The sequence below is a fragment of the Micrococcus terreus genome (genome assembly GCF_900116905.1).
In the GTDB taxonomy this organism is placed as follows: Bacteria; Actinomycetota; Actinomycetes; order Actinomycetales; family Micrococcaceae; genus Citricoccus; species Citricoccus terreus.
The window spans coordinates 285253-339160 of the sequence record NZ_FPCG01000002.1 but is presented as its reverse complement, the minus strand read 5'-3'; the positions used below and the strand labels follow the sequence as shown (position 1 = coordinate 339160).

Below are 53908 nucleotides of genomic sequence, written 5' to 3'. Positions count from 1 at the left end.
AGGAGGGGCTGGCAAGGTCCAGGGGGACGGTCACGGTCGCGTGGCCCCAGTGCAGCACGGGGCCGGACTCCTCGTCGCCCGACGGCGCGGATCCCGATTCGGCTCCAGGATGGCGCAGACCACAGCGGTCGGGATCGATCGACCTGCAGGCCAGTGCGACGTCGGCGGGATCGGGCACGGAACGACCACGAGCCATGACGAGTCGATCCGTCAGTTCAGAGATGCTCCTGCCGAAGTCGCTCTGCGCTCGCCGATGCTGATGCCAGAGCACAGCGGCGACCAGGACGGAGACCGAGCTGAACAGCAGGAAGTACCAGTGGCCTGTCACCACTGCCATCACCACACCGATCAGCAGGGGGCTCAAGGCCATCACCGCCTGCAGTGCCCAGGACGGTCGTGCCGGTGGAGGGCCAGGGGCGACACGAAGAGGGGGCAGCGGCCCGGCCGGCCGCAGGGGCGCAGAGGAGCCGCGGACCAGGTGGAGTTCAGTCTCTCCGAGGCACAGTGGGGTGCCCGGAATCCATGGGCGCACTGTTCCGTCCTGGTGGATGAGGACGTCCTCGTTCCCCAGGGCCACCCGCAGGTGCAGGGCGGAGAGACAGGGATCGGCGATCCTCATCTGTGCCGATGATCGGCCCACCGTCAACCCAGCTCGGGCCAGGGGCACCAGACGGCCGCTGTCCGCTCCGGCCCGGGTGACCAGCACCAGTTCGGGGCCGTCGTCCGCAGATCGGGCCGAGTGATGGTCGCGTGCGTCCCGGTGCGGTCGCGCCACGATCTGCAGGGGTCGGCTGGTGCGACGGGCGCGGCAGATGTCCTCGCCGGGGAGCCGATGCAGGGGCACCGTCAGCCCTGTCCTTGTCCGGGCGCCGAACGCCATTCCGGGCAGATGCTCGGTCAGCACCTGCTCGAGTTCTGCGCCCGAGGCCGGCAGGCGGCCGGAGACCTCCCAGAGCGCGGGCTGGCCGTCGTTGAGCCCGAGGATCCTCACCAGCATGCTTCTCCCTCCAGTCGGTCTCCATGCTGACGTAGAACGGGGACGCGGTCAGAGACCACGGGATGAGGCTGTGGAAAACTTCCGGTTCGGGCTCCCGAGCAGCCCGGACTGTGGGGGATTGTCCACAGCAGTCGCTCTCTGCCGCAGCTCCGGTGTCACCTGTGGGTATCGTGGATCACTGAAACGGAGCTCACAGAGCTGACATGGAGGGGATGCCATGGATGCCATTCGGATCCTGGAAGACGAAGTCCGCGAACTGGTGCGGCGCAGAGGGCTGGACCCGGCGCAGGAGCCGGACGCTGTCCGACGCCTCGTCGCTGATGCAGCGGAGGACTATCAGTCGCGTGCGCTGTCGGGCTCGCTGCCCCAGCTGCACAATCAAGTGGAGTCCGTGCGCATCGTGGCTGACGCGGTCGCCGGCTTCGGTCCGCTCCAGCCTCTGCTAGATGATGACTCCATCGAGGAGATCTGGATCAATGCGCCCGACCAGGTGTACTGCGCACGCGGTGGAGTCTCCGAGCTGACCAGCGTCATTCTCACGGAGGAGAAGGTCCGCGATCTGGTGGAGAGCATGCTGCGGTCCTCTGGGCGGCGTCTGGACCTGAGCTCGCCTTTCGTGGATGCCTCGCTTCCCGACGGGTCGAGACTGCATGTGGTGATCCCCGACATCACCCGACGGCACTGGGCCGTGAACATCCGCAAGTTCGTCGTGCGGGCCCATCACCTCGAGGACCTGGTCCGAGGCGGGTCGTTGTCGACCGAGGCGGCGCGGTACCTGGATGCGTGTGTGGACGCCGGGCTCAACATCCTGATCTCCGGGGCGACCCAAGCGGGCAAGACGACGATGCTCAACTGCCTGTCGGCGTCGATCGGCAGCCGCGAGCGTGTGGTCACGGTCGAGGAGATCTTCGAGCTGAAGGTCCCCCTGCGTGATGTGATCCAGATGCAGTGCCGTCAGCCGAACCTGGAAGGGCATGGTGAGATCCCGCTGCGGCGTCTGGTGAAGGAGGCACTGCGCATGCGACCGGACCGACTGATCGTCGGCGAGGTGCGTGAGGCAGAGAGCCTGGACATGCTGGTGGCCCTGAACAGCGGGCTGCCGGGGATGTGCACCATCCATGCCAACAGCGCCCACGATGCCTTGACCAAGATCTGCACGCTGCCGCTGCTGGCTGGAGAGAACATCTCCCGCAACTTCGTGGTTCCGACGGTGGCCTCGTGCTTCGATCTGGTCGTGCACTGCACGAGAGACCGCAATGGCCGTCGCTATGTGGAGGAGATCCTCTCCGTGGGTACCCGGGTCGAAGAGGGGATCATCGAGTCCTCCACGGTGTTCCACCGCCGTGAGGGGCAATTGGTGATGAATCCGTCAGCGATGCTGGACAACGCCAAACTGGACGCTCGCGGCCTGGATATCCGTTCGGTCGTCGGGGCACGCTGATGGCAGTGGTCTGGGGACTGATGCTCGGCAGCGGCCTGCTGCTGATCTGGTGGTCGTTCTGGCCTCAGCAGGAGGCCGCCTCCGGGAGAGCCCGTCAGGATGGTCGACTGCGCGAGCTGATCGCCCAAGCCGGCATCCAACGTGTCAGCCCGGCCGGCGTCGTCGGGGCCATGGTCCTGTGCGGGCTGATGGTCCTGCTGATCGTGTTCGTCCTGACACGGACACTGCCGATCGCCGTCTGCTTCGCCCTGTTCGGCGCGGCCGTTCCGTGGTTCGCGCTGCGGTGGCAGGCCGCCAAGCGACGGACACTGCTGCGGGATGTCTGGCCTGATGCTGTCGATCACCTCAGATCGGCGATTCGGGCCGGCCTGACCCTGCCCGAGTCGTTGATCCAGCTGGGGGAGAAGGGCCCGGAGACGCTCCGGCCCGCCTTCCGTGAGTTCGCCCGGGACTACCGGTCTGGAGTGCGGTTCGCCGACGCGGTGGAGAACCTCAAGTACCGGATGGCAGACCCCGTGGCCGATCGCCTGGCAGCGGCTCTCCGTCTCACTCGAGAGGTCGGCGGTGCCGACATCGGACACCTCCTGTCGACGTTGGCTGAGTTCCTCCGCGAGGATGCACACACGCGCAGCGAGCTCGAGGCCAGGCAGTCCTGGACCGTGAATGCGGCTCGACTGGCCGTGGCGGCACCGTGGATCGTCCTGCTCCTGCTCGGGACGCAGCCACAGGCTGTGGCCGCTTATCAGTCCTTTGCCGGCGCCATGGTCCTGGCCGCAGGACTGGTCATCTCAGTCGTCTGCTACCGGCTCATGGTGCGCATCGGTTCGCTCCCTCAGGAACGGAGGGTCCTGTGAGCACGATGACTGCCCTGACGACCTGGTCGGTGGTCCTGGGACTGGCTCTGGGCCTGGGACTGGCCCTCGTTCTGAAGGCACTGCCGTGGGGGTGGCGGCCGTCTCTGGTCCGACGAGTGGAACCTCAGCTGCGGCATCACGTTCCGGCCTCGGGCCTGCTGCAGGGCGAGGACTCAGCCGTGGGGACATGGGGATCCATCAGTCGGATCCTGGGGCCGGTTCTGCACGAAGGCGTGCAGCTGCTGGGTCGTCTCAACCTCGGCAATCATGCTCTGGAACGGCGACTGGAATCAGCTGGTTCGCCCTTGACCGTGGCGGACTATCGGGCGCAGCAGCTGCTCTGCGCGGCAGGAGGGGCAGCTGTGGGCATGGTGGTGGCGATCGGCTTGGTGGTCAACTCGGGCCTCCACGCACTGCTGGGCGTCATCGTGGTGCTGGCCCTGGGCGTCACAGGATTCTTCCTGCGGGACAATCAGCTCAGCTCACGCATCACCCGGCGGCGATCAGACATCCTGGCGGAGTTCCCGTCCGTGGCCGAGCTGTTCGCCCTCTCCGTCAGCGCGGGAGACAGCGCCGCCGGTGCACTGGAGCGAGTGGCCACCACGGCCCACGGTGAACTGGCCGAGGAGTTCCGTCGTGTGCTGACCGAGATGCGAGCCGGATCCTCGCTCCAACGGGCGCTGAAGGCGGCGGCTCGACGCATCCAGCTGGCACCGGTCGAACGGTTCATCGAGGGCGTCCTCGTGGCACTGGAGCGCGGAACACCCCTGGCCGACGTGCTGCGCGCACAGGCCCACGATGTCCGCGAGCTCTCCAAGCGGGAGCTGATGGAGGCGGCCGGCAAGAAGGAGATCGGCATGATGGTGCCGGTCGTCTTCGGCATCCTCCCCTTGACTGTCCTGTTCGCTGTCTACCCGGGCATCTCCCTGATGACCTTGGGATTCTGAAAGGAGCATCGAGCCCACGAGCACACCCAGAACCTGCTGAGCTGAGAGCTCCGCACTGTCCACCACTGGATCGAGACATGACACCACGGCTGCCCCTGAAACCAGCCGAGACATCTTTGGAGGGAACCATGAACACCACTGAGAACACCGAGACCACGGCGATGACGAACCGCAGACTGGCAGGATTCCTGCTCACCGTGAGGACCTGGGCAGCCGGCCTGCGTGAGGATGACCGCGGCGATGTGCCGGGTTGGGTGATGATCACGCTCATGTCGGCCATGCTGGTGGCAGGACTGATGGTGATCGCCGGCGATGCGCTGAAGACATTGTTCGAGCAGGCCATCAGCCAGGTTGCGCCCTGATCCAGAGCTGATGCTCCCACCACTGAGAGACGACGAGGGATCCGCCGTCGCAGAATCCGTCATGGTGATGGCGCTGCTGGCGGTGGTCTTCGCCGCTGTCCTGCAGTTCGGACTGATCATCCATGTGCGCAACACGGTGATCGATGCGGCCAGCGCCGGAGCCAGGCACGGTGCGCTCGCGGACCGGACCCCTGCTGACGGGGCTGACCGGACCAGGGATCTGCTCGCCAGCTCCGTCCCTGGGGCGGACCAGGCAGAGATCACCGCATCGCTGTCCGAGGGCCCGGTGCCGACGGTGACCGTCACTGTGCGGACCCAGATGCCCATGGTCGGTTTCATCACCGGTCCCGTCGACGTGGAGGCCACAGGACGTGCCTACAGATTCGACTGATGGTCGCAGCGACGCCGGGGACGAGGGGTCGGCCACGGTCGAGTTCATCCTCCTCGCCGTGCTGCTGCTGATCCCGGTGATCTACTTCCTGGTCCTCACCAGCCAGATCCAGGCAGCCGCCTACGCGTCGGTGGCAGCCGCAGACCAGGCTGCGAAGTCAGCAGTCGCCGTCCATGACCCGACTGAGTCAGCCGGCCGGATCCAGCAGGTGGTCGACCTGACGTTGGCTGACTATGGACATGGAGGAGGAACCCATGAGGTGCAGGTGGCCTGCAGCAGCAGCCCGTGTCTAGAGCCGGGCTCGTCGGTGACCGTCTCGGTCGATGTTCGGGTGCCGCTACCGTTCATCCCATCGTTCCTGGGGTGGGACACCTCGGCTGCCACGGTGACGAGCAGCTCATTGCATGTGGTCCCGAGGTTCGGCTGATGGGGGAGACGAGGATGAACCGGTGCATCCGCCCCTGGCGTGAGGACGACTCGGGTCAGACCACGATCCTGGTGGTCGGCCTCTCGGCGATCTGCATCCTGCTGGCGACCGTCATCCTGGCTGCCACCGCAGTGAACATCGAGGCCCGTCGGCTGCTCTCGCTGGCCGATGGTGCCTCCGCGGCGGCCGCCGACAGCTTCACGCTGGACGTGGGGGAGGATCCGGAGGGGTCTGCCCCGGTCCTGACCCAAGAGCGCGCGGCGGCCACGGTCCAGCAGTACCTCGAATCGGCCGCAGCCAGCAGCCGATTCGAGGGGCTGCGGGTGCAGGAGGTGAGGGTCGGTGACCAGGGCCAGACAGTGGACGTGGTCCTGACCGCCACAGCGCGGCCGCCGATCGCCAACATCGTGGTGCCCGACGGCGTGACGGTCCTGGCCACCAGCTCCTCCCGCACCGCATTGACGCGGTGAGGAGGTAGGTGGCGTCTGGCGCGGATCAGCGTCCGAAGAGGCGGGCGAAGAAACCGGACGGTTTCGGGGCGGAGGCCTTCTCAGAGGCCGAATGGCCATTGCACCAGTTCGACGCAGGGACGGTGCGCTTGACCTGGTCGACGTGCTGGCCACAGCCAGCCCAGGTGGTCTTGCCGCAGACCTTGCAGGAGACAGCACGGCACATGAGGGGTCCTTTCAGGAGGGGATTGAGGGGAAGAAGGAAGGGCGTGAGAACGGCGGACAGGTGCGTCAGGAGAGGGAGAGGAAGAGCTTCTCCAGCTCATCCACGGTCAGTCCGTCCTCCTCGGCGGCGGCCGTCTCCGGATCGGTGATGCAGTACTGCATGGCTGAGGAGACGATCACGAAGCCGGCCCGGTCCAGGGCCGTGGACACCGCGGAGAGCTGAGTGACCACGTCCCGGCAGGAGCCGCCGGACTCTACGGCCTCGATCACCGCGTCCAGTTGGCCCCGGGCCCGCTTGAGGCGGTTCGCGATCTTGCGCTGGGTCTGCGGATCAGCGGTCTTCATCAGGTGCTCTCCTTCGTCAGAGGTACATCCAGGATGCCCCGGCGCCACGAGGCTGGGCAGGGCAGGGTCCCCGCGGGGACCAGGCGGCAGACGACGACGGCGGCCAGAGCCAGCCCGGCGACGCCCACCACGGCGATCGCGGCAGGAGCGGGCAGTTCCAGAGCCAGCACCAGGACGCCCATGCCGACCACGAACCAGCCGAAGGCCCGCCGCAGGGCGTCCTCCGGGATCCGGGACTGCAGGCGTGCGCCCACCAGGGAACCGGCCACCGCCATGGCGGTCAGCGCCCGCACCAGGGGCCAGTCCACCACAGTGGTGGTCAGGTACCCCGCAACGCCCGCCAGGGACTTCATGGCGATCACCAGCAAGGAGGTGCCCACCGCCACGGACATCGGGAGTCCGCCCAGCAGCACCAGCGCCGGCACCACCAGGAAGCCGCCGCCGGCGCCGACGATCCCGGTCACCAAGCCGACGACCAGACCCTCGATGAGGACCTTGCCGATCGGCAGACGGTCCGTCGACTCGCGCGGAGTCGCGTTCTTGCGTCCCCGGATCATGGCGCCGGCCGTGGCCAGCATCATCACCGCGAACGCGATCATCAGCAGCCGGCCCGGCAGGTGACCGCCGGCTAGTCCGCCCAGGAAGGCTCCCACCATTCCGGCCGCGCCGAAGACCAGGCCCGTGCGCCACTGCACCCGGTCATGCCGGGCATGGGTGACCACACTGACGGCGGAGGTCACGCCCACCACCACCAGGGAGGCCGTGATGGCCTGCTGCGGTCCGAGGCCGGCAACGTAGGTCAGCAGCGGCACCATGAGGATGGAGCCGCCGCCGCCCAGCAGGCCCAGCGACACCCCGACGAGAACCGTCAGCACCAGCGTCAGGATCAGCAGCGACTCCATCCCTCAGATCGCCACCGAGGACTGCGGCATCTGCTGGAACACGGAGGCCAGAGACGGGTCCGCCTCGGCCCGGTTCCAGGGCATGCGCGAGAGCACAGCGGTCATGGCGCAGGAGTCGCTGGCCGCCGAGTAGGCCAGCCCGGCTCCCACCGCACCGGCCATCAGACCCCAGCGTCGGTGCACCAGCTGCCCGGCCAGCGTGCCCAGCAGCACCAGTGAGCCCGCCGCCATGCGCACCTGACGGTCCATGGCCCACCGGGCGCCCTGACGCACCACCTCCCCGCCGGCCGCCTCATAGGCGGCGATGCCGCCGCTGAGGACGTCGGCGGTGTCGAACCCGGCGGCCTGCAGGCGCTCGCAGGCCTGGCCGGCGCGGTTGCCGGACTGGCAGATCAGCACCACGTGGCCCTGCATCCGCTCGGCCAGGTCATGGGTGTGCTCGGCAAGCAGGTCCAGCGGCACGTTGTAGGAGCCTCGGATGTGGACGGACTCGAACTCGCCGGGACTGCGCACGTCCACCACCATCAGGTCCTCATCCGCGGCCAGACGGCGGCGCAGCTCAGCGGGGGACAGCGAGGTTCCCTGGGGCAGCATGGTCATCGGGCCCCCTCCTGGGCGGCGGCGTTCAGGTCAGTGGGCTGGGCGGCACCTGAGTGGGCCGTCCAGGCGGACCAGCCGGCATAACTGCCCTCCAGCTCCACCACCTCGTAGCCGGCGCGGCGCAGAGCACTGGCCGCCACCGAGTTGCGCAGACCGGACTGGCAATAGGTCACCAGCGGACCGGCGTCCTGGGCGGGCAGCTCCTCCTGATGGAACAGGACCTTGCCGGCATTGAGCTGCTGGGACCCGGGAACGTGCCCCTGGGCGTGCTCGGTGCGGTTGCGCACGTCCAGCAGATGCGCACCGGGGGTCTTCTCCAGGAAGGACTCCAGATCCTGGGGCGCCAGGGTAGCGGGGACCGAGGTCTCCAGGCCCTCCAGGGTGGGGGTGTACCCGGCCACGTGGTCGATGCCCACGCGCACCAGGTGGTCCCGGATCTCCTCGGCCTGCTCGGAGTCCTGGGCCAGCGGCACCAGCGGGGTGTCCTCGGACTCGGGGTCGTAGGCCCAGCCGCCGTGCGTGGCCGCCTTGGAGGCATCCGGGATGCTCAGCGCGCCGGTCACCGTCCCGCGGTGCACCTGGTCCACGGGGCGGGTGTCCACGAAGGCCAACGTGCCGTTCTGCAGGCCTCGGGCGATCTCGCGGTTGTCCAGCTGCTGCAGGGCAGAGAGCTGGCCCAGCAGTGCCGGACCCTGCTTGTTCTGGCGCTTCATGCGGGCGAAGTAGGCGTGGGCGTCCGGCTGGCCGTCCAGCAGCTCGTCGATGAAGCCCTGTTCGTCGTCGTTCTGCAGGTACGGGGCCCACCAGGCGAACCTGCGCTCGTAGCCCACAGTGGTGGAGGGCAGCGCCCCTAGGGCCTTGCCGCAGGCCGAGCCGGCGCCGTGGCCGGGGAAGACCTGCACGTGGTCCGGCAGCGTCAGGAAGGACGTCTTCAGCGACGCGAAGAGCTGCTTCGCTCCAGCGAAGCGGGTGTCCTGGAAGCCGGCGGCCTCGTCCAACAGGTCTGGACGCCCCAGGTCTCCGGAGAAGACGAAGTCACCGGTGAGGTAGTAGCCCGGCTCGTCGGTGAACGCGCCATCGGTCACCAGGTAGGACAGGTGCTCCGGGGTGTGACCGGGAGTGTGGCGCGCGGTGATGGTGATGTTGCCCAGAGTGATGGTGTCCAGGTCCTTGAGCAGCACGCCCTCGAACCCGTAGGTCCAGTCCTCTCCTCCCTCGCCGGAGAGGTAGATCTGTGCGCCGGTGGCCGCGGCCAGCTCACGGGTGCCGGACAGGAAGTCGGCATGGATGTGAGTCTCGGTGACGGCCGTGATCGTCATGCCGTGGTGGTCGGCCAGGTCCAGGTACGGCTGGATGTCACGGCGGGGATCGACGACGATCGCCTCGCCCTGGGCCTGGCAGCCGATGAAGTAGCTGGCCTGAGCCAGGTCCTCGTCGTAGATGCGCTCGAGCAGCATGGGGGTCTCCTGTGCGGGGTCGGGGGGGCATCCGGCAGAACCGGATACCCCCGAGGGTATTCAATACCCTGTGGGGTATGCAAGTCGGAATGGGCAGCCGTCCGGATCGTGTCCTGGCGGTGGTCGGCCGCTGGGTCGGCTACAACTGGTTCCGTGGCTGGGCGAGGATCGTCAGGCCGACCTGACTTGGAGGTGTGCCGTGGCCCTGGTGGCCTTCGTGTTCGTCGGAGCCGTGCTGCTGATCAACGGCCTGGTGCTGCTCGGGTTCGTCCCGCCGCGCTCCAGCGTGCCCATCAACCTGCTGGTCGGTCTGGCCCTGGCAGGCTGGTGGCGTCAGGCGCCCCTGGCCCTGGTGCTGGGAGCCCAGGCGGCCGTCGTCGTGGTCTATGCCGTGCTGATGGTCCGGGAGAGGCGCCGTGCGCTCCACCCCGAGCCCGCGGTGCACACCGGGCCGCTCCCCGTCACCGCCTCAGCCTGACCGCGCGGGCTGTAGGCTGGTGGGCACCATGGCTGAAACTGACTTCTCCGCTTCGATCGCCGAGCTGCGCTCCACCCTGTCCTCCATCGAGCAGGTCTCCGACCTGGACAAGATCAAGGCGGACATCGCCGAACTGGAGCAGCAGGCCGCTGCCCCGGACCTCTGGGATGACCCGGAGGCCGCGCAGAAGGTCACCTCCAAGCTCTCCCACCGCCAGGCCGAGCTGAACCGGATGGCCAAGATCGAGTCGCGCATCGACGACCTGGAGATCATGGTGGAGCTGGGCCGCGAGGAGGAGGACGCCTCCACCATGGCGGATGCGGAGAAGGAGCTGACCGCCATCCAGAAGACGCTCTCAGAGCTGGAGGTCGTCACCCTGCTCTCCGGCGAGTATGACGAGCGGGACGCCGTCATCACCATCCGCGCCGGCGCCGGCGGTGTGGACGCCGCTGACTTCGCCGAGATCCTGATGCGCATGTACCTGCGCTGGGCCGAGCAGCGCGGCTGGTCCACGAAGGTCATGGACACCTCCTACGCTGAAGAGGCCGGACTGAAGTCGGCCACCTTCGAGGTCAACGCCCCCTTCGCCTACGGCACGCTCTCCGTGGAGGCCGGCACGCACCGCCTGGTGCGCATCAGCCCCTTCGACAACCAGGGCCGCCGGCAGACCTCGTTCGCGGCGGTCGAGGTCATCCCGCTGATCGAGAGCGATGACAGCATCGAGATCCCCGAGTCCGAGCTGAAGATCGACGTCTACCGTTCCTCCGGCCCCGGCGGACAGTCCGTGAACACCACCGACTCCGCCGTGCGCATGACCCACATCCCCACCGGGATCGTGGTCTCCATGCAGAACGAGAAGTCCCAGATCCAGAACCGCGCCGCCGCCCTGCGCGTGATGCAGTCCCGCCTCCTGCTGGTCCGCAAGGCTGAAGAGGACGCGAAGAAGAAGGAGATGGCCGGCGACGTCAAGGCCTCGTGGGGCGACCAGATGCGCTCCTACGTGCTCAACCCGTACCAGATGGTTAAGGACCTGCGCACCAACCACGAGGAGGGCAACCCCTCCGCCGTGTTCGACGGCGCCATCGACGGGTTCATCGACGCGGGCATCCGCTGGCGTGCCGGCGGCGTCGTCGAGGACTGATCCGTCCGGCCCCGGTGGGGCCTGAGCATTCCTCGGAGCCAGTTCCCGACGACGGCTCCGCGCCTCGCTCGATGCAGGTCACCTCTGGTGCCCCGCTGGTCCCGTGGGCGAGACTGGCCCCATGACACAGCACCCGAATGAGCCCAGCACCGCCCAGGCCGCCCATGAGGAGCGCGTGGTGCACGCCGAGCGCGAGATCGCCGCACCCGCCACGCAGATCTTCGAGCTGATCGCTGATCCTGCACGTCAGCCTGAGTGGGACGGCAACGACAACCTGGCCGAAGCCTCCACCGGCCAGCGCGTGCGCGCCGTGGGCGAGGTCTTCGGGATGACCCTGACCAACGGGCAGGAGCGCGAGAACCGGATCGTGGACTTCGAGGAGGGGCGGGTCATCGCCTGGAAGCCTGCCCCGGCGGGGGAGGAGCCGCGTGGACACCTCTGGCGGTACGAGCTGACTCCGGTGGATGAGACCACCACGCTGGTGCGCCACACCTACGACTGGTCCGGACTCTGGGATGAGAGCCGCTTCGACCGTGCCCGCTCGACCACCCAGGAGAAGCTGATGGCTTCATTGGATCGTCTGGCCACCCTCGCCGAGTCATCTTGAATTCTTGATCTTTCGGCATCGATAGCCGATGAACACGCCACAATAGGCAAGCCAATACCTCACACGGGTCTGCTGCACGAATCCGCGACAGCTGATCTGTGACTCGGTGAGGGGTCACGTTACTGGTTATGGCGACCAGGCGGAGTCCGACGACTCCGCTCGGTGGCACTCGTTCCACAGGGCCTCCGGGCCGCACCCCATGGCCTGAGCCCCGATTCGGATCGGGGCACCTCTAGGACCGACTTCTGCGGCTTGTCGGTCGAGGACCATCCGGACCGTTCGGTCGCGACTCTCAGGATCGAACTTCCTGGGTACGTATCGATTCTCCGTGGTGAGACTCGGAACGAAACCCAGGATGCTTCTATGTGGTGTCAAGCGGTTGCGGGGACCTCGTCCTGTGTTCGATGGGCTGCGGTTAGGGTGCGGAAAATCTGTCGCGCGACGTAGCGCTTGAGGCAGCGACGGATTTCCTTGGCAGTCTTGCCCTCGGCCAGGCGCCGGTCGATGTAGGCCCGGGTTGCTGGGGCGGTGCGCATCCGGGTGAGCACAATCGTGTTGAGCGCCCGGTTGAGCCGGCGGTCCCCGCCACGGTTGAGCCTGTGCCGCACAGTATTGCCCGAGGACGCCGGGATGGGACTGGTGCCCGCGATCTTCGCGAAGGCGGCCTCGCTGCGAATGCGTCCGGGGTGTGACCAGACCGTGAGGATGACGGCAGCGGTGATCGCACCGATGCCGGGCAGCTCAAGGAGTTCGGAGGCCTCCGCGGCAACGAGCCCGGTGATCTCTGTTCGGTTCTGGGCAAGCTCGACATCCAGGGCGAGAACCCGCTTGGCCAGGCGGACGGCCTCGGCGCGAGCCGTCGCGGCCCCCAGATCCTCCTCACGGCTACGCCAGCCCGCGATGGTGCTGATCTGCTCGGTTGTCAACGCTCGGCGTGCGTCGATGCCCAGGTCATGGCCACGGACCCGCGCGGTGAGGGCGTTGATGCATCGCAGCCGCTCGATGTTCAGGTGATCGCGTGCGCCGGTGAGGACCTGCAGTGCGGTGTGCGCCTGACCAGCGCGACGGTCGCGCAGCTTCGTCATCTCAAGAACGAGAGTTGATCGGGCCGCCAGTACTGCGTCAAGCTCGTCGGTCTTGCCCTGACCGCGTACACGGCTAGGGGCGGGAGCTTCCACGACCCGGTAGCCAGCTTCTTCGAGCACATCGCCCAACACCGCTCCATAGGAGCCGGTGCCTTCGGCAGCAACCAGCACGCCGTCGAGATCACCGCCCGTCCGACGGCCGATCCAGTCCCGGGCGCGACGAAGGCCCGCCGGGGTCGTCGGGAAGCTCGCCTGATCGATCAACGCACCATTCGGCGCGCATACGATGGCGTAGCTATGAGTCGCGGCGTGGGTGTCGACCCCGACGATGTAGCGGTAGGTCTCGGCCACCGTGGCAGGCAGACTGGACATGCGATGCTCCTTCTCAACTGTTCGGGCTGGACGTCGTTGCCGGCGTCAGCCCGGGTGAAAAGTCACGACGAGGCAGGCCTGTAATGAGCCACACCACCGAGACGGCAATCCCGGTGGTGGACATGCTTCTGATCAAGCCATCGTTGTGGGCCAGGGTCGGCGCCGGCACCCCGCGCCCGCTGGACAGATCCCGGGTATGACACCCACACGGGGTCAGACGCTTCAGGAGTCACAACGAGCACCGAGTGACTAGCGCCAACCCTGCCAGCCAGCCCCAGGCCAGCCACCACCAACACTTACAGGCGATTCAGCGCCATTCCATAGGTGGAAATTGTGGAAGAGTGATTTTGCACAGGATCGGGTCTTACCGAGGAGGTGCACATGCGACCCACTTCATTGAGGCTGGGTTTCTTATTTGCCGTTCTTGCGCCGGCGGCTGCCGTAGTGGCATCAGGTGCAGTATTCAGTCTGACGGGAATGCCGTGGGATGTTGCGTGGACGAATGCGGCACTACTCGGTGTCGCGCTCAGTGCTGTATCCGTTTGCGTTATTTCCGTAGACCACTGGGTGAATCGATGACTTTCTTGCCTGTCATCTGAAATGTTGTTGTTCTCTTTCAAGTGACATGGTGTGGCGTCCGTTCCTGATCAGCGGGACGGGTGCCGTTTGATGTCCCACTGAAGGTCCCGGAGGGACTGGACCCGGACCAGATGGTCCAGGCCGTCCTGGGCCCGGCCGCCGAACGGCTGGCCATGACCTTCGACGGCGTGGACGAGTACCGGGCGTTCTGGCAGCACCACCCCGCCTTCCAGGGGCCGTGGACCCCGCTGATGGAGGACTACATCGGCTACGACCTGGACCCGGTGGCCCCGGAGGACCCGGCCACCGCGTTCCGTCCGTCCACCCGGTATGAGGCTATGGCCCAGGACACCGCGGAGCTGCAGGGCGGCGGATCGCTGTTGGCCGCACTCGAAGGACTCCAGGTGCCCACCACCCTGCTGTGGTCCGGCCGTTCTGGCCCACGAGGAGCCCGGGCTGTACACACCGGCTTACCTGGAGCAGTGGAGGGGACAGGTCCCCGCTCTGGCCGTGCAGATGAGAGTGCACGTGGTGCCGGAGACCAACCATGACACGATCCTGATGGCCCAGGCCGGAGCCCAGGCGGTGGCAGAACGGGTGCGGGCCGAGCTGGATGGGCCACGGCAGGACTCACAGCGGGCCGGGGGGGAGCGCCCGGTACGGTAGGCCCCATGAACGCCGCAGGACAGGACGCCGAGGCCATCCACGCGCTGGTGGCAGAGCTGGAGTCGGATGAGTCGATCGTGGTGGAGACCGTCCAGACCATGCTGGCCACCGTCCCCGGGTACGGGGGAGTGCCCACTGAGTCGATCCAGGCCTCGGTGCGCCGCAACATCACCTTGAGCATCCGCACCATCCTGGATGGCCGGGCCCCGAGCGCCGAGCAGATCGACGAGGCCGAGGCGCTGGCCACCGAACGGCTGGCGCAGGGGGTGCCGCTGGGCAGCGTGCTCTCGGGCTTCCGGGTCAGCATGTCCGTGATCCTTCATCACCTGCTCGAGCTGTCCCCACGGTTCGGGATCCCAGCCGCCGAGGTGCTCTCCTTCAGCACTCTGCTCTGGGGGCTGGCTGATGCGTTCTCCGCCCGGGCTCTGCGGGTCTTCCAAGACCATGACATCGCCGCCGCTCTCACGGACTCCGCGCGCCGGGATCAGTGGGTGGCGGATGTGGTGGTGCGGGGGGTGGCACCGGCAGACCTGCGTCACGGTGCTGACTTGTACGGGATCCCCACGGACAGCCCGGTCCGGGCCCTGTCGATCGCCCGGCGTCGGCGCGATCAGGACGCGATCACCCCGGCAATGGCCTGGGCTGAGGCCGGCGGCGCGCGTCTGGTGGCCGCCGCCCGGGGCCGCGGAGCCGTCGGGCTGCTGATCGGCGAGCCCGATCCCGCCACCGCACCCGAGCAGCTGATCATCGCGCGCGGACCCCTGGTCCCTCTGGAGTCCCTGCCCGAGTCCTACGCGGTGGCCACCCGAGTCCTGGAGACGGCCGAGCAGGTCGGCTTCACCGGACTGGTGGACCGCTCCCGCCTGTCCTGGCGGATGGGCATCACCGCCAGTCCCGAGACCACCGCCCATCTGACCGCGCAGCTGCTGGAGCCGCTGCGTGCAGAAGGGGCCTTCGGCGAGCTGATCATCGAGGCGCTCACTGCCTACCTGGAGCACGGTCTGAACATCCCCCGGGCCGCCGCGGCCATCCCGGTCCACGTGAACACCCTGCGCTATCGGCTGCGCCGACTGGAGGACCTGCTGGAGGCCAGCCTGCAGGACCTGGACACGCTGTTCGAACTCTCCTGGGTGGTGGCCGCCGCCGGGTCCGGCGCCGGGTCCGGGACGGCGTCAACGCCGCAGGCGTTGTAGCCAGCTACGAAAACGCTTGCCGACGCTTGAACCTGAGCACGTGGCATGGATCACAGCGGCAGGACATGCTGGGGGAGAACATCATCCCCGCAGTGCCGTCAGTCGGCCTGCCGCACCGCACCCGAGGAGAATCGCCCATGCTCTGGGGCATCATCGGCATCATCCTGTCCCTCGTGCTGCTCATCACCCTTGCCTACCGTGGCATGCCCGTGGTGATCGCAGCACCCATCGCCTCCGTCGTCGCCCTGGTCTTCTCCGGCGCACCCCTGTTGGCCTCCTACACCGAGATCTTCATGCCGGCGCTGGCCGGATTCGTCGGGAACTACTTCCCGGTGTTCCTGCTCGGCGCCATCTTCGGCATCCTGATGACCATCACCGGCTACGCCGAGAGCATCGCCCGATCGGTGGCCCGCCGCCTCGGCGCCCGCAGCGCCCTGCTGGCCACCGTGCTGACCTCGGCCCTGATGACCTACGGCGGCATCAGCCTGTTCGTGGTCGCCTTCGTGATGTTCCCGCTGGCCCGGGAGCTCTTCCGCGTGGCGGACATCCCCAAGCGGCTGATCCCGGGCACCATCGCCCTGGGCATCTTCACCTTCACCATGACCGCCCTGCCGGGCTCACCCCAGGTGCAGAACATCATCCCCGGTCAGTTCTTCGGCACGGACGGCTTCGCGGCGCCCGGAGTCGGTGTGGTGGGCACCCTGATCATCCTGGGCTTCGGCATGGCCTGGCTCGAGTACCGCCGCTCCTCCCTGATGCGCAACGGTGAGCACTTCGGCTCCGACGAGATCCCTGCCAAGCGTGGCGGGTCCGGCCTGTTCGGCCGCGGCAAGGCCCAGCCCTCGGCAGCAGATCCCGACGGCGGCACCTCGCCGCAGCGTGAGCGGTCCGGTGGCACGGTGGAGACCCAGGAGAAGGACGCCCCTGTCCCGGCCTCGGCCCCCACCACGGCCCTGCTGCAGCCCCGCAACGCCGTGGAACCATTCCTGCCGCTGGTCGCCGTGATCGCGGTCAACTTCGCCTGCACCCTGCTGATCTTCCCTCGGCTGGAGTGGTCCTACCTGCAGGAGGAGAAGTTCGGCGGGATCGCCCTGTCCAACCGCGCGGGCATCTGGGCGGTCATCATCGCGCTGATCGTGGCCATCCTGGTGGTCCTGGCCCTGAACGCCAAGAACCTGGGCACTCTGAAGTCCGGCTTCACCGAGGGCGTCAAGGGCGCCATGCTGCCGATCTTCTCCACCGCCTCAGAGGTCGGCTATGGAGCCGTCGTCGCCTCGGTGGCCGCCTTCGCCGTGGTCCGCGACGCCGTGTTCAACGTGGGCGGCAATGCGCTGGTCACCTCGGTGCTGTCCACCTCGGTGACCGCCGCGATCACCGGCTCCTCCTCCGGCGGCATGACCATCGCGCTCAACGCCTTCGGAGACCAGCTGCGCACCATGGCCGAGGACCAGGGCATGAGCCTGGAGGCCATGCACCGGCTCACCGCCATGGCCGCCGGCGGCCTGGACACCCTGCCGCACTCCGGTGCCGTGGTGACCCTGCTGCTGGTCTGTGGACTGACCCACCGCCAGTCCTACAAGGACATCGGCATGGTCACCATCGTCGGCCCGGTGCTGGCCGTGGCCATCCTGGTGGGCGTGGTCTCCCTGTTCGGCTCCTTCTGAGCCGATGGGACCCGCTGACCGCGTCTCCGTCCAGCCCCTAGGGTGGACGAAGACGCGGTCCATCCCGCACCGTCCTCTCGCCGACCACCCTCGTAGTCAGGAGCACCACCCATGAGCACCCACGCAGACACCGCTTCCAGCGCCGCCCAGACCTCTCCGCAGGACGCGGTGATCGTCGGCGGCGCCCGCACCCCCTTCACCCGACTGATGGGCGGACAGGCATCCCTGCAGGCCACCGACCTCGGTGCCCATGCCATCCGCGGCGCGATCGAACGCTCCGGTGTGGACGTCTCCGCGGTGGACACCGTGATCATGGGCCAGGTGGTCCAGGCTGGCTGTGGCCAGAACCCCGCCCGCCAGTCGGCCCTGGGGGCCGGCATCGGCTGGGACGTCCCGGCCATCACCATCAACAAGGTGTGCCTGTCCGGACTGACCGCCGTGATCGATGCCGCCCGGTTGATTCGCCTGGGTGAGGCCTCCGTGGTGATCGCCGGCGGTCAGGAGTCCATGACCAACGCGCCGCATGTGCTGCCCGGCTCCCGCAGCGGCCACAAGTACGGCACCGTGGGCCTGATCGACTCCGTGGCGCATGACGGCCTCACCGATGCCCTGACCGGGCAGGCCATGGGCGAGCTCACCGAAGAGGGCAACGCCGAGCTGAAGCTGGACCGCACCGGTCAGGACGAGGTCGCCGCCTCCTCGCACCAGCGTGCCGCACAGGCTCAGGCCGCAGGCGTGTTCGCCGAGGAGATCGTCCCCGTGGAGATCCCGCAGCGCAAGGGTGATCCGGTGACCGTCGCCGAGGATGAGGGGGTCCGCCCGGACACCACCGTGGAGTCCCTCGGCAGACTGCGTGCGGCCTTCGCGAAGGACGCGTCCGGAACCATCACGGCCGGGAACTCCTCGCCGCTCACCGATGGTGCCGCGGCCGTCGTCGTGACCTCCCGTGCCTACGCCGAGGCCAACGGGCTGAGCGTGCTGGCCACCATCGGAGCGGCTGGTCAGGTGGCCGGTCCGGACTCCTCCCTGCACTCCCAGCCGTCCCGGGCCATCCAGGCCGCCGTGGAGAAGGCCGGTTGGGCCGTGCAGGACCTGGACTTCATCGAGATCAACGAGGCCTTCGGCGCCGTGGCCTGCCAGTCACTGGCCGACCTGGACTATCCGCTGGAGAAGACGAACATCCACGGCGGGGCGATCGCTCTGGGTCATCCCATCGGCGCCTCCGGCGCACGACTGGTGCTGACCGCGGCCCTGGAGCTCTCCCGCCGAGGCACCGGCCGTTCCGCGGTCTCCCTGTGCGGCGGCGGCGGTCAGGGCGACGCCCTGCTGCTGAGCCGCTGAGCCGCTGTGCCCAGCACCGTCTCACCCTGCAGAACCTGAATCGAGAGGAACACCAGATGAACGCACAGCAGAGCGAGAGGTCCGCCGGATCCTTGGCCGGACGCACGGCCATCGTCACCGGCGCGGCATCCGGCATCGGCGAGGCCACGGCGCGTGCCTTCGCTGCCGAAGGCGCCACCGTGACTGTGGCGGACATCAACCAGGAGGCCGCCGAGAGCCTGGCCCAGCAGATCGGGGGCACGGCGTGGGTCGCCGACCTGTCCGACACTGCCGCCCTGGAGGAGATCAGCCTGAATGCGGACATCCTGGTCAACAACGCCGGGATCCAGCGGATTGCCCCCATCCACGAGTTCGATCCGGAGAACTGGCGGTTCATCAACCGACTGATGCTCGAGGCCCCCTTCCTGCTGATGCGGGCGGTGCTGCCGGGCATGTACGAGCGCGGCTTCGGCCGGATCATCAACATCTCCTCCATCCACGGGCTCGTGGCCTCCCCGTTCAAGAGCGCCTACATCACCGCCAAGCACGGTCTGCAGGGGCTGTCCAAGGTCGCTGCCCTGGAGGGCGCGGAGCACGGGGTGACCTCCAACTGCATCAATCCCTCCTACGTGCGCACGCCGCTGGTGGAGCAGCAGATCGCCGATCAGGCCCGCACCAACAACATCCCCGAGGACGAGGTGCTGGAGAAGATCATGCTGGCCAACTCGCCCGTCAAGCGCCTCGTGGAGCCGGCCGAGGTCGCCTCTCTGGCCACCTGGCTGGCCTCGGACCACGCAGGCATGGTCACCGGTGCCTCCTACGCCATGGACGGGGCCTGGACGGCGCGCTGACCGACCCTGAACCACCTGCACCTGCACGACGCCCATCGAACAGAGAGGACTCGATGATGAGTCTGGACAAGACGGTCGCCACCCCCGCTGAAGCGGTGGCAGACATCCCCACGGGGGCTTCGCTGGCGGTGGCCGGCTTCGGCCTCTCGGGCAACCCGATCCAGCTGATCGAGGCCCTGCTGGAGCAGGGGGCCTCCGATCTGAGCGTGGTCTCCAACAACTGCGGTGTGGACGGCTGGGGCCTGGGCATTCTGCTCTCGGCCGGCCGGATCTCCAAGATGACCTCCTCGTATGTAGGGGAGAACAAGGAGTTCGCCCGCCAGTACCTGGAGGGCGAGCTCGAGGTCGAACTGGTGCCGCAGGGGACCCTGGCCGAGAAGATGCGTGCCGGCGGGTCCGGCATCGCCGCCTTCTACACCCGCTCCGGTGTGGGCACCCAGGTGGCCGAGGGCGGCCTGCCCATGAGGTACGACGACGCAGGCAACGTGGTGAAGGCCTCCTCACCCAAGGATGTGCGCGCCTTCACTCCGGGGCCGGCCCGGGACCAGCAGGAGCAGCAGTACGTGCTGGAGGAGTCCATCGTCACGGACTACGCGCTGGTGCATGCCCTGCGAGGCGACCGTCACGGCAACCTGGTCTTCAACAAGGCCGCCCGGCAGTTCTCCCCGCCGGTGGCCATGGCCGGGCGGATCTGCATCGCCCAGGTCGAGGAGCTCGTGGAACCCGGGGAGATCGACCCGGACGAGGTCCATCTGCCCGGCGTGTTCGTGCACCGGATCGTGGAGGTCGGCACGGAGATCGAGAAGCCGATCGAGAAGCGCACCGTCCAGAAGACAGGGGAGCAGTAATGACCGAGCAGACGCAGCAGACCGGATGGAGCCGGGACCAGATGGCCGCACGGGCCGCGCAGGAGCTGCCGGACGGCGCCTACGTCAACCTGGGCATCGGCATGCCCACGCTGATCCCGAATCACATCCCGGAGGGGCGCACCGTGGTGCTGCAGTCCGAGAACGGGATCCTGGGCGTGGGACCCTATCCGGAGGAGTCGGCAGTGGACCCGGATCTGATCAACGCCGGCAAGGAGACCGTGACCGTCCTGCCAGGTGCCTCGTTCTTCGATTCGGCCACCTCGTTCGGGATGATCCGCGGCGGCAAGATCGATGTGGCCGTCCTGGGTGCCATGCAGGTCTCGGCCACCGGAGATCTGGCCAACTGGATGGTCCCGGGCAAGATGGTCAAGGGCATGGGTGGCGCCATGGACCTGGTCCACGGAGCCGGCCAGGTGATCGTGCTGATGGACCACTGCGCCAAGGACGGCAGCCCCAAGATCCTGCCCAGCTGCACCCTGCCCCTCACCGGCAAGGGTGTGGTGGATCGGATCATCACCGATCTGGCGGTGATCGACGTCGCTGGCACGGAGGCTGACCCGCGTCTGGTGCTGGTGGAGACCGCTCCCGGTGTCAGCCGGGAGCAGGTCCAGGAGCGGACCGGCGTGGAGCTGCACGAGTCCTGACCCCAGGTCAGGCCCGGATAGACGCCGTCAGGGAGGCCGCGCCGATCAGTCACAGGACTGGTCGGCGCGGCCTCCCGGCGTTGTTACCAGATCGTGACTAATCTGTCTGGTGCCGGTGCCGCATCTTCCCCCGATCCGCTCACGCACCGGCGGCCGATGCGGGCCGGGCAGACACAGGGCAGCGATGATCAGGTTCGACGAGGTCACTAAGGTCTATGACCGACGATCCCGACCCGCCCTGGGCGGAGTGACCGCCGAGATCCAGCGCGGAGAGTTCGTCTTCCTCGTCGGGGCCTCCGGCTCGGGCAAATCGACCTTCATCCGTCTGGTCCTGCGGGAGGAGCGCGCCAGTTCCGGGACCGTCTACGTGGCCGGCCGGAACGTGGCGCGTCTGCCCAGCTGGCGGGTGCCGAGGCTGCGCCAGGGGATCGGGGTCGTCTTCCAGGACTTCCGCCTGCTGCCGAACAAGACCGTCTACGCCAACGTGGCCTTCGCCATGCAGGTGCTCGGACGTGGGCGGGCACAGATCCACCAGGCCGTTCCTGAGGTGCTGCGCACCGTGGGACTGGACGGCAAGGAGAAGCGGATGCCCCATGAGCTCTCCGGCGGCGAGCAGCAGCGGGTGGCGATCGCCCGGGCCATCGTCAACCGCCCGGACATCCTGCTGGCCGACGAGCCCACCGGCAACCTGGACCCGGACACCTCCCACGGCATCATGGACGTGCTGGACAGGGTCAACCAGAACGGCACCACCGTGGTGATGGCCACTCACGATCACGACATCGTCAACCAGATGCGCCGCCGGGTGATCCAGCTCGAGGGTGGCCTGATCGTGAGGGACCAGCCGGAGGGCTCCTACCGCACCGCCTCCACGGAGCAGGTGGCATGAGACTGGCGTTCATCCTGGGAGAGACCCTTTCCGGCATCCGGCGCAACCTCTCCATGGTGGTCTCCGTGGTGCTGGTCACCTTCATCTCGCTGAGCTTCGTCGGTGCCGCCGGACTGCTCCAGCTGCAGATCAACCAGATGAAGGGCTACTGGTACGACCGCGTGGAGGTGGCCGTCTTCCTGTGCACCGAGACCTCCACCACGGCCACCTGTGCGGACGGTGCCGTGACCGAGGACCAGCGCCTGGCCGTGCAGTCACTGCTCGAGTCGCCCACCGCAGCCCCGTACGTGCAGAGCTTCGAGTACGAATCTCAAGAACGGGCCCTGGAGATCTTCCAGGAGCAGTTCAAGAACTCGGCCATGGTGGAGACCGTCACGGCCGACCAGCTGCCGGAGGCGTTCCGGGTGGCCCTGGTGGATCCTGAACAGTATGCGGTGGTCGACGAATTGGTGTCCGGCATGCCCGGCGTGGAGCTGGTCTCGGACCAACGCGAACTGCTGGAGCAGATCTTCTCACTGATGAACATGGCCTCGGTCATCGCCGTCTCCATCGCGGCGGTCATGCTGATCTGCGCCATCCTGCTCATCGCCACCACCATCCGACTCTCGGCCTTCTCCCGGCGACGGGAGACCGGCATCATGCGTCTGGTCGGGGCCAGCAAGACGATGATCCAGCTGCCCTTCCTGCTCGAAGGGGTCATCGCCGCGCTCCTGGGCGCCGTCCTGGCCAGCCTGACCACTTGGCTGCTTGCGGAGCTGTTCATCGGGGGGTGGCTGACGGAGCAGTATCCTGGGACCGGATTCATCGGAGGCACGGATGCCCTGATCCTGGTGCCCGTCCTGCTCGGCATCGCCGTCCTGCTGGCCGCTGTCTCCTCCCTGCTCACCCTGCGGCGCTACCTCACGGTCTGAATCGCCCTCGCCCACCTGCTGTCCTTCGAAGGAGCCACCCCATGTCCGCACAGCACCACGGTCTGACGCCTCGGCGGATCAGCCGCGCCGTGCTCGGATTCGGCCTGGCCTCGGCTCTGGCCCTCGGCATGGCCGGGGCCGCCGGCGCTCAGGGGGAGATCGATGACCTCCAGCGGCAGATCGAGGAGGCCCAGCGGCAGCAGCAGGAGCTCTCGGAGGAGCTGGGTCGGCTCGACGACCAGCAGTCCGGCCTCGAGCAGCAGGGCGGGGACTTGAGCGCCTCGCTGGAGGGACTGGACGCGGACATCGCTGCCCAGGTCACCGAGCTGACCGGCCTGCAGCAGAGGCTCCCGGGGTCTCAGCAGGCCCTGCGGGACGCCGAAAGTCGGGTCAGCGCGGCCACGGCACAGGTCCGGTCACTGGCCGGACGCGTCGAGCAGGCCGAAGTGGACCGTGCGGGGATCCTGGAGGAGATCGACGCCGGTGAACAGGCACTCACCCAGGCCCGCGCTGAGATCGGACAGATCGCCAACCAGGCGTACAAGCAGGGTGGTGTCTCCTCTGACCTGGCCTTCATGCTGGGTATGCGGGACTCGTCCCTGCCCGAGGCGATGGGCCTGGCCCATCAGGCGCTGCGCATCCAGAACGGACGGCTCTCCCAGGTCTCACAGCGTGCCGCCACAGACCGCAACGCCGAGGCTCGACTCGCCGCCGTGGAGGAGCGGATCCGCGTGCTGCAGGACCAGGCCGAGCAGGCGCTGGAACAGGAGGAGCGGGCACGCGGGGAAGCCGCTTCAGCCAAGCGTGAGCTGGATGCGATGGTTGCCGACACCACCCGCATCACCGATGAGCTCAAGGCGCAGCGCCCGGTCATCCAAGAGCAGCTCACCGCCAACCGCGCCGCCCAGCAGAAGGTGAACGACGACATCGCCGCGCGCCAGCGGTCCCTGGTCCAGGCGGGAGCGGAGCAGAGCGAGCTCCAGCGTCAGCACCAGGAGGCCGTGGCCGCGGCCGAGCGCCAACGACGCGCCGCGGAAGAGGCTGCGCGCAAGGCTCGGCAGGCCGCCGAAGCGGCGCGCCAGGCTCGGGAAGCCCAGCAGCGAGCGGCGGCCGCAGAGGCCCGCGCCGCCCAGCAGCGTGCGGTCCAGCAGGAGCGTGCCGCCCGCGCAGCCCAGGAGCAGGCCGACCGGCAGGCCCGGGCCGCGGCGGAGGCGGATCGCCGGGTGGTCCAGGCCGCCGAAGCCGAGCAGCAGGCCCAGCCCAGTTCGGCCTGGGGACTGCAGCTGCCCATCAACACGTACATCACGTCCGGCTTCGGCTGGCGCAGCACCCCGGCTGGCTCCTTCGACTACGGGGGAGTCGGCGGATACGTGCACACCGGCGTGGACTTCGGCGGAGGATGCGGCATCCCCATCCGTGCCGCCGCCGCGGGCGAGGTGTGGAATGCCGACCAGGCGGTGTGGAGCTCGGGGAACCGGGTGATCATCTCCCACGGTGTGGTCAACGGCCGGGCCCTGGCCACCAAGTACCACCACCTCACGCGGTACATCGTCTCGCCGGGACAGCAGGTCGAGGCCGGAGAGGTCATCGGATACTCCGGGAACACCGGGAACTCGACCGGATGCCATCTGCACTTCGAGACCATTCTGGACGGGGCCGCCGTCGACCCCCTGGGCCTGCTCTGAGGCCCGTGCGGCCTGCAGGTAGACTGGTAGGTCTGTGTGTGCCGTCCGGCACGCGTGCACCGAGGCCCGAGAGGAGACACCATGGCCGCCAAGAAGTCAGCGGGTGCCGGCAAGAAGACCGCGTCGGACCGTCAGGTGATCGCCACCAATCGCAAGGCCCGGCACAACTACCTCATCCTGGACACCTATGAGGCCGGGATCTCCCTGATGGGCACCGAAGTGAAGTCCCTGCGTGAAGGGCATGCCTCCCTGGTGGACGGGTACGCCACGTTCTACCGGGACGAGCTGTTCCTGGAGCAGGTGTACATCCCCGAGTACCTCAACGGGTCCTGGACCAACCACGCCTCGCGGCGCCGCCGCAAGCTGCTGCTGCACCGACAGGAGCTGACCAAGATCGCCCGTCAGATCCAGGAGTCCGGCCACACCATCGTCCCCCTGCAGCTGTACTTCAAGGACGGCCGGGTCAAGGTGGAGATCGGTGTCGCCCAGGGCAAGCGCGACTATGACAAGCGGCAGGCGCTGCGCGAGAAGCAGGACAACCGCGAGGCCCAGCGGGCCATGCGGATGCGCAACCGCCGCGCGGCCTGACATGCCGCGCCGAGCCCTCGGGAATACGACGACGGCCGGCTGGGTTATACTCGATGTTCCGGACCAGGCGGTGGATCAGAGAACGCCGCAGGGGACCGGTTGATTGACAACAGAACACGGGGACGATCGGTTTCGACGATGTGAGTCGCGACAGGAGAAGCGGGCCGAGGATGCAGAGTCATCTCGTCAACGCTCTCTGCACACCAATAAGTGCCGAATCTAAGCGCACTGACTTCGCTCTCGCTGCCTGATCAGTGATCGAGTCCGTCAGCCCGGGGTTGCTATCGCCCCGGATCCTGACGTCATCTAGATAGCCACTGGCCATCACCCTCGCCGGGGGTCGTGATGGCGAGATCAATCCGGCTGGGCCTGGGTTGGCTGCCCGTCTGCGGGACAGCCAGGGCCGAGCAACACCCACAGCAGACTGCGCCCGGAGAAGACCTGGCAACACTGCATCGGACGCGGGTTCAATTCCCGCCGTCTCCACGGACTAAGCCCGGAACCCTTGTGGTTCCGGGCTTTTTCCTTGTCATTGCAGGGAAGTAGCCCGGTCCCGGTGTGTTCATGTCTGTTCAGGTGTACTCATAAAGTAGCATAGAAACAGACAGATGCTAGACAGGGGACACGCGGGGGTGAGCATGGCAAAGCCGAAGGATCTTCCTCGCGGCGTCAACCGGCAGCCAGAGGGCACGTATCGCGCCCGGATATTCATCGACGGCAAGCAGCACAGTCTCGGCTGCTTCCAGACCCTTGGAGACGCTAAGGCAGCTCTAGCAATCGCACGCGCCGACAAGGCCCGGGGCACGTTCATCTCTCCCTCGGAGAAGCGCAAGAGGCTGAAGGCATCGGCGGCGCAGTCCAAGGTGCAGGAACAGGCCGACGCGCGAACGGTTCGGCAGATGGTCGAGGCGTGGCAGGACTGGCAGGAGAAGCGCGGGCTGAAGCTCGGTTCGCGCTACACCTACGAGCGGCGACTCGAAGCGCACTTCATGCCCCAGTTCGGTGACCGCTCCATCTCCAGCGTGACCCCGGATGAGCTGGCCGACTGGATCGACGCTCTAGAGTCCAAGCTCGGTGCCAAGGGTGCCGCCCCGATTCATCTGACTGTTGCCTCACTGTTCAAGTGGGCCACTGGTGACGCGCCGGACCTGCCCCGGGGCTTCACGCCGTGGTTGCTGGCATCGCCGGTGCCCCCGCTGGCCGGTGTGCGACTGCGCCGCAACGCGGCAGCGAAGCCTGTCGAGCGCAACCGGACCCCCGCCACTGCTGAGGACATCGCCGCGCTGGCCGAGGGTATGCCGGAGGGTGAACGCCTGGCCGTGCTGCTGGCAGGCTGGTGCGGTCTGCGTCTCGGTGAAGTGCTCGGACTACGCCGCCGACACATCACCACCACCGGCAAGGGCGAGAAGATGGTCACCTGGATCAGCGTGGAAGTGCAGGTTCAGGCGCGGGGGAGTGGCCTCAGGGAGGAGACACCCAAGAGTGCCGCCGGTATTCGCACTGTGCCTGTGCCCCCGGCCATCGTCCCGGCCCTGACCGAGCACCTGAAGGACCACGCCGCCACGGGCCGCGATGGTCTGCTGTTCCACCGCCCCGGTGCGCCGTCCAAGCATCTGCACCCGAACACTCTGCGCACTCACTTCAACGCCGCCTTGGAGAACGTCAACGCTTCCCGTGGCGATGATGATGACCGCGAGCCGCTGGAGAACTTCACGTTCCACGGGTTGCGCCACACTGCCCTGACCCGTCTCGGACAGGCCGGAGCGACTACCGCCGAGCTGAAGGCCTACGCCGGTCACAGTGACGGCAAGAGTGTCGAGCGATACCAGCACGCCGAGCGCGAGCGACTGGCTGCTCTGGCCGGTGCGCTGACCACTACCGAGGGGTACGAATGAGGGATAACACCGTCGAGACACTCACTGAGGTGCTCGGAAGTATGGACGATAGGCAGGAACAGGCTGAAGCTGTTTTCGCGGCACTGCGGTCAAATGACCGCACCCGCAAGAGGGCACGGACCTTGACCTACCGCTGTCCGAACACGCGCCGCTGCGCCCTGGCCGAAGTCTATTCATCCCCCGTCGGTGTCCTGATCCATCATCCGCACTTCAAGATGTCGCCGAAGCTGAACGCGGCCACGTCGAGCGAAGAAGGACGGCGGGCGAACACGCTGGACGGCGACAGGCATTGGAAGGCCCGCACGTACTTCCTCGAAGCGGCACTGAACCTGACGCTGAGTTGTGACCACATCCATGACGCGCTGATCGACCGCGAACAGGTCACACGGGACATCAAGGCCGGGCATGCGGAGGTCATCGTCACGGCCTGAAGATCACCATGCGTCACAGGTGGTATCCTGTAGTCGTCTACTAGGCCCGCGGATGGAATCCCGGACACCGGATCTGGCACCCGGTTGAGACCCGAGAGGGGATCAATCATCGTGCCATCCGTACAGTCCTCCACCGTGGGCCATTCTCATGCCCGCGGCACTATCGAACGACAACTGACCGTCAAGGAAGTTGCGGACCTGACCGGCACGTCTGTGCCGACCGTCCGCCGCTGGATCTCACGCGGCGAGCTGCGAGCCTACTTCTACGGTGCCCGTGTCCTGCGTATCGACCCTGCCGACCTGCGCAAGATGCGCCGCGAGGTCAACCCCGCCACCTATGCGCACGTCTCCGGTGGTGGTGCTGCATGAGTGTGCTCACCGAATCCCGGACCCGCCGAGCTACGTCCGCCGGAAGCCTCACGGTTGATGACTGTGCTCAGATGCAGTCGGAGCTGTGCGGTCTGTCCAAGCGTGATGCCGTGGCCGTGGTGCAGTCCTGGATGCCGCACCTGTCTCGGTCCTGGATCGTCCGCAACTTCTCCTACGTGGTGGAGCTGGACCCGGACGCGCTGGCCGTCGTGCTGACCTATGCCGACCCCACGGGCGAGCGTGCAACCCGTCGCGCTGACCGGCGAGGGGGTGGCCGTGAACATGCCTGAGGCAAAGAAAATCCGCCCCGAGCTGGCACCCGAGGCAGATCGAAAGTCGTTGGCTGGCGACACCCTTAGTCTACCCGATGCCGTGGATATGTTGAACGGTGTTCATGTCGTCATGGTGGCCCATAAGGTCGCCGGAGAAGTCCGTTACCGCCGTCGGTTTTTCCTGTCGCTCCATGCCGCTCAGAGGGCTGTGGATAAGGCTGTGGAGCGCGGACAGGCCGCGTCGATCACCCTGTGCAAGCTTGCCCCGGTCCGTGGACTCGGGTGGGACGGTGCCGCATGAACCCCGACATCCGCAACACCATCGAGCATGAGCAGATCATCTGGCAGGACGGCTACCGCGCCGGACTGGATCAGGGCCGCACTGAGATGTCCTGCCCTCACGTTCACCCACGCATCTCCGCGTCAGCAGAACGCATGTTCTCAGGGTGGGAAGGTGCCGAAGCTGCACACCGCCGGTCGGTCGAGCGATTCAGGCAGGGGGTGAACGCATGAGTGAGCTATCACCGCTGGACCTGGAGCAGATCGAGGTCGAGCTACCTGACTTCACGATGGAGGTCTACCGCGAAGCCCAGCGCATGCGAGCACGTGCCGAGGCCCGGAAGCTGGTCGAGGCTGAGAGCCGCACGCCGGTCACCCTGCCCCCGGTTCGCACTCTGACTGAGTTCCTGTCCATCCCGGATGAACGGACTCAGTATGTGATCGAGGGACTGCTGACCGCTGGTGCCCGGGTGATCCTGGCCGCACAGTACAAGTCCGGCAAGACCACGTTGCTAGGCAACCTGATCCGCTCCCTGGTGGACGGTGACCCGTTCCTAGAGACGTTCGAGGTCCACCAGACCACGACGGTCACGCTGATCGACAACGAGCTGGATGAACGGATGCTGCGCAGCTGGCTCAGGGCACAGAACATACAGAACACCGATGCCGTGCGCCTGGTGTCTCTGCGCGGCAGTGTCGGATCGTTCGATCTGCTGGACGGCTCTGTACGCGCCCAGTGGGCCGAGGCCCTGCACAGTCCCGGAGTGGTGCTGTTCGACTGTCTGCGCCCGGTCCTGGACGCGTTGGGGCTGGATGAGAACCGCGAGGCCGGACGCTTCCTGGTGGCCTTCGATGCCTTCCTGAAGGAGTCCGAGGCGACAGAGGCCGTCGTCGTGCATCACATGGGCCACAGCGGGGAACGATCCCGGGGTGACTCACGGTTGCAGGACTGGCCCGAATCCACGTGGAAGCTGGTACGTCAGGACGCCGATGATCCATCGTCGCCCCGGTACTTCTCCGCGTTCGGTCGCAACGTCGATGAGGCCGAGCGTGCTCTGTCCTATGACGAATCCACCCGGCGACTCACGCTGACCGAGGGCAATCGGAAGCAGAGCCGAGACGCCGCGCAGACAGCCGAGCTACTTCCTCAGATCGTGGAGTACGTCGGACTGCACCCCGGGGTCTCAGGCTCAGGTCTGGAGACACTTCCCGGTGCCGTCTCAGCTATCCGCACTGCCCGACGACAGGCCGTTGCTCAGGGTCTGATCGTCGAGGTCGAGCGGCAGGGCCGAGGCGGCGGCAAGGCGTACTACCTGCCTTCAGAACCGAACCCCGTCTAACCCCGTCTAACCCCGTCGCGACGGACTACGAACCCCGTCAACCCCGTCTATAGACGGGGTTCGGGGTTCGACCTAGTTCTGCCCGAAGTCCGTCGGCTCATTCCGACCGAGAACAGGAACCATCCATGACCCCACGCACCCCACCGGCAGATGCCTTCTGGGCCGCTCTAGAGCGTCGCCACGGACTGACCCTGCCCGAACACCTACCGATCCCCGGACAGCGCACGTTGCCCGGTCTGGTGGCCGCTGACGGCACACCTGAACCTGATCTGCCGCACGAGATGCCGGAGGACGAATGACCATGCCAACCAACCCCAAGCCCAAGCGGTTCACGACCCAGCCCCGCATGTGGGAACACAACCAAGAGATCTCGCAGACCATCAACTCTGACCGCGTGGTCATCACCCGTAGCGACGGCAGCACGTTCGCCGGTGTTGGGATCTTCAGTCTCGGCAGGCCCCGGCAGATGCTCCACGTCGAGGACGCACGCCGCCTGGCCCTCCAGTTGGCGGACGCCATCGAGTCCATCCGCCTGAACCCCGACGACGCCGAGGTCTACCCGTGAGCATCCAGGACGAGTTCAAGGCCGGATTCGACAAGTGGGCCGAGTCGCTGGAGCAGAAGCGACTCGAAGCCCAGGAGCAGCAGAGGCGAGCTGCCCAGCGCAGAGTCGCCGGGATCGAACTACTAGAGCGAGCGTTCGAGCAGATGGACGCCGAGAACCACGACCGCATCACCCACCGAGAGGAAACGCCATGAGCAACATCTACTCCCGCCCCATCACCACCGACCTGAACCACATGGGCAACATCATCACCGCCTATCGGCAGGCCGGTCTGACCGCGCCGAGTCTGGGCACCGAGATTCAGCACAAGATCGACAGTGCCCCTACCGCCCGTCAGGTCGCCAACACTCTCGCTCAGGAAGCACTACAGGCCGATGACGTGGACGTCTGGCACGCCGATGCCCTGGAGCAGATTCGACAGGCACAGGCCGCAGACGCTCTGCGTAAAGAGTTCAGCGAAGTGTTCCCGTACGTGGTCCGGGCTGCCATGCCGGACTATCTGGAGCAGGCCACCCTGGATCTGAAGGCCCCGTTCGACAAGCTGGTCAAGACCTTCACCCAAGCCGTGGGCAAGCTTCCCGCCGGTGCATCTGCACTGGATGCTGAGGCGGTGATTCAGGCCGATGCTGGTGCCGCCCTGAACACCGTGCGCGAGTCCCTGGCACGGTTCAACGCCTACGCGGGAATCTTCCGAAGCTTGAACGGGAACAGCGACTATCCATCTGATCTGAACGCACTGCTGCCACTGGTGGAGCTGCCGACCCCGGTAGTGGAGCAGGTGCGCGGGGTGGGCAATGAGGTCGCCAATGAACCGCAACTGGAGCAGACCCGGGCGATTCGGAAGCTGGCCGCAGACATTCGACGCATCGGTGCTGACCTGGTGCTGATCGGTATCGCGCGCGGTGAGTACGGCAAGGCTGCGCTGAGCCTGGCAACGCCGAGCACGCTGGCCGAGCGAGTCGCCAAGGCTGGACGAGCACACGCACGAGAGCGCGTCGCCCTGTGAGTCTCTGCGCTGTCCGTCGTGGTCCACAGCGACTGCGACGGACAGCGCGGGACGCCACCGGGTCGGGGCGGGCCCACCTCCATGACGAGTACCGCCGGGGAGGGAGATTTTGATCCGTACGGATGGGGGGACTTCACCGGCCCCACGTTTTTCGACGACGACCGAGAGCTGAGACCATGACAGAGACCGCAGCACCTGACGACCTGGCAGCCGCTGGACGCAAGCTGTGGGAGAGCATCACAGCACAGATAGCACTGACGACAACAGAGGCCGCACTACTCTGCGAGGCATGCCGCGCTACCGATGAGCTGGACACCCTACGCGCCGCCGCCACCAGCTCGGAACTGATCACCACAGGATCGACCGGACAGCCCGTGGTGAATCGACTGTGGGATGAAGTGCGCAAGCACCGCGACTCAGTGGCCCGACTACTCGGTCAGCTCGGCGTCGTCGTCTACGGGGAGGGCAGCAGCTCACCGTCAGATCGACAGCGACAGGCCCGACAGCGAGCACTAGCGAACAGCGTGAAGGCCAATGGCAAGGGCTAGACGGACCTACCCGAAGCCCGGTCGAACCATCACGAGAGAGCTGCGCATGTCCCTCGCAGACCCCCTCCCAGTGCCACCGGGGCCCCTACGACTCACCACCGCCGGTGAGGTCTCTGAACAGCGCGGCCATGCTGAGCACTCCATTTCTGAACCCCGATCACTCTGCTGAGGAGCAACGATGACGACCAAACGACCGAAGATGCCTGGCGGACTGGGAGAGCGTGGAGCTGGATTCTGGCGGCGCACCGTCCGTGACTATGAACTGACTGACAGCGAGGTGCAGCTGCTGGCCGAGGCGTGCCGGACCTTGGATCAGCTGGACGCCCTGGCCCTGGCCGTGGAGACGGACGGGGCAACAGTGCGGGGAAGCATGGGCCAGACCGTCGTGCACCCCGCACTAGGGGAAGCGCGAGGACAGCGGCAGGTGCTGCACAAGCTGCTGGCGGCACTGGCACTTCCGGACCTGACCGATGAGAAAGCCGAGACACTGCCCACGCCCCGGCAGGTATCCGCTCGCAAGGCCGCTGAAGCCCGGTGGGCAGGACACGACACTGAGGCAGGTCGAAAGCGCGGGAGGGCCTGAGGATGGCCCGGATCAAGCGCAAGGCCGATAACCGCAAGGAACGGTCAGGCCGGCCTATCGTGCGCCGTCACACGGTGGGCCGGTCCTGTGCCGGTTGTCGCAAGAGATTCACCCCCGAGGACTACGCCGGCCCCTGGTGCGCCGAGTGCCTGTCCAAACGATCATCGGAGAAGAAATGAACACGGACGTTCTACCCCTAATCGCCGTCCTGATCGGTGTGCTTATCCCCGTCGCGGGGCTGGCCGCTGCCACCGTCGAACTCAATAAGAATCGCCGGTCGGATGATGCTCACGAGGAAGTATCCAAGAGCACCGCCGAACCCCAGCGAGACCACCAGAGTCGCTAGACCGGAAACGCCACCCGTAGAGAGACCGTTGAAAGCGACGAGCATTCCAACCGTGACCGCCACCCCCATCACGACTGAGAAAATGCGGAACACGTGGAAGCCGAAGCGTGTTCCGTCCCACTTCAATCGCTGCCCCGCTGCGAGTGCTCCTGCACCGACCAACAGGGGCACCGTCAGCATGTAAGCCTCTAGGGCTGCGACTGTCATCTCCACCCGTTCATCTTGCCATGACACCGCCCCGCGCACCCCGTGGCATCACCGTCACCTGAGTTGCCGGACGCTGTCGGTAGGGTGGCCGTATCCGAGAGGCGGACGCGAGAGGGTGAGTCATGAGTTACCAGCAAGGATGGCCCCCGCAGCCACACCAGCAGCCCGAGAAGCGCAAGGGTCTGAGTGCCCCGATGTTCGCCCTGACTGTCGTGGGAATCACCGCTGCTGTGGTCCTTCTGTTCGCCCTCCTGACGTCCGGTGGAGGGTCGATCTCTCCAGACCCGTCCGTTAGTCCATCAGAGACGAATCAGCAGGGCACGGCTGCTTCGTCTCCCCAAGAATCGACAGAACCGTCGGAGTCCGTCACCCCGTCGCCGTCAGTCGCGCCTGAGACCACCGCTGAAGCAGTCGAGTCGCTGGCAGGGGGTGTCGAGACCGCGCTACTAGAAGCAAACGGCGTGGATTCTTTCCGAGCACTGCAAGCGAGCAGCCCCGGATTCTGGATCGTAGAGGTCGAAGACGTTTCGTCCGGCACGGTCCGTGTTCACGTGCAGACTGAGCTGACAGACGATGAGCGGGACAGTTTCGCCCTATGGGTTATCAACATGTCGTGCATGAGTGTGGAACAGCTGGATACCGTCGTCATGCGCGATACATCCGGGATCGACTCGAACCACTACAAGCACCGCATGAGCCGGGTGTTACCTGCGTGTGAGGACTGACCACCAGGGCCATCGCGCCGGTGGTGGGGGTGGATCGCTCGAACGTGATAGGGGATCTCCAGGTGCTTCCTCCGGAAGCACCTGCCCCCACCGGCACCCCCGCACCCCTGCCCACCTCCGACACGATCACCGGCATGGACCTCGCCCAGCGGCTGGAGGCACTGGAGAAGCCGAAAGCGTTGGAGCGAAAGAGGACCGGCAAGGCAGGGCCGGACCTTGTGGTCCCGGGACCACAAGGTAACTGGGGCCACAAGTCCCGCGACATCGCCGCCGAGGCTGTGGGAACACACAAGGGTCACCGAACCGAAGCCCGGTGGCCCTGCGGTCGCATTTGAAATGCGAGCTGCGTTCAGCTGCCGAGCCGTGCGAGAACCGTCGTCAGATCAGCGATCAGTCGCCGTGCTGACTCTGGTGTGATGTCGAAGCCGCCGCGCTCGGTGCCATTGCCGTCCACGGCGAGCACGACGCCGCTCTCAGGTTCCCAGTAGGTCGATACCCGTGTGCTGTCGTCTGCGCCGACGCTAGGCCCGTCCCATTTGCTGTAGCTGACACCATCCACGAACGGATCAGGCACAGTGCGGTGAGTGGATCCTGCCGGTGCTGCCGGTGCTGCTGTGGTGGTCATCGTGATGCTCCCGTCGTGGTGGCGTTACTGGTGGTCTAGCTGGTGGCCCGGACAAGGTAGAGCGGACCCCTAGCGGGGCTGGCCTTGCTGTGGTCCCTTCATCCCTTCAAATCACCCCCGAACCCCGGCAACCATCATTCGGAGTAGCACCAGTGGCCCACCCCCGATTCGAGGGTGAGCTGTGGTGGACCCGACCGCATGGCCATTGCGGACGGTGGGACGGCGGTTCGCCCCTGAACGTTGCTATGCCTATACCGCGCCCCATTGAGTACGTCGAGGGGCAGGAACACGCGGACGGGAGGCCCGGAACCGCCCACGGGACGCGGTAAACGCCCGTGGACAGTGCCCAGCCGCCCCCGGGGGTCCGGAGGGGCTGAGAGCGGTCAGGACGGGCCGGCGATGATGGTGGGGGAGTAGACGGCGGCGAAGAGGGCCACGGTCAACAGAATGTTCGTGAGCGCATCGACCACCGGGTGACGGTGGGAGCGGGGGAGGGTAGGCTGAGGCATGTTCGACTCCTGATCGGTCGGACCACACCCCGGGCGGCGGCAACCGCGCCGGGGTCTTTAGTAGTCACCTGTCAGACAGTCTCACGCCGTGTCGAGCATTTGCCCTAGTCAGAAACGAATGGGGGATATTCCCGCCGTCTCCACGTTTCTGCCGCTGCACAGCGGTGGTGAAGGCCCTCAGACCGGCGACGGTCTGGGGGCCTTCGTCGTGCCCGTGCTGCTTCGCCGGTGCACCAGGGGCCCACCACGGATCTCAGGTGGCGAGCCCGGTCACACCGGACAGGCACCAGGCCACCAGCGCTCCTGCAACGGCGGCCGCCAGACCACCGCCCAGATGGGTGAGCCACATCCGCATCGCGGCGCCCCACTGACGGTCCAGCACCTGTTCCGCGCTGCGTACTGAGACGGTGGAGAACGTGGTCAGCGCCGTGGTGAAGCCCACCAGCACGATCAGTGCCGCTGGCAGGACCGCAGGTCCCAGGACCGATCCGCTCGCCATGACGTCCGTGGCGTGCAGTGACCCGCGCCCGAGCAGCGCCGTGGCCGCCCCTGCCAGGAACGACCCCGCCAGGTTGGCCCACAGCACGCCTCGAACAGACACGTACCAGTCCAGGAGGAAACGGGTGACGGCACCCAAGGCGCCGGCGAGAGGGACCAGCCAGAGGGCCAGCTCGGCCGCGGTCATGATCGGAGCCCTCGTTCCCTCATGCCGCCCAGGTACAGCCCGCCCAGCGCGGCCGCGCTCCCTGACAACCCCTGCACGGCAAGGGCCAGCACCGCTGTGCCGAAGATGATCAGCTGTCCTGCGGGGTCGGTGACATCGCCGTGGGGCAGGAGCACGGTCCAGACCACCAGGACCCCGGAGAGCGTGGTGAACGAGCCCAACACCCCGACGCCGAGTCCGGTGGCCAGCCACGTCGGCCGGTTCCACCGTGCGGAACGGGCGGTCAGCATGCCCAGCAGGAACGAGCCCACGAGATTGGCCACCACCAGGACCGCGGTGTCCGCCAGCGGCCGGTCCAGCGCGCCGGCAGGGGAGGCCCCCGCCAGGCTCAGCAACGTCCGGGTCGTGCCCGTGTGCAGCAGCGATCCCACCAGGCCGCCCACCGCCACGGCGAGGATGACCCGCCAGCCGGGGTGACGTCGTCGGGAAGGGGAGGAGGTGATCGAAGGAACCGGTGAGCCGGGGTGGTCCGGTGCCCCACCAGGATCGGACCGGCTCATTCGGCCGGGCGCTGACCCACCAGGTCAGGGTTCAGCCGCTCCAGGACCTCCTGGTGCAGCAGGCCGTTGCTGGCCAGGGCATTGCCGCCGAACGGGCCAGGCTCCCCCTCCAACGAGGTGAAACTACCGCCGGCCTCGGTGACGATCGGCACCAGCGCGGCCATGTCATACAGCTCCAGCTCTGGCTCGCACGCCAGATCGACCGACCCCTCGGCCACCATCATGTACGACCAGAAGTCGCCGTAGGCCCGCGTGCGCCAGACGTCTGAGGTCAGCTCGAGGAACTCGCGGATGTTGCCCCGCTCCCGCCAGCCCTCGAGGGAGGAGTAGGACAGGGAGGCGTCGGCCAGGCGGTTCACGCCGGACACCTGGAGCCGGGTGGCCGAGGCCAGGGAACGACCCGTGTAGGCACCGGTGCCACGCGCGGCCCACCAGCGGCGGTTCAGGGCCGGAGCCGAGACCACGCCGACCACCGGGACCCCTTCATCCACCAGGGAGATCAGCGTGGCCCACACCGGGACCCCGCGCACGAAGTTCTTGGTGCCGTCGATCGGGTCGATGATCCACCGGCGGGGACCGTGGCCCTCCGAGCCGAACTCCTCGCCGAGCACGGCATCCCGCGGGCGGGCCCGGGAGAGGTTGCCGCGGATGATCTCCTCGGCGGCGCGATCGGCGTCCGAGACGGGCGTCAGGTCCGGCTTGGTGTCCACCTGCAGGTCCACGGCCTTGAACCGAGCCATGGTCTGCGCGTCCACGGCATCGGCCATGATGTGGGCCAGCCGCAGATCGTCCGTGTAGTTCGGGGACGGAGCGGAGTCAGAGGTCATGCGTTCACGCTACCGCCCGTCGCGAGGCGGTGCAGTCACCGGCGCGTCCGAGCGGCCGGCGAGCAGCCGCCGCAGCGACTCGAGGCGGCGCGGCCCGGCCGGACCGGCGTGCCCGTCGGCCACCCAGGGGTCCAGGGCGCAGCCGACCGCCCCCTCGGCGTGCGTGCAGCCCTTGGGGCAGTCGGCCAGGGCGGGGGAGAGGTCGTCGAAGGCCTCGATCACCCGGTCCGGGTCCACCAGGCCCAGGCCGAACGAGCGGATGCCAGGGGTGTCCACCACCCAGGTGTCCTCCCGCACGCTGCCGTCCTCACTGGGCAGCGGCAGGGCCAGGGCCGAGGAGGAGGTGTGCCGGCCGCGCCCCGTCACCGCGTTCACATGCCCGGTGGCCCGCTCGGCGCCGGTGAGGGCGTTGATCAGGGTGGACTTGCCCACGCCGGACGGCCCCACCAGCGCGGAGATGTGACCGTCCAGCCGGTCCCGCAGCGCCGTCAGCAGGTCCGGGTCCAGGGCCGGGTCCTGGTCCGGGGAGCCGGTGTCCACGGGGGAGTCCGAGGCGGAGGTGAGGACCTCCAGCTCCAGCTCCCGGTAGTGGGCCAGCAGCTCCGCCGGGTCCTTCAGGTCGGTCTTGGTGATGCACAGCACCGGTTCGATTCCGGCATCGTAGGCTGCCACCAGGGCGCGGTCGATGAACCCGGTGCGCGGCTCGGGGTTCGCCGCGGCCACCATGATCACCAGGGTGTCCACATTGGCCACCACCACGCGCTCCACGGCATCGGAGTCGTCCGCGGACCGGCGCAGCACCGTCTCCCGGTCCTCGATCCGCACGATCCGGGACAGCGTGCCCTCGGCCCCGGAGAGATCGCCCACCAGGCCCACCAGATCCCCGGTGACCACGGGCTGACGGCGCAGCTCCCGGGCCCGCATGGCGCTGACCTCACGTGCCGGGCCGTGGGCGTCCTGCGGCAGGTGCACCGTGTAGCGACCGCGGTCCACGGTGATCACGCGGCCCTGGACGGCATCCTCATGCGCGGGGCGGTCCTTGGTCCGCGGGCGTGACCCCTTCTTGTTCGGGCGGACTCGGACATCGGACTCGTCCCAGTCGCGCGCCGAGACCCCTCGGCCCGGCCGGCTCATGCACCGCTCCCGGGCTGGGCCGTGCCGATCAGCGCGGTCCACATCTGCGGGAAGTCCGGCATGGTCTTGGCCGTGGTCGCCACATCCTGGATCTGCACCTCCGGGATAGCCAGCCCGACGACGGCCGCAAAGGTGGCCATGCGATGGTCCAGATAGGTCTGCATCACCTCAGGCTTCAGCGACCTGCGCGAGACCGGAGCGAAGTCCAGGCGGTCCGTGCCCTCCTGGACCGCTCCGCCGACCCGAGCGGTCTCGGTGGCCAGGGCGGAGAGTCGGTCCGTCTCGTGCCCACGCAGATGGCCGATCCCCGTCAGGGAGGACGGGCCGTCCGCCAGCAGGCAGAGCGCGGCCACCGTGGGAGCCAGCTCTGCGGTCCCGGCGATCTCACCGGGACCGCAGATCGTGGGAGTCCCGTCCGTGTCGATCGACCCGGTCACGGTGAGCGTGCCGGTCGACTCCGTGCCCGGCTCGAAGCTCACCGTGGCGCCGAACCGGGGCAGGATCTGGCGCCAGCGGTCTCCGATCTGAGTCGTCTCGGCCGGCCAGTCAGGGATGCGGACCGTGCCGCCGGTGACCACGGCCGCTGCCAAGAACGGGCCGGCGTTGGACAGGTCCGGCTCCACCGTGGTCTCACGGACGAGGACCGGGCCCGGGGCCACCCGCCAGGTTCCAGGCACCGAATCGTCCACCTCCACGCCGGCCTGCCGCAGCACCGAGACGGTCATGGCGATGTGCTCCGGGCTGGGCACGGACCGGCCGGTGTGGACCAGATGCAGTCCCTGGGCGAATCGGGGGGCCGCCAGCAGCAGTGCCGAGACGAACTGGCTGGAACCGGAGGCATCGATCTCCACCCGGCCTCCTCGGACCTCGCCGGTCCCGTGCACGGTGATCGGCAGCGTGGTCGGCTCAGGGCCAGCGGACTCCGGGGCATCGATCCGCACACCCAGCTGCTCCAGGGCCCGCAGCACCGGACCCATGGGGCGGACCCGGGCCTCGGGGTCTCCGTCCAGGGTGACGCCGCCGGTGGTCAAGGCGGCCACGGCGGGGATGAACCGCATCACCGTGCCGGCGAGGCCGCAGTCGATGGTGACCGAGCCGACGTCGGGCCGGTGGGGAAGGGGAGTGATCTGCACCGTGTCAGGGCCCGCCCAGGTCACCTGGGCGCCCAGAGCCTGCAGGGCCTGGAGCATCAGCCGGGAGTCCCGGGAGTCCAGCACGCCGTGCAGGGTGCTGGGCCCGTCTGCCAGAGCGGCCAGCAGCAGCCAGCGGTTGGTCAGCGACTTGGATCCAGGCACCCGTACGGTGCCGTCCACCGGGCCGGCGGGGCGGGGTGCGGGCCAGGGGTCGGCTGGGGTCACGGGGTCTCCATCATCGGGGTCGCGGGGGTGCTGGCGCTGTGCGCGCGGGGACCCCTCAGCGAGGGCGGGTCCCGTCCTCCAGGATACCGGGCACGGAATATCCCGGGGAGGGACGACGCTGTACCTGCCATGACCCCACCGCTCACTCTGGAGGCACCTCCGCGGTTGCCTCCCCGGCCCGCCGTAGACTGGCCGGTGATGGAGACTCAGAACGCCACCGGCGACCCGGTGACCCATGACCTGCCTGGGGTGGATGTGCAGTCCGAGAGCGAGGCCCAGCGCCGCGCCCGGTTCGAACGCGATGCCATGGAGTATGTAGACCAGCTCTACTCCGCAGCCATGCGCATGACGCGCAACCCTCAGGACGCCGAGGACCTGGTGCAGGAGGCCTACACCAAGGCGTACTCCTCGTTCCACCAGTACAAGCCCGGGACGAACCTGAAGGCCTGGCTGTACCGGATTCTGACGAACACGTACATCAACCTGTACCGCAAGCGTCAGCGTCAGCCTCAGCAGTCCACGATGGACACCCTCGAGGACTGGCAGATGGCCCAGGCGGCCGAGCACACCTCCACCGGCCTGCGGTCGGCGGAGACCGAGGCCTTGGACCGGCTGCCGGACTCCGATGTCAAGGAGGCCCTGCAGTCCATTCCCGAGGAGTTCCGCCTGGCCGTGTACTTCGCGGACGTGGAGGGCTTCGCCTACCGGGAGATCGCCGAGATCCTGGACATCCCGATCGGAACGGTGATGAGCCGGCTGCACCGCGGGCGCAAGCTGCTCCGCGAGCTGCTCACGGACTATGCCCGGGAACGCGGCATGGACGTGGAGAAGGCCGCACGCAGGAGTGCCGCCAAGAAGACCAAGACGACCCCGAACACAGCACCAGCAGGACAGGAGGCCGACCAGTGAGCTCGGAGAATCGAGACTGTGAACAGATCGGCGACTGCGAGGACGCCAGGATCCAGCGACTCTACGAGTACCTGGACGGGGCCCTGACCCATCAGGATCTGGAGGAGGTGCGTCATCACCTCGAGGAGTGTGAGGACTGCACCCGTGCCTACGACCTGGAGTGCATCATCCGCTCGGTGGTCCGCCGCAGCTGCTGCGAGAAGGCCCCTGACCAGCTGAAGGTGCGCATCATGACCCGGATCAGCCAGATCCGTGTGGAGACCACCCACTCCGGTCACTGAGCCCTCGGTGCCCCGCCGGGGCGCCCCCACCTGTTCCTGAGAACAAGTCCACCAGACACAGCAGACCCCGCCGGGGCGGACGGAGGAACCGTCCCGATCGGCGGGGTCTGAGTGCATTCAACCGGCGCTGGGCCGGAACACCAGGTCAGGCGTTGGGACGCTTGCCGTGGTTGGCACCATTCTTCTTGCGGTCACGCCGCTTGCGGCCACGCTTGCTCATGGCGACTCCTTCGGTTCGAGGGCAGACACGGGGGACCCGTACTCTGCCGTCCATCTTCTCACAGGGGTGGGATGCGGATCGAATCAGGCGGTGGGCTCGGGAACACCCAGCCACTGGTACCAGCCGCGGTGCAGGACCAGCCAGGCGATCAGCCCGTAGCCGGCCTGACCGGGCAGGCCGTGGCCGGCGGCGAGGTCATTGCGCCACTGCTCGTGGTTCACCAAGGGGGTGAACGTGTCCACGTAGTAGTGACGGCGTCGGTCCGCCACATCCAGGTAGGCGGTGTTGAGCTCGGCAAGCCGGGCATTGCGCTCATTGTCCAGGGAGGGGACGGGACCGACCACGAGGGTGCGGATGTCCAGCTGAGCGGCCCGGTCCAGGATGTTGGCCAGGTTCAGCCGAGCCCGTGCTGTGGAGGTCTCCAGGTCCAGGTCCAGATCGGACAGCCCGATCACCAGCCGGTTCTCGGTCTCTTCGCTGTAGCGCGCCTCGGCTTCACGCTGCCAGCGGGCCGAGAGGGCTTCAGTGCCTTCTCCCGGCTGGGCCAGCACGTAGCTCTCCAGCTGGACCCCGGGTGCCGAGGTCTTGGCCAGGACGCGGCCGAGCCAGCCCAAGGCTCGTGGATCTCCCACCCCGGCCAACAGCTCGTTGCCCACGGAGGCGATGCGGATCCGTCGAATCTCCACGTTGTCCCTTTCCTTCCGTCACCGGCTGGCCGCCGGTGCGGTCTCACGTTCGGAGTTGTCCGTCACTGTAGCAATCCAGCCGGGGCTGGGGCCGGGTCATCGTGAGAGGACCTGACCCCAGCACCGGCTGATGCGCTGAGTCGGACCGGTCAGCCGCCGAAGGCCTCATCCAGCAGGACGGTGGCCTCCTGGTCGTGACGCTTCTTGGTGCCGGTGGAGGTGGACGCCGAGGCCGGACGGGAGACGAGGGTGACCTCGCGCTCCAGCTGCGGCAGCAGGTTCAGCGCCATGAACGGCCACGGTCCCTGGTTCGCGGGCTCGTCCTGGACCCACAGGACCTGGGCGTTCGGGTACTTGTCCAGCTCGGCCTGGATCTGCTCCACGGGCAGCGGGTAGAGCTGCTCCACGCGCACGATCGCGGTCTTGGTGTCCTTGTGCTTCTCCCGGCGGGCCAGCAGGTCGTAGTACAGCCGACCTGAGACCAGCTGCACGGTGGTGGTCGACGAGCTGGCCTGCTCGTCAGGGATGACCGCCTGGAACCCCTTCTGGGTGAAGTCCGCCACCGAGTTGGCAGCGGCCTTCAGGCGCAACAGCTGCTTGGGGGTGAAGATCACCAGCGGACGGCGGGGACGCGAGTACGCCTGCTCCCGCAGCAGGTGGAAGTGGTTGGCGCCGGTGGACGGGTTGGCCACGCGGATGTTGTCCTCGGCGCACATCTGCAGGAAGCGTTCGATGCGTGCGGAGGAGTGGTCCGGTCCCTGTCCCTCGTAGCCGTGCGGCAGCATCATGACGACCGAGGAGTACTGTCCCCACTTCTGCTCAGCCGAGGAGATGAACTCGTCGATCACGGTCTGGGCACCGTTGACGAAGTCGCCGAACTGGGCCTCCCAGAGCACCAGGGCATCCGAGCGCTCCACGGAGTAGCCGTACTCGAACCCGAGGGCGGCATACTCGCTGAGCAGGGAGTTGTAGATCCAGAACTTGGCCTGATCGTTGGAGAGGTGACGCAGTGGCGTCCACTCGTCGTCGGTCACTCGGTCATGGAAGACCGCATGGCGCTGGACGAACGTGCCACGGCGGGAGTCCTGGCCGGCCAGGCGGACAGGCACCCCCTCCATCAGCAGCGAACCGAAGGCGGCCAGCTCGGCGAAGCCCCAGTCGATGTCCCCGTTGACGGACATCTTGGCGCGCTTCTCCAACAGGGCCTGGAGCTTGGGGTGGACCGTGAAGCCCTCCGGGACGTCCAGGTGGGCCTGCCCGATGCGCTGGAGCATCTCCTCGGAGATCGCGGTGGTCTCCGGTGCGGCGGGGACCAAGTCCTTCTCATCCTCGGTGAGGGACTGCAGACCGGTGCCGACCACGGGGATCGGCGAGGTCTGGGCCTCATGCGTCTCCGAGAAGACCCGCTCCAGGCGCTGCTGGTAGTCCTTCATGGCCGAGTCGGCCTCGTCCTGGGTGATGTCACCGCGTCCGACGAGGTTCTCCACGTACAGCTTGCGCACCGAACGCTTGTGCTCGATGAGGTTGTACATGCGCGGCTGGGTCATGGAGGGGTCATCGCCCTCGTTGTGACCGCGGCGGCGGTAGCAGATCAGATCGATCACGACGTCCTTGTTGAACCGCTGGCGGTACTGATAGGCCAGCTGGGCCACACGGACGACCGACTCCGGGTCATCGCCGTTGACGTGGAAGATCGGCGCCTGGATGGTCTTGGCCACATCGGTGGCGTAGACGGAGGACCGGGCCGAGGTGGGCGGGGTGGTGAAGCCGACCTGGTTGTTGACCACCACGTGGATGGTGCCACCGGTGCGGTAGCCGCGCAGCTGCGAGAGATTCAGGGTCTCCGCGACGACGCCCTGTCCGGCGAAGGCGGCGTCACCGTGCACCAGGATCGGCAGCACCGAGAACGAGGTGGTCGAGTCGGCGCCACGGTCCAGCCGATCCTGCTTGGCACGCACGATGCCTTCGAGGACCGGGTTGACCGCCTCCAGATGGGAGGGGTTGGCGGCCAAGGTCACCTTGGTGCGGTTGCCGCGGTCGGAGACGAAGGTGCCCTCCGTGCCCAGGTGGTACTTCACATCGCCCGATCCCTGGACCTGGCCGGGCACCGAGGTGCCCTCGAACTCGCGGAAGACCTGGGCGTAGGTCTTGCCGGCGATGTTGGTCAGCACGTTCAGACGGCCGCGGTGGGCCATGCCGATGGCGACCTCGTCCAGGCCGTCGTCGGCAGCCCCGGAGATCACCCCGTCCAGCAGCGGGATGAGGGACTCACCGCCCTCAAGGGAGAAGCGCTTCTGGCCGATGAACTTGGTCTGCAGGAACGTCTCGAAGGCCTCGGCGGCGTTGAGCCGGCCCAGGATGCGCAGCTGCTCCTCGCGCGTGGGCTTGGAGTACGGGTGCTCCAGCTCGTCCTGGAACCACTGACGCTCGGTCGGGTCCTGGATGTGCATGTACTCCACACCGGTGTTGCGGCAGTAGGCATCGCGGAGCACGCCCAGGATGCTGCGCAGGGTCAGCATGGGCTTGCCGCCGAAGCCGCCGGTGGGCCACTCCCGCTCCAGGTCCCACAGCGTCAGTCCGTGCTGCAGGATGTCCAGGTCCGGGTGACGACGCATCACGTACTCGAGCGGGTCGACATCGGCGATCAGATGTCCGCGCACGCGGTAGGCGTGGATCAGCTGCTGGATGCGGGCGACTTTGTTGATCTGGTCTTCGGGGTTGACCTGGATGTCCGGCTTCCAGCTCACCGGCTCGTACGGGATGCGCAGGGAGTGGAAGATCTCGTCGTAGAAGTCCTGCTCGCCCAGCAGCAGGCCATGGATGAGCTTGAGGAACTCACCGGAGCCGGCACCCTGGATGACCCGGTGGTCATAGGTGGAGGTCAGGGTGATGGTCTTGGAGACCGCGAGCTTGTTCAGCGTCTTCTCGGCGGCCCCCTGGAACTCGGCGGGGTAGTTCAGTGCGCCCACACCGATGATCGCGGCCTGGCCCTCGGACAGGCGCGGCACGGAGTGCACGGTGCCGATGCCACCGGGGTTGGTCAGCGAGACGGTGGTCCCGGCGTAGTCGTCCATGCCCAGCTTGTTGTCGCGGGCGCGCTTGACCAGGTCCTCATAGGCCTGCCAGAACTCCATGAAGTCCAGGGTCTCGGCGGCCTTGATGTTCGGCACCACCAGGGTGCGGGTGCCGTCGGGCTTGGGCAGGTCGATGGCCAGACCGAAGTTCACGTGGGCCGGTTCGACCATGACTGGCTTGCCGTCCTCTTCGCGGTAGAGCACGTTCATGGACGGGAACTGAGCCAGGGCGCGGACGATCGCGTAGCCGATCAGATGGGTGAAGGAGACCTTGCCGCCGCGAGAGCGCTTGAGGTGGCTGTTGATGACGATGCGGTTGTCGATCAGCGCCTTCGCGGGGACATCACGCACCGTGGTGGCGGTGGGCATGGACAGCGAGGCGTCCATGTTCTTGGCCACTGCCTTGGCGATGCCGCGCAGGGGAGTGACCTTGTCCTCAGCCGGGTCGGGGGCGTCCTTCTTGGTGGCCTTGGTCGGCTCGGAGGGGACCGGCGCGGTGGAGGGGGCGCCGGAGCGCTTCACCGTGGGCTTGGGAGTGGTGGCCTTCTGCGCTGACGAGGCAGCGGTCTTGGTCTCGTCCTTCTTCTGGGTCTTCTCGTTCTTCGCCGACGAGGCGGACTTCTTCGGCTCCTGGGGAGTGGGCTTGCCCGAGTCGGACGCCTCGCCCGGATCCTTGGGGGAGTCGGTCACGGTCTCGGTGGCCTGGGCAGACGGGCCACCGCCAGCGGAGGTCTTCGCCGCCGAGGGGGCCGGGGCTGCCCCCTCGTCCTTCGACCCACCGGACTCGAGCCGCTCGAAGATGGCGGCCCACTGGGCGTCCACCGAGGACCTGTCCGTCCTGTACTTGTCGTAGATGTCCGCGACGAGCCATTCGTTTCCGGGGAACTCCGCGGAAATCTGGTCGGACGTCAGTTCTGGCACGGTGGATACGCCTCTTCCATTGGGGTCTCTTGTGCGCCGGGCTGCGCCCGCCCGGCCATGGGCATTCCTGGACTCCAGCATAGTGACTGTCTGGACCCCGCGGCCACCAGGCGCGACGACGTCGTTGAGATGCTGGTGTTGGATCAGGTGCGATAGTGGAGCACATGAGGTTCCTCACTGCACCGGCCACTGATCTGACCTATGCCGACGTCTTCCTGGTGCCCTCCCATTCGGAGGTCACCAGCCGGATGGACGTGGACATCTCCTCCGACGACGGAACGGGCACGACCATCCCGCTGGTCTCGGCGAACATGACCGCCGTGACGGGGCGGCGCATGGTCGAGACGATGGCCCGGCGTGGCGGTCTGGGGGTGCTTCCCCAGGATGTTCCGTTGGAGGTCATCCAGGACGTGACCCGCTGGATCAAGACCCGGCACGCCGTGGTGGAGACCCCGGTGACGGTCCGCGCGCAGGACACGGTGCTGGATGTGCTGCACCTGCTGGGCAAGCGCAACCACGCCGCGGTGTGCGTGGTGAAGGGCTCCGGCGAGGACGGAGAGCGCTTCGTCGGCATCGTCCGTGCCGAGGACTGCGAGGACGTGGACCGGTTCGCCACCGTCTCCAGCGTGCTGCGGCAGCCCTCGATCACGATTCCCGTGGCCCAGCTGGATCTGGACGAGCAGGGACTGGCGGGCCCGGACGCGCTGCGCGAGATCTTCCTGGCCATGGACGCGGCGCAGTCCCCCTATGCGCCCGTGCTGGACGGACAGCGCCTGGTCGGGGTGCTGACCCCGGCCGGCACCCTGCGCTCGAGCCTGTTCCGGCCTGCCCTGGACGATCAGGGCGCGCTGCGGCTCGGAGCCGCTGTCGGCATCAACGGGGATGTCGCCGAGCGAGCCGGCGCCCTCGTGGAGTCCGGGGTGGACGTGCTGGTGGTGGACACCGCACACGGGCACCAGCGCAAGATGATGGAGGCTCTCTCGGCGATCAGGGCCTTGGACGTCCCGGTGCCGATCGTGGCCGGCAACGTGGTCTCCGCCTCCGGGGTGCGTGAGCTCGTGGCCGCCGGCGCGGACATCGTCAAGGTGGGCGTCGGCCCGGGCGCCATGTGCACCACGCGCATGATGACCGCTGTGGGACGCCCCCAGTTCTCTGCGGTGCTCGAATGCGCCGAGGCCGCCCGCGACCTGGGCAAGAGGGTGTGGGCCGACGGCGGCGTGCGGTACCCCCGCGACGTCGCCCTGGCCCTGGCCGCCGGCGCCAGTCAGGTGATGATCGGCTCCTGGTTCGCCGGCACCTATGAGTCCCCCGGGGACCTGCTGGTGGACGCCGAAGGCCGTCAGTACAAGGAGAGCTTCGGGATGGCCTCGGCACGGGCGGTGCAGAACCGGACCCGGACCGAGGACGCGTACTCGCGGGCGCGCAAGGCGATGTTCGAAGAGGGCATCTCCACCTCGCGGATGTACCTGGAGCCCAGCCGCCCCTCGGTCGAGGACCTGCTGGACTCCATCACCGCCGGCGTCCGGTCCTCGATGACCTATGCCGGTGCGGTGGACCTGGAGCAGTTCCGTGCGCGGGCCGTGGTGGGCGTCCAGTCCGCCGCCGGGTACGAGGAGGGTCGGCCGCTGCCGCAGTCCTGGTGAGCGTTCCGTATACTGGCCTGGCTATGGACAGACACCGATCCGGTGCCACCACCCGTTGCCGCCGTCATTCGACCGCGGCCGGAATGGAGCCCTCCAGTCCCCGCTCATCCCGTCATCCCGGTCCTGACACGCGCGCTCAGCGCGTGATCCCCGGCCGGTGCGGTCGGCACGTCCTCGGAGGTGAGTGCTGACTGTGGAATGGCTGCTGCTGGCCATCGGCCTGCTGTTGATCCTCGGCACCGGGTTCTTCGTGGCCGTCGAATTCTCCATGATCGCCCTGGACGTGCCGACGGTCCAGCGGATGGTGGACGAGGGGGACCAGGGCGCTGAGCCGCTGCTGAAGTGCCTGAAGTCCCTGTCCACCCAGCTCTCGGCATGCCAGCTGGGCATCACCCTGACCACACTGCTGACCGGCTACCTGATGGAGCCCTCCCTGGGACGCCTGCTCCAGGGCCCGTTGATCTCCTGGGGGTTGAGCGAGTCAGCGGCCGCCTCGATGGGACTGGTGGCGGCCATGGTGATCGCGACCCTGCTCTCGATGCTGATCGGTGAGCTGGTCCCCAAGAACCTCTCGATCGCCCGCTCGATGCAGGTCGGGCGGCTGCTGGCCCGGCCGCAACTGATGTTCACCGCCGTGTTCCGCCCGGCGATCATCCTGCTCAACGGCTTCTCCAACCGCGTGCTGCACACCATGGGTTTCGAGGCCAAGGAGGAGATCTCCGGAGCCCGCACGCCGGAGGAGCTCTCCTCGCTGGTGCGCCGCTCGGCGGCCATGGGCACCCTGGATGAGCAGACTGCGACCTTCCTGGACCGCACCCTGCGCTTCTCCGACCGTACGGCGGCCGATGTGATGACCCCGCGCATCCGGATGGAGACCGTGGATGCCGAGGAGCCTCTGGAGTCGGTGATCGACACCGCACGGCGCACCGGCTTCTCCCGCTTCCCGGTGCTGGGGGAGTCCCCGGACGACATCCGCGGCGTGCTCCACGTCAAGAAGGCCGTGGCCGTGCCTCGCGCACGCCGTGCCGACCTGGTGGCTGCGACCGTGATGACCGACATCGGACGGGTGCCGGAGACGGTGCACCTGGACCAGCTGATCTCCGAGCTGCGCGAGGCGAGCCTGCAGATGGCGGTCGTGGTGGATGAGTACGGGGGCACCGCCGGGGTGGTGACCCTCGAGGACCTGGTGGAGGAGATCGTCGGCGAGGTCTCGGACGAGCACGACCGCATCACCCCCGGCGTGCTGCAGACCGCCTCGGGCAAATGGTACTTTCCCGGTCTGATGCGTCCGGACGAGGCCGGGGCCCAGATCGCGACCTTGAAGGTGCCGGAGGGCGGTGCCTATGAGACCGTCGGCGGGTACATGATGGCCGTTCTGGGGCGGGTGGCCGAGGTCGGGGACAAGGTGGAAGCCGAGGGCGGAATCCTGGAGGTCGAGCGCATGGACGGTCGACGCATCGATCGGATCAAGTTCATCCCGGAGGAGCGCACGCCGGCGGACGAGCTCACCCCGGTGTCGGACTCCCGTGAGTCCGGCCGAGGTGGACGCGGCAGCCGGATCGGCCGCACGGATCGAGCCGCAGGGGAGGTGACCCGATGAGCGAGGACGTCATGGGCATCGTGTGGCTGGTGGTGCTGCTGCTGGCCAACGCCTTCTTCGTGGGCGGCGAGTTCGCCGTCATGGGCGCCCGGCGCAGTCAGATCGAGCCGAAGGCCGAATCCGGCTCGGCCCGCGCCAAGACCGCGCTGTTCGCCATGGAGCACGTCTCCCAGATGCTCGCGGTCTGCCAGCTGGGCATCACCGTGTGCTCGCTGCTGATCCTGAACGTGGCCGAGCCGGCGATCCACCACCTGTTGGTCATCCCGTTGGAGGCCGTGGGCGTGCCCACCGGGGTGGCGGACGTCTCCGCCTTCGTCATCGCCCTGCTGATCGTGACCTTCCTCCATGTGACCTTCGGTGAGATGGTGCCCAAGAACATGGCCGTGTCCATGGCGGACAAGGCGGTGCTGCTGCTGGCCACCCCGCTGGTGTGGATCAGCCGGATCCTGCACCCGGTGATCTGGGTGCTCAACCACACCGCGAACCTGGTGCTGCGGGCCATGAAGGTCGAGCCCCAGGACGAGGTCACCTCCACCTACACCCTGGAGGAGGTCCAGTCGATCGTGGCCGAGTCCACCCGGACCGGGCTGGTGGACGACGGCTCGGGACTGATCTCCGGTGCCCTGGAGTTCTCGGACTACACCGCCGAGAGCGTGATGGTTCCGGTCTCCGATGTGGTCACCCTGCCCGCCGACGTGGACCCCCGCTCCTTCGAGATCGCGGTGGGCCGCACCGGGTTCTCCCGGTTCGTGCTGCAGGACACCGACGGCGCCTACACCGGGTACCTGCACTTGAAGGACGTCATGACGGTGCCGGAGTCCCGCTACGAGGAGTCGGTGCCCGTCACCAAGGTCCGGTCGCTGGCCAACGTGGGGGCCCAGGACGAGATCGAGGATGCACTGAGCCTGATGCAACGCACCGGCTCCCACCTGGCTCGCGTCATCTCCGCCTCTGGCCAGACGGTGGGCGTGCTGTTCCTGGAGGATGTGCTGGAGGTGCTGGTGGGTGAGATCCACGACGCCACCCAGGCGCAGAACGCCAGTCGGATCCGTGGGCGGAAGCAGTCCTCCGAATCGCGCTGACCTCGACGGGTGAGGTGCGTCCGAACGGGCTGCAGCACCGTGCTATATTGCTAACGATTCGCAATAACTCATCTCGTCTGTCGGCGCCGTCCGGCCGGGAAGGAACCCCCATGACGCACTCCCCGAGCGTGCCCGCCCTGGTGCGTGGCCGTCGTCGTGCCCTGATGCCTGGCGCGCTGGGCCTGACTGCCCTGCTGACCCTCTCGGCCTGCGGCGCAGGTCCCGACGGCGGCACCTCACCGGAGGGGGCTGAGGCCACCTCGAGCGCTCCTCAGGGAGAGGTGGTGGCGGTGGCCACCACGACCCAGCTGGGCAGCGTGCTGGGCCAGATCACCGACTGCGTCGGCACGGGGTCGGTGGCCGTGATGGGCCCCGGGGACGATCCGCATGACTTCTCCGCATCCTCGCAGCAGGTGGCGCAGATGGCCGGGGCCGAGATGGTCTTCGCCAACGGGCTGGGCCTGGAGGCCGGGCTGGAGGCGGCCCTGTCCAACGCCGCGGCAGACGGTGCCACGATCCTGGAGGTCGCCCCGGAGCTGGACCCGCTGCCGTTCACCGCTGTGGATGGACATGACGACCATGCCGGCGAGACGGCCGAAGAGCATGCCGAGCACGCCGACGAGGCTGAGGGTGACGCGCATGACGGACACGACCATGGTCCGCTCGACCCGCATGTGTGGATGGACGCCGGCCGGATGGCCCAGGCCGCTGAGGTGATGGGTGAAGACCTGGCCCAGCAGACGGGCGAGCCGAGGTACGCCGACTGCGGCGGCGAGGTGAAGGCCGACCTGGCAGAGGTGGACCAGCAGGTGGCGCAGATCCTGGCTGAGATCCCCGAGGACCGGCGCACCCTGGTCACCGACCATGCCGCCTACAACTACCTGGCCGAGGCCTACGGGCTGGAGGTCTCCGGGGTGGTCATCCCCGGAGGGTCCACCGATGCTGAGCCCTCCTCGCAGGAGTTGGCCGCCCTGGTGGACCAGATCCGCGACAGCGGCGCCGACGCCCTGCTGACCAGCGTGGGGGCCGGCAGCAGCACCGTCCAGGCCGTGGCCCAGGAGGTCGGCGACGTGCCCGTGGTGGAGCTCTACGAGAGCGGGATCGGCCCGGCCGGCTCCGGAGCAGAGACCTACGCGGAGGCCATGGTCTTCAACGCCCGTGCGCTCGCCGACGCCCTGACGTGAGGGGGCTGGACGCATGGAGCTGATCGACTGGCTGGCTGAGCCCTTCACTCTGGGCTTCCAGCAGCGTGCCCTGATCGGCGGGATGATCGCCGCGGTGATGTCCTCCGTCGTGGGCGTGTGGCTGGTGCTGCGCGGCATGAGCTTCTTCGGGGACGCCTTCGTGCACGGGGTGATCCCGGGGATCGCCGCCGCAGTCCTCTTCGACTTCTCGCCCTACCTTGGCGCCGCCGTCGCCGCTGTGGCCATGGTGGGCGGGATCGAGCTGATCCACCGTAGCACCACGCTGAAGGAGGACACCTCGATCGGCCTGCTGTTCGTGGGCATGATGGCCCTGGGCGTGGTGATGATCTCCCGCTCGGACTCCTACACCGGTTCGCTGACCAGCATCCTGTTCGGCGACGCCTTGGGGGTGAGCTGGGAGGACATCCGCGTGCAGTCGATCATGGCCGTGGCGGTGATCGTCCTGGCGGTGCTGCTCTACCGTCCGATGATGGCCCTGTCCTTCGCCCCGCCCAAGGCCCGGTCCCTGGGGATGCGGCCCCAGCTGACCCACATGCTGCTGCTCGTGCTGATCGCCACGTCGGTGATCGGCAGCTTCCAGGCCGTGGGCACCCTGCTGGTGTTCGGCCTGCTGGTGGGCCCCCCGGCCACGGCGGCGCTGATCTCCCGCACTGTGCCGGCCATGTTCGCGTGGTCGGTGCTGATCGCCCTGTTCTCGGTCTGGTGCGGGCTGGTGCTCAGCTACCGGATCGGCACCGCCGGCTCGGCCACCATGGCCCTGGTGCCCATCGTGCTGTTCTTCCTGGTCCTGGCCGTCCGCGAGACCCTGCGGTCCGCGCGCAGCTCCCGGGGCCGTCGTCGTGAATCTGCTCTGGAGGTGGGCGCCGATGTCCGGTGAGAGCCAGGACTGGGTGGTGGAGGCCGACGGTCTGGTGCTGCGGCACGGAGACCACCTGGCGGTGCGCAGCTCCGGGTTCCGGGTGCCGCGCGGGACGGTGACGGCGGTGATCGGGCCCAACGGCTCGGGCAAGTCCACCCTGCTGCAAGCCATGGCCGGCGTGCTCACGCCCAGCTCGGGCACCCTGCGCGTGTTCGGCCAGCCGGTGGAGCAGGCCCGGCACCAGATCTCCTTCGTCATGCAGTCCGTGGTGTACCCGGAGGGCACTCCGATGACCGTGCGGGACGTGGTGCGGATGGGACGGTATCCCTCCCTGGGCTGGTTCCGTCCGTTCCGGCGCGAGGACCGGGCCGCGGTGCAGGAGGCCATGGAGCAGATGGACGTGGCCGATCTGGCCCACCGGCACCTGGACGAGCTCTCCGGGGGTCAGCGCCAGCGCGTGTACGTGGCCCAGGGGATCGCCCAGGGCCACGAGCTGCTGATGCTCGATGAGCCGATGACCGGACTGGACCTGGTCTCGGCCCGCACCATCGACGACCTGATCCACGCCGAGACCGACCATGGACATTCGGTGGTGCTGACCACGCATGACCTGGATGAGGCGCGTGCCGCCGACCACGTGATCCTGATGGGCGGGCGCGTGGTGGCCTCCGGCACGCCCGGGCAGGTGCTGACCCAGGAGAACCTGGAGTCGGTCTACGGGCTGGGCTCGATCCACCGTCCGGCCGGGACGTTCATCGACGATCCGGAGTGCGGGCCAGGCGTGCAGGTGCTGCCCGAGTCCGGGGTGGTGGCGGATCAGGCGTGGTCGGACGCGGCAGAGTCAGGCGACGCGGCGGACTCTGCGGAGCAGGCTGGGCACAGGCCGTAGATCTCCACGGTGTGCTCCACGGAGGTGTAGCCGTGCTCGGCGGCGGTCTGGGCCGCCCAGGACTCCACCGTGGGCGCCAGGATCTCCACCGTGCTGCCGCAGCGGCGGCACACCAGGTGATGGTGATGCTCCTCGACCGCACAGCGCCGGTAGCGGGCCTCGCCGTCGTCCGGGGTGAGCATGTCCACGGTGCCGTCCTCCACCTGCTGCTGCAGCGTCCGGTACACCGTGGCCAGAGAGACCTTCTCGCCGCGTTCACGCAGCAGCTGGAACAGGTCCTGGGCGGAGACGAAGTCCGGCAGCTCGTCCAGGACCCGGTTGACCGCCGCCTTCTGGGGGGTCGACCGCTGCCGCACGGGGGCGGGGGTGCTGCGGGAGGACGCCGACGAGGCGGGTGCTGCGGGGGTGGAGGGCTGCTCGATCATCCCTTGCAGGGTACCAGCGGGTCGGTAGGCTGAACGGGTGAGCACCACCGACTCCGCGCCCGTCGCCACGCAGGCCTCTGCCGCCGGCGCCCTGACCCTGACCAAGCTCGGGCATGCCTGTGTACGTGTGGAGAAGGACGGGCAGGTGCTGGTGCTGGACCCCGGCGTCTTCACCGAGGTCCCGGCGGCGCTGGAGGGTGCAGACCACATCCTGATCACCCATGAGCATGCGGACCACGTGGATGATGCTCCCGTGCTGGCCCACCTGGCCGCGCACTCGAACGTGCAGCTGCACGCGCCTCAGGCCGCCGCCGACCGTCTGCGCTCCGCTGTCGTCCAGGCCGGGGCGGAGACGGGACAGGTCCACACCGTGGTGCCGGGGGAGTCGTTCCAGGCGGCGGGGTTCCGTGTGGACACCGTGGGCGGGGACCACGCCATGATCCACATGGAGATCCCCCGCGTGGACAACATCGGCTACGTCCTGGACGGTGCTGTCTACCATCCGGGCGACTGCTTCGCGGTGCCGGGGGAGCACCGACCCGCCACCGTCCTGGTCCCGCTCAACGCTCCGTGGGCCAAGGTCTCCGAGAGCATCGACTTCCTGCGCCTGATGGCCGCCCGTGGGGCCCGTCAGCTCATCCCCGTGCATGACGGCCTGCTCAGCGAGCACGGACACGGCATCTATCTCAAGCTCACCGGCGGCTTCGCCCAGGCGAACGGCGCCGAGCTGACCCGTCTGCAAGTGGGGGAGAGCGTCCAGGTCCCGGGGGGCGGCACCGGCCAGGACCTCCCGACGACGGCCACGCCCGGTGCACGCGCATGAGCGGCCTGCTTCCGGTCACCGATCCGGTCCTGGTGGACCCCTGGGTGCTGGCCGACTGGCTGGGTGTGGACCTCGACCCGGCCGAGCGCGCCGATTCCACGGTGGCCCC

Annotated in this window: 64 protein-coding genes and 1 other RNA gene (2 of these 65 running past the window's edge); 46 read left to right on the top strand and 19 right to left on the bottom strand. The window is 67.8% G+C overall.

All coding sequences use genetic code 11. The annotated features are described in order from the left end of the window. Positions 1-997: the beginning of an FtsK/SpoIIIE domain-containing protein gene (locus BM355_RS03970; protein ID WP_091694913.1), read on the bottom strand. The gene continues 2144 nt to the left of window position 1, outside the view; 997 of the gene's 3141 nt are visible here — the first part of the coding sequence; the start codon lies at positions 995-997; the stop codon falls past the left edge of the window. 217 nt (positions 998-1214) lie between these two features. Here BM355_RS03970 and BM355_RS03965 point away from each other — a divergent pair, with 217 nt between their 5' ends. The 7 genes from BM355_RS03965 (at position 1215) to BM355_RS03935 (ending at position 5889) form a co-directional block, all read left to right on the top strand. Beyond that, complete coding sequence (locus BM355_RS03965; protein ID WP_091694910.1) at positions 1215-2438, top strand: TadA family conjugal transfer-associated ATPase; 1224 nt, start codon at positions 1215-1217, stop codon at positions 2436-2438. Beyond that, complete coding sequence (locus BM355_RS03960; protein WP_091694907.1) at positions 2438-3292, top strand: type II secretion system F family protein; 855 nt, start codon at positions 2438-2440, stop codon at positions 3290-3292. The genes BM355_RS03965 and BM355_RS03960 overlap by 1 nt, the downstream gene beginning before the upstream one ends. A gap of 5 nt (positions 3293-3297) precedes the next feature. Next, positions 3298-4239 carry a type II secretion system F family protein gene (locus tag BM355_RS03955; RefSeq protein WP_091695388.1) on the top strand — a complete coding sequence of 314 codons (942 nt, stop codon included), beginning with the start codon at positions 3298-3300 and terminating at the stop codon, positions 4237-4239. Positions 4240-4400: 161 nt separating this feature from the next. Then, a complete protein-coding gene (locus BM355_RS03950) occupies positions 4401-4601 on the top strand; it encodes a hypothetical protein (RefSeq protein WP_245760593.1) in 201 nt (66 codons plus the stop codon). 61 nt (positions 4602-4662) lie between these two features. Beyond that, positions 4663-4992 (top strand): TadE family protein, encoded by a 330-nt coding sequence (locus BM355_RS03945; protein WP_245760579.1) that lies wholly within the window; start codon positions 4663-4665, stop codon positions 4990-4992. Beyond that, positions 4973-5419: a hypothetical protein gene (locus tag BM355_RS03940; protein ID WP_091694897.1), complete on the top strand. Its 447-nt coding sequence runs from the start codon at positions 4973-4975 to the stop codon at positions 5417-5419. Before BM355_RS03945 ends, BM355_RS03940 begins: the two co-directional genes overlap by 20 nt. A 14-nt stretch (positions 5420-5433) precedes the next feature. Beyond that, complete coding sequence (locus BM355_RS03935; RefSeq protein WP_091694893.1) at positions 5434-5889, top strand: hypothetical protein; 456 nt, start codon at positions 5434-5436, stop codon at positions 5887-5889. A 25-nt stretch (positions 5890-5914) separates the two neighbouring features. On the opposite strand, the gene BM355_RS14535 is transcribed toward BM355_RS03935, so the two are convergent. From BM355_RS14535 to BM355_RS03910, 5 genes are all read right to left on the bottom strand, one after another. Beyond that, positions 5915-6094, bottom strand: coding sequence for a hypothetical protein (locus tag BM355_RS14535; RefSeq protein WP_091694890.1), 180 nt, complete (start codon positions 6092-6094; stop codon positions 5915-5917). A gap of 65 nt (positions 6095-6159) precedes the next feature. After that, the gene (locus BM355_RS03925) at positions 6160-6438 is read right to left on the bottom strand and encodes a metal-sensitive transcriptional regulator (protein WP_091694885.1); all 279 of its coding nucleotides are present in this window, start codon (positions 6436-6438) and stop codon (positions 6160-6162) included. Further along, positions 6438-7340 (bottom strand): sulfite exporter TauE/SafE family protein, encoded by a 903-nt coding sequence (locus BM355_RS03920; RefSeq protein ID WP_091694880.1) that lies wholly within the window; start codon positions 7338-7340, stop codon positions 6438-6440. Before BM355_RS03920 ends, BM355_RS03925 begins: the two co-directional genes overlap by 1 nt. A gap of 3 nt (positions 7341-7343) precedes the next feature. Beyond that, positions 7344-7940: a rhodanese-like domain-containing protein gene (locus BM355_RS03915; RefSeq protein ID WP_177227823.1), complete on the bottom strand. Its 597-nt coding sequence runs from the start codon at positions 7938-7940 to the stop codon at positions 7344-7346. Further along, positions 7937-9397 carry an MBL fold metallo-hydrolase gene (locus BM355_RS03910; protein WP_091694876.1) on the bottom strand — a complete coding sequence of 487 codons (1461 nt, stop codon included), beginning with the start codon at positions 9395-9397 and terminating at the stop codon, positions 7937-7939. Before BM355_RS03910 ends, BM355_RS03915 begins: the two co-directional genes overlap by 4 nt. Positions 9398-9596: 199 nt before the next feature. Between BM355_RS03910 and BM355_RS14440 the strand changes: the two genes are divergently transcribed. The 3 genes from BM355_RS14440 to BM355_RS03895 all read left to right on the top strand — a co-directional run bounded on the left by BM355_RS14440 (position 9597) and on the right by BM355_RS03895 (position 11623). Further along, entirely contained in the window at positions 9597-9875 is a 279-nt protein-coding gene (locus BM355_RS14440; RefSeq protein ID WP_091694873.1) for an AmiS/UreI family transporter, read from the top strand. Between the two features lie 28 nt (positions 9876-9903). Beyond that, the gene (gene prfB / locus BM355_RS03900) at positions 9904-11016 is read left to right on the top strand and encodes a peptide chain release factor 2 (protein WP_091694870.1); all 1113 of its coding nucleotides are present in this window, start codon (positions 9904-9906) and stop codon (positions 11014-11016) included. 121 nt (positions 11017-11137) lie between these two features. Then, entirely contained in the window at positions 11138-11623 is a 486-nt protein-coding gene (locus tag BM355_RS03895) for an SRPBCC family protein (RefSeq protein WP_091694866.1), read from the top strand. 371 nt (positions 11624-11994) lie between these two features. Here the strand turns inward: BM355_RS03895 and BM355_RS03890 are convergent, their stop codons facing one another. Beyond that, positions 11995-13080 (bottom strand): IS110 family RNA-guided transposase, encoded by a 1086-nt coding sequence (locus tag BM355_RS03890; RefSeq protein ID WP_177227822.1) that lies wholly within the window; start codon positions 13078-13080, stop codon positions 11995-11997. A gap of 659 nt (positions 13081-13739) precedes the next feature. Between BM355_RS03890 and BM355_RS03885 the strand changes: the two genes are divergently transcribed. The 25 genes from BM355_RS03885 (at position 13740) to BM355_RS03780 (ending at position 32227) form a co-directional block, all read left to right on the top strand. Continuing rightward, positions 13740-14210, top strand: coding sequence for a hypothetical protein (locus tag BM355_RS03885; protein ID WP_091694862.1), 471 nt, complete (start codon positions 13740-13742; stop codon positions 14208-14210). 120 nt (positions 14211-14330) lie between these two features. Next, a complete protein-coding gene (locus BM355_RS03880) occupies positions 14331-15518 on the top strand; it encodes a PucR family transcriptional regulator (protein WP_091694859.1) in 1188 nt (395 codons plus the stop codon). A gap of 65 nt (positions 15519-15583) precedes the next feature. After that, the gene (locus BM355_RS03875; protein WP_342715181.1) at positions 15584-17182 is read left to right on the top strand and encodes a GntP family permease; all 1599 of its coding nucleotides are present in this window, start codon (positions 15584-15586) and stop codon (positions 17180-17182) included. A 111-nt stretch (positions 17183-17293) separates the two neighbouring features. Further along, on the top strand, positions 17294-18523 hold the full coding sequence (locus BM355_RS03870; RefSeq protein WP_091694855.1) for an acetyl-CoA C-acetyltransferase: 1230 nt from the start codon (positions 17294-17296) through the stop codon (positions 18521-18523). A gap of 56 nt (positions 18524-18579) precedes the next feature. Further along, positions 18580-19353: a 3-hydroxybutyrate dehydrogenase gene (locus BM355_RS03865; RefSeq protein WP_091694851.1), complete on the top strand. Its 774-nt coding sequence runs from the start codon at positions 18580-18582 to the stop codon at positions 19351-19353. A 56-nt stretch (positions 19354-19409) separates the two neighbouring features. Beyond that, positions 19410-20201, top strand: a complete 792-nt coding sequence (locus BM355_RS03860) for a CoA transferase subunit A (protein WP_091695371.1) — start codon at positions 19410-19412, stop codon at positions 20199-20201. Further along, positions 20201-20866 carry a CoA transferase subunit B gene (locus BM355_RS03855; RefSeq protein WP_091694847.1) on the top strand — a complete coding sequence of 222 codons (666 nt, stop codon included), beginning with the start codon at positions 20201-20203 and terminating at the stop codon, positions 20864-20866. The genes BM355_RS03860 and BM355_RS03855 overlap by 1 nt, the downstream gene beginning before the upstream one ends. Positions 20867-21050: 184 nt before the next feature. Continuing rightward, positions 21051-21755, top strand: a complete 705-nt coding sequence (gene ftsE, locus BM355_RS03850; RefSeq protein WP_091694844.1) for a cell division ATP-binding protein FtsE — start codon at positions 21051-21053, stop codon at positions 21753-21755. After that, positions 21752-22666: a permease-like cell division protein FtsX gene (gene ftsX / locus BM355_RS03845; RefSeq protein ID WP_091694841.1), complete on the top strand. Its 915-nt coding sequence runs from the start codon at positions 21752-21754 to the stop codon at positions 22664-22666. The genes ftsE and ftsX overlap by 4 nt, the downstream gene beginning before the upstream one ends. Before the next feature lie 41 nt (positions 22667-22707). Further along, positions 22708-24351 carry a M23 family metallopeptidase gene (locus BM355_RS14770; protein WP_091694836.1) on the top strand — a complete coding sequence of 548 codons (1644 nt, stop codon included), beginning with the start codon at positions 22708-22710 and terminating at the stop codon, positions 24349-24351. Between the two features lie 81 nt (positions 24352-24432). Next, a complete protein-coding gene (smpB, locus tag BM355_RS03835; protein WP_091694832.1) occupies positions 24433-24939 on the top strand; it encodes an SsrA-binding protein SmpB in 507 nt (168 codons plus the stop codon). 118 nt (positions 24940-25057) lie between these two features. Further along, positions 25058-25428, top strand: a transfer-messenger RNA (tmRNA) gene (ssrA, locus tag BM355_RS03830). 149 nt (positions 25429-25577) lie between these two features. Beyond that, the gene (locus BM355_RS03825; protein ID WP_177227821.1) at positions 25578-26834 is read left to right on the top strand and encodes a tyrosine-type recombinase/integrase; all 1257 of its coding nucleotides are present in this window, start codon (positions 25578-25580) and stop codon (positions 26832-26834) included. Then, positions 26831-27265, top strand: coding sequence for a hypothetical protein (locus BM355_RS03820; RefSeq protein WP_143109410.1), 435 nt, complete (start codon positions 26831-26833; stop codon positions 27263-27265). The genes BM355_RS03825 and BM355_RS03820 overlap by 4 nt, the downstream gene beginning before the upstream one ends. Before the next feature lie 135 nt (positions 27266-27400). After that, entirely contained in the window at positions 27401-27634 is a 234-nt protein-coding gene (locus BM355_RS03815) for a helix-turn-helix domain-containing protein (protein ID WP_218154299.1), read from the top strand. A 71-nt stretch (positions 27635-27705) separates the two neighbouring features. Beyond that, positions 27706-27924, top strand: coding sequence for a hypothetical protein (locus tag BM355_RS03810; protein ID WP_091694821.1), 219 nt, complete (start codon positions 27706-27708; stop codon positions 27922-27924). Beyond that, entirely contained in the window at positions 27911-28207 is a 297-nt protein-coding gene (locus BM355_RS14075; RefSeq protein ID WP_143109409.1) for a hypothetical protein, read from the top strand. Before BM355_RS03810 ends, BM355_RS14075 begins: the two co-directional genes overlap by 14 nt. After that, complete coding sequence (locus tag BM355_RS03805) at positions 28204-28419, top strand: hypothetical protein (RefSeq protein WP_091694816.1); 216 nt, start codon at positions 28204-28206, stop codon at positions 28417-28419. The genes BM355_RS14075 and BM355_RS03805 overlap by 4 nt, the downstream gene beginning before the upstream one ends. Further along, on the top strand, positions 28416-29525 hold the full coding sequence (locus tag BM355_RS03800; protein ID WP_091694813.1) for an ATP-binding protein: 1110 nt from the start codon (positions 28416-28418) through the stop codon (positions 29523-29525). The genes BM355_RS03805 and BM355_RS03800 overlap by 4 nt, the downstream gene beginning before the upstream one ends. 125 nt (positions 29526-29650) lie before the next feature. Further along, on the top strand, positions 29651-29824 hold the full coding sequence (locus BM355_RS14305) for a hypothetical protein (RefSeq protein WP_177227820.1): 174 nt from the start codon (positions 29651-29653) through the stop codon (positions 29822-29824). Further along, on the top strand, positions 29821-30090 hold the full coding sequence (locus BM355_RS03795) for a hypothetical protein (RefSeq protein ID WP_091694810.1): 270 nt from the start codon (positions 29821-29823) through the stop codon (positions 30088-30090). Before BM355_RS14305 ends, BM355_RS03795 begins: the two co-directional genes overlap by 4 nt. Continuing rightward, positions 30087-30284: a hypothetical protein gene (locus BM355_RS03790; protein WP_091694807.1), complete on the top strand. Its 198-nt coding sequence runs from the start codon at positions 30087-30089 to the stop codon at positions 30282-30284. The genes BM355_RS03795 and BM355_RS03790 overlap by 4 nt, the downstream gene beginning before the upstream one ends. Beyond that, positions 30281-31096 carry a hypothetical protein gene (locus tag BM355_RS03785; RefSeq protein WP_091694803.1) on the top strand — a complete coding sequence of 272 codons (816 nt, stop codon included), beginning with the start codon at positions 30281-30283 and terminating at the stop codon, positions 31094-31096. Before BM355_RS03790 ends, BM355_RS03785 begins: the two co-directional genes overlap by 4 nt. 176 nt (positions 31097-31272) lie before the next feature. Beyond that, positions 31273-31644 (top strand): hypothetical protein, encoded by a 372-nt coding sequence (locus tag BM355_RS14070; RefSeq protein ID WP_143109408.1) that lies wholly within the window; start codon positions 31273-31275, stop codon positions 31642-31644. Positions 31645-31822: 178 nt separating this feature from the next. Next, on the top strand, positions 31823-32227 hold the full coding sequence (locus BM355_RS03780) for a P27 family phage terminase small subunit (RefSeq protein WP_091694800.1): 405 nt from the start codon (positions 31823-31825) through the stop codon (positions 32225-32227). Between the two features lie 196 nt (positions 32228-32423). Here the strand turns inward: BM355_RS03780 and BM355_RS03775 are convergent, their stop codons facing one another. Beyond that, positions 32424-32780 (bottom strand): hypothetical protein, encoded by a 357-nt coding sequence (locus BM355_RS03775; RefSeq protein WP_143109407.1) that lies wholly within the window; start codon positions 32778-32780, stop codon positions 32424-32426. A 122-nt stretch (positions 32781-32902) separates the two neighbouring features. On the opposite strand from BM355_RS03775, the gene BM355_RS14065 reads away from it, so the two are divergent. Beyond that, entirely contained in the window at positions 32903-33505 is a 603-nt protein-coding gene (locus BM355_RS14065; protein ID WP_143109406.1) for a hypothetical protein, read from the top strand. Positions 33506-33854: 349 nt separating this feature from the next. Here BM355_RS14065 and BM355_RS14060 read toward each other — a convergent pair whose 3' ends face one another. The 7 genes from BM355_RS14060 to aroA form a co-directional block, all read right to left on the bottom strand. Beyond that, positions 33855-34130 (bottom strand): hypothetical protein, encoded by a 276-nt coding sequence (locus BM355_RS14060; RefSeq protein ID WP_143109405.1) that lies wholly within the window; start codon positions 34128-34130, stop codon positions 33855-33857. A 383-nt stretch (positions 34131-34513) separates the two neighbouring features. Beyond that, positions 34514-34639, bottom strand: coding sequence for a hypothetical protein (locus BM355_RS14765; RefSeq protein ID WP_281247555.1), 126 nt, complete (start codon positions 34637-34639; stop codon positions 34514-34516). 253 nt (positions 34640-34892) lie between these two features. Beyond that, entirely contained in the window at positions 34893-35324 is a 432-nt protein-coding gene (locus tag BM355_RS03770; protein ID WP_091694792.1) for a CrcB family protein, read from the bottom strand. Then, the gene (locus tag BM355_RS03765; protein WP_143109404.1) at positions 35321-35863 is read right to left on the bottom strand and encodes a CrcB family protein; all 543 of its coding nucleotides are present in this window, start codon (positions 35861-35863) and stop codon (positions 35321-35323) included. Before BM355_RS03765 ends, BM355_RS03770 begins: the two co-directional genes overlap by 4 nt. Further along, positions 35860-36690, bottom strand: coding sequence for a histidinol-phosphatase (gene hisN, locus BM355_RS03760; protein WP_091694784.1), 831 nt, complete (start codon positions 36688-36690; stop codon positions 35860-35862). The genes BM355_RS03765 and hisN overlap by 4 nt, the downstream gene beginning before the upstream one ends. A 9-nt stretch (positions 36691-36699) precedes the next feature. Next, positions 36700-37824 (bottom strand): ribosome small subunit-dependent GTPase A, encoded by a 1125-nt coding sequence (rsgA, locus tag BM355_RS03755; RefSeq protein WP_091694781.1) that lies wholly within the window; start codon positions 37822-37824, stop codon positions 36700-36702. Next, the gene (gene aroA, locus BM355_RS03750) at positions 37821-39182 is read right to left on the bottom strand and encodes a 3-phosphoshikimate 1-carboxyvinyltransferase (RefSeq protein WP_245760578.1); all 1362 of its coding nucleotides are present in this window, start codon (positions 39180-39182) and stop codon (positions 37821-37823) included. Before aroA ends, rsgA begins: the two co-directional genes overlap by 4 nt. A gap of 198 nt (positions 39183-39380) precedes the next feature. On the opposite strand from aroA, the gene BM355_RS03745 reads away from it, so the two are divergent. Both BM355_RS03745 and rsrA read left to right on the top strand, forming a co-directional pair. Continuing rightward, positions 39381-40091, top strand: a complete 711-nt coding sequence (locus BM355_RS03745) for a sigma-70 family RNA polymerase sigma factor (protein ID WP_091695363.1) — start codon at positions 39381-39383, stop codon at positions 40089-40091. Then, entirely contained in the window at positions 40088-40372 is a 285-nt protein-coding gene (gene rsrA / locus BM355_RS03740; protein ID WP_091694771.1) for a mycothiol system anti-sigma-R factor, read from the top strand. Before BM355_RS03745 ends, rsrA begins: the two co-directional genes overlap by 4 nt. Positions 40373-40517: 145 nt before the next feature. Here rsrA and BM355_RS14915 read toward each other — a convergent pair whose 3' ends face one another. The 3 genes from BM355_RS14915 to BM355_RS03730 form a co-directional block, all read right to left on the bottom strand. Next, a complete protein-coding gene (locus BM355_RS14915) occupies positions 40518-40592 on the bottom strand; it encodes a 50S ribosomal protein bL37 (RefSeq protein WP_143109412.1) in 75 nt (24 codons plus the stop codon). Positions 40593-40675: 83 nt separating this feature from the next. Next, positions 40676-41278, bottom strand: a complete 603-nt coding sequence (locus tag BM355_RS03735; protein ID WP_091694767.1) for a GDSL-type esterase/lipase family protein — start codon at positions 41276-41278, stop codon at positions 40676-40678. A gap of 149 nt (positions 41279-41427) precedes the next feature. Beyond that, complete coding sequence (locus BM355_RS03730; RefSeq protein WP_091694763.1) at positions 41428-45273, bottom strand: multifunctional oxoglutarate decarboxylase/oxoglutarate dehydrogenase thiamine pyrophosphate-binding subunit/dihydrolipoyllysine-residue succinyltransferase subunit; 3846 nt, start codon at positions 45271-45273, stop codon at positions 41428-41430. Positions 45274-45437: 164 nt separating this feature from the next. Between BM355_RS03730 and guaB1 the strand changes: the two genes are divergently transcribed. The 6 genes from guaB1 (at position 45438) to BM355_RS03700 (ending at position 52551) form a co-directional block, all read left to right on the top strand. Beyond that, on the top strand, positions 45438-46916 hold the full coding sequence (gene guaB1, locus BM355_RS03725) for a GMP reductase (RefSeq protein WP_091694758.1): 1479 nt from the start codon (positions 45438-45440) through the stop codon (positions 46914-46916). Between the two features lie 193 nt (positions 46917-47109). After that, entirely contained in the window at positions 47110-48516 is a 1407-nt protein-coding gene (locus BM355_RS03720) for a hemolysin family protein (protein WP_091695360.1), read from the top strand. After that, entirely contained in the window at positions 48513-49598 is a 1086-nt protein-coding gene (locus BM355_RS03715) for a hemolysin family protein (protein WP_091694754.1), read from the top strand. Before BM355_RS03720 ends, BM355_RS03715 begins: the two co-directional genes overlap by 4 nt. A gap of 110 nt (positions 49599-49708) precedes the next feature. Continuing rightward, a complete protein-coding gene (locus BM355_RS03710; RefSeq protein WP_245760577.1) occupies positions 49709-50782 on the top strand; it encodes a metal ABC transporter substrate-binding protein in 1074 nt (357 codons plus the stop codon). Between the two features lie 13 nt (positions 50783-50795). After that, the gene (locus tag BM355_RS03705; RefSeq protein ID WP_177227819.1) at positions 50796-51680 is read left to right on the top strand and encodes a metal ABC transporter permease; all 885 of its coding nucleotides are present in this window, start codon (positions 50796-50798) and stop codon (positions 51678-51680) included. Then, complete coding sequence (locus BM355_RS03700; RefSeq protein ID WP_091694750.1) at positions 51670-52551, top strand: metal ABC transporter ATP-binding protein; 882 nt, start codon at positions 51670-51672, stop codon at positions 52549-52551. Before BM355_RS03705 ends, BM355_RS03700 begins: the two co-directional genes overlap by 11 nt. Here the strand turns inward: BM355_RS03700 and BM355_RS03695 are convergent. Continuing rightward, positions 52479-52976 carry a Fur family transcriptional regulator gene (locus BM355_RS03695; protein WP_091694745.1) on the bottom strand — a complete coding sequence of 166 codons (498 nt, stop codon included), beginning with the start codon at positions 52974-52976 and terminating at the stop codon, positions 52479-52481. The genes BM355_RS03700 and BM355_RS03695 overlap by 73 nt on opposite strands. 37 nt (positions 52977-53013) lie before the next feature. Between BM355_RS03695 and BM355_RS03690 the strand changes: the two genes are divergently transcribed. Then, complete coding sequence (locus BM355_RS03690) at positions 53014-53799, top strand: MBL fold metallo-hydrolase (protein ID WP_245760576.1); 786 nt, start codon at positions 53014-53016, stop codon at positions 53797-53799. After that, on the top strand, positions 53796-53908 hold the beginning of the coding sequence (locus tag BM355_RS03685; protein ID WP_091694742.1) for a sulfurtransferase. It continues 832 nt past the right edge of the window; the window shows 113 of its 945 coding nt (coding positions 1-113); it begins with the start codon at positions 53796-53798; its stop codon lies off the right edge, out of view. Before BM355_RS03690 ends, BM355_RS03685 begins: the two co-directional genes overlap by 4 nt.

What these genes read in the sequence shown, in the direction of transcription:
- BM355_RS03965 (WP_091694910.1), top strand. Translation starts at nt 1,215, where the DNA reads ATGGATGCCATTCGGATCCTGGAAGACGAAGTCCGCGAACTGGTGCGG.
- BM355_RS03960 (WP_091694907.1), top strand. Translation starts at nt 2,438, where the DNA reads ATGGCAGTGGTCTGGGGACTGATGCTCGGCAGCGGCCTGCTGCTGATC.
- BM355_RS03955 (WP_091695388.1), top strand. Translation starts at nt 3,298, where the DNA reads ATGACTGCCCTGACGACCTGGTCGGTGGTCCTGGGACTGGCTCTGGGC.
- BM355_RS03950 (WP_245760593.1), top strand. Translation starts at nt 4,401, where the DNA reads ATGACGAACCGCAGACTGGCAGGATTCCTGCTCACCGTGAGGACCTGG.
- BM355_RS03945 (WP_245760579.1), top strand. Translation starts at nt 4,663, where the DNA reads ATGGTGATGGCGCTGCTGGCGGTGGTCTTCGCCGCTGTCCTGCAGTTC.
- BM355_RS03935 (WP_091694893.1), top strand. Translation starts at nt 5,434, where the DNA reads ATGAACCGGTGCATCCGCCCCTGGCGTGAGGACGACTCGGGTCAGACC.
- BM355_RS14535 (WP_091694890.1), bottom strand. Translation starts at nt 6,094, where the DNA reads ATGTGCCGTGCTGTCTCCTGCAAGGTCTGCGGCAAGACCACCTGGGCT.
- BM355_RS03925 (WP_091694885.1), bottom strand. Translation starts at nt 6,438, where the DNA reads ATGAAGACCGCTGATCCGCAGACCCAGCGCAAGATCGCGAACCGCCTC.
- BM355_RS03920 (WP_091694880.1), bottom strand. Translation starts at nt 7,340, where the DNA reads ATGGAGTCGCTGCTGATCCTGACGCTGGTGCTGACGGTTCTCGTCGGG.
- BM355_RS03915 (WP_177227823.1), bottom strand. Translation starts at nt 7,940, where the DNA reads ATGACCATGCTGCCCCAGGGAACCTCGCTGTCCCCCGCTGAGCTGCGC.
- BM355_RS03910 (WP_091694876.1), bottom strand. Translation starts at nt 9,397, where the DNA reads ATGCTGCTCGAGCGCATCTACGACGAGGACCTGGCTCAGGCCAGCTAC.
- prfB (WP_091694870.1), top strand. Translation starts at nt 9,904, where the DNA reads ATGGCTGAAACTGACTTCTCCGCTTCGATCGCCGAGCTGCGCTCCACC.
- BM355_RS03895 (WP_091694866.1), top strand. Translation starts at nt 11,138, where the DNA reads ATGACACAGCACCCGAATGAGCCCAGCACCGCCCAGGCCGCCCATGAG.
- BM355_RS03890 (WP_177227822.1), bottom strand. Translation starts at nt 13,080, where the DNA reads ATGTCCAGTCTGCCTGCCACGGTGGCCGAGACCTACCGCTACATCGTC.
- BM355_RS03880 (WP_091694859.1), top strand. Translation starts at nt 14,331, where the DNA reads ATGAACGCCGCAGGACAGGACGCCGAGGCCATCCACGCGCTGGTGGCA.
- BM355_RS03875 (WP_342715181.1), top strand. Translation starts at nt 15,584, where the DNA reads ATGCTGGGGGAGAACATCATCCCCGCAGTGCCGTCAGTCGGCCTGCCG.
- BM355_RS03870 (WP_091694855.1), top strand. Translation starts at nt 17,294, where the DNA reads ATGAGCACCCACGCAGACACCGCTTCCAGCGCCGCCCAGACCTCTCCG.
- BM355_RS03865 (WP_091694851.1), top strand. Translation starts at nt 18,580, where the DNA reads ATGAACGCACAGCAGAGCGAGAGGTCCGCCGGATCCTTGGCCGGACGC.
- BM355_RS03860 (WP_091695371.1), top strand. Translation starts at nt 19,410, where the DNA reads ATGAGTCTGGACAAGACGGTCGCCACCCCCGCTGAAGCGGTGGCAGAC.
- BM355_RS03855 (WP_091694847.1), top strand. Translation starts at nt 20,201, where the DNA reads ATGACCGAGCAGACGCAGCAGACCGGATGGAGCCGGGACCAGATGGCC.
- ftsE (WP_091694844.1), top strand. Translation starts at nt 21,051, where the DNA reads ATGATCAGGTTCGACGAGGTCACTAAGGTCTATGACCGACGATCCCGA.
- ftsX (WP_091694841.1), top strand. Translation starts at nt 21,752, where the DNA reads ATGAGACTGGCGTTCATCCTGGGAGAGACCCTTTCCGGCATCCGGCGC.
- BM355_RS14770 (WP_091694836.1), top strand. Translation starts at nt 22,708, where the DNA reads ATGTCCGCACAGCACCACGGTCTGACGCCTCGGCGGATCAGCCGCGCC.
- smpB (WP_091694832.1), top strand. Translation starts at nt 24,433, where the DNA reads ATGGCCGCCAAGAAGTCAGCGGGTGCCGGCAAGAAGACCGCGTCGGAC.
- BM355_RS03825 (WP_177227821.1), top strand. Translation starts at nt 25,578, where the DNA reads ATGGCAAAGCCGAAGGATCTTCCTCGCGGCGTCAACCGGCAGCCAGAG.
- BM355_RS03820 (WP_143109410.1), top strand. Translation starts at nt 26,831, where the DNA reads ATGAGGGATAACACCGTCGAGACACTCACTGAGGTGCTCGGAAGTATG.
- BM355_RS03810 (WP_091694821.1), top strand. Translation starts at nt 27,706, where the DNA reads ATGCAGTCGGAGCTGTGCGGTCTGTCCAAGCGTGATGCCGTGGCCGTG.
- BM355_RS03805 (WP_091694816.1), top strand. Translation starts at nt 28,204, where the DNA reads ATGAACCCCGACATCCGCAACACCATCGAGCATGAGCAGATCATCTGG.
- BM355_RS03800 (WP_091694813.1), top strand. Translation starts at nt 28,416, where the DNA reads ATGAGTGAGCTATCACCGCTGGACCTGGAGCAGATCGAGGTCGAGCTA.
- BM355_RS14305 (WP_177227820.1), top strand. Translation starts at nt 29,651, where the DNA reads ATGACCCCACGCACCCCACCGGCAGATGCCTTCTGGGCCGCTCTAGAG.
- BM355_RS03795 (WP_091694810.1), top strand. Translation starts at nt 29,821, where the DNA reads ATGACCATGCCAACCAACCCCAAGCCCAAGCGGTTCACGACCCAGCCC.
- BM355_RS03785 (WP_091694803.1), top strand. Translation starts at nt 30,281, where the DNA reads ATGAGCAACATCTACTCCCGCCCCATCACCACCGACCTGAACCACATG.
- BM355_RS14070 (WP_143109408.1), top strand. Translation starts at nt 31,273, where the DNA reads ATGACAGAGACCGCAGCACCTGACGACCTGGCAGCCGCTGGACGCAAG.
- BM355_RS03780 (WP_091694800.1), top strand. Translation starts at nt 31,823, where the DNA reads ATGACGACCAAACGACCGAAGATGCCTGGCGGACTGGGAGAGCGTGGA.
- BM355_RS03775 (WP_143109407.1), bottom strand. Translation starts at nt 32,780, where the DNA reads ATGACAGTCGCAGCCCTAGAGGCTTACATGCTGACGGTGCCCCTGTTG.
- BM355_RS14065 (WP_143109406.1), top strand. Translation starts at nt 32,903, where the DNA reads ATGAGTTACCAGCAAGGATGGCCCCCGCAGCCACACCAGCAGCCCGAG.
- BM355_RS14060 (WP_143109405.1), bottom strand. Translation starts at nt 34,130, where the DNA reads ATGACCACCACAGCAGCACCGGCAGCACCGGCAGGATCCACTCACCGC.
- BM355_RS14765 (WP_281247555.1), bottom strand. Translation starts at nt 34,639, where the DNA reads ATGCCTCAGCCTACCCTCCCCCGCTCCCACCGTCACCCGGTGGTCGAT.
- BM355_RS03770 (WP_091694792.1), bottom strand. Translation starts at nt 35,324, where the DNA reads ATGACCGCGGCCGAGCTGGCCCTCTGGCTGGTCCCTCTCGCCGGCGCC.
- BM355_RS03765 (WP_143109404.1), bottom strand. Translation starts at nt 35,863, where the DNA reads ATGAGCCGGTCCGATCCTGGTGGGGCACCGGACCACCCCGGCTCACCG.
- hisN (WP_091694784.1), bottom strand. Translation starts at nt 36,690, where the DNA reads ATGACCTCTGACTCCGCTCCGTCCCCGAACTACACGGACGATCTGCGG.
- rsgA (WP_091694781.1), bottom strand. Translation starts at nt 37,824, where the DNA reads ATGAGCCGGCCGGGCCGAGGGGTCTCGGCGCGCGACTGGGACGAGTCC.
- BM355_RS03745 (WP_091695363.1), top strand. Translation starts at nt 39,381, where the DNA reads ATGGAGACTCAGAACGCCACCGGCGACCCGGTGACCCATGACCTGCCT.
- guaB1 (WP_091694758.1), top strand. Translation starts at nt 45,438, where the DNA reads ATGAGGTTCCTCACTGCACCGGCCACTGATCTGACCTATGCCGACGTC.
- BM355_RS03715 (WP_091694754.1), top strand. Translation starts at nt 48,513, where the DNA reads ATGAGCGAGGACGTCATGGGCATCGTGTGGCTGGTGGTGCTGCTGCTG.
- BM355_RS03710 (WP_245760577.1), top strand. Translation starts at nt 49,709, where the DNA reads ATGACGCACTCCCCGAGCGTGCCCGCCCTGGTGCGTGGCCGTCGTCGT.
- BM355_RS03705 (WP_177227819.1), top strand. Translation starts at nt 50,796, where the DNA reads ATGGAGCTGATCGACTGGCTGGCTGAGCCCTTCACTCTGGGCTTCCAG.
- BM355_RS03700 (WP_091694750.1), top strand. Translation starts at nt 51,670, where the DNA reads ATGTCCGGTGAGAGCCAGGACTGGGTGGTGGAGGCCGACGGTCTGGTG.
- BM355_RS03695 (WP_091694745.1), bottom strand. Translation starts at nt 52,976, where the DNA reads ATGATCGAGCAGCCCTCCACCCCCGCAGCACCCGCCTCGTCGGCGTCC.